This is a genomic window from Streptomyces sp. NPDC093591 (genome assembly GCF_044764885.1).
Taxonomy (GTDB): domain Bacteria; phylum Actinomycetota; class Actinomycetes; order Streptomycetales; family Streptomycetaceae; genus Streptomyces.
Map to the genome: position 1 here is coordinate 172,514 of NZ_JBIWIY010000019.1, position 57,671 is coordinate 230,184.

The window sequence follows — 57,671 nt, forward strand, 5'->3', positions numbered from 1 at the left end:
GGCAGGGAAACAGTCAGTGGGTGGCGGACGGCGCCGGGCCCGTGCTCGCCCGCTGCGTCAACTCCGGGGCGATCAGCACGACTTCGTCGCTCCCGCGTCCCTCCAGCTTGGCGACCAGCTGCTGCACGGCATGCCGGCCCATCTCCTGCGCGGGAATGGAGACGGACGTCAGCCGCACCGAGGCCTGGGTGGCGACCTGGTCGGGGCAGATGCCGACCACCGACACGTCCTCCGGCACGGCACGGCCCTGCTGGCGCAGCAGGGCGAGCAGCGGCTCGACCGCCGACTCGTTCTGCACGACGAACCCCGTGGTGCTCGGCCGCTCGTCGAGGATCCGGGCGAGGGTGACGGCCATCGCGTCGTACCCGCCCTCGCACGGCCGGTGCAGCAGCCGCATCCCCAGCTCCTGGGAACGCAGCCGCAGTCCGTCCAGCGTGCGCTCGGCGAACCCGGTGTGCCGCTCGTAGACGGCCGGGGCCTCGCCTATGACAGCGATGTCCCGGTGCCCCAGCATCGCCAGATGCTCCACGCACAGCGCGCCGGTCGCCTTGAAGTCGAGATCGACGCAGGTCAGCCCGGTGGTGTCGGCGGGCAGCCCGATCAGCACGGACGGCTGGTCGGTGCCGCGCAGCAGCGGCAGCCGCTCGTCGTCCAGCTGGACGTCCATCAGGATCATCGCGTCGGCCAGCCCGCTGCCGGTGACCCGGCGCACGGCGTCGGGGCCCTCCTCGCCGGTCAGCAGCAGCACGTCGTATCCGTGCGTCCGGGCCGTGGTGGCCACCGCGATGGCGATCTCCATCATCACCGGTACGTACATGTCGGTGCGCAGCGGGATCATCAGCGCGATGATGTTCGACTTGCTGCTGGCCAGGGCACGGGCGCCCGCGTTCGGGTGGTAGCCCAGCTCGCGGATGCTCTGCTCGACCCGCTGCCGGGTGGCTCCGGAGATGGACCGCTTGCCGCTGAGGACATAGCTCACCGTGCTCGCCGAGACTCCGGCGTGCTGGGCGACCTCGGCGAGGGTGACCATCCAGCTCTCCAAGCTTTGTGAAGCGCTTCGACAGTGCGCGGTGCGAATAGGGGCGGGTGTGAGGGTGGTTCGACAGTAGCTCCACCGGGAGTGGGTGTCCATAGGTTGTCGAAGCGCTTCGACAGGGACTGTGATGCCGATGGGGGCGCCTGGGGGACTTCAAGGCGAACGCGCGTTCCTATGTTCGCTAGTTGAGGTGGCTGCCCCGTGACGAGGGTACGGGTGTGCGCATGTCGCACGTACGGTCTCGTTGTAGAAGTCGGGTTTGCGGGCGGGACGTGAGAGAGGGGGGATGATCCCGTGTCGGTGGCGAAGGAGGACGGGGAGGGTGGGTCTGCCCGATACACGTACCGGCTTCGTGTGCGGTCGACGGCCCGTACCGCGCTGTTGGCGGAGTGGGACCGGTGTCGGTGGATCTGGAACGAGTGCGTAACCCGGTCGAAGAAGGCCCACACCGAGAAGGAGAAGTGCGGCCCGGCTCGGCTGGACAGGATGCTGACCGAGGCCCGCGCGATGACGCCGTGGCTGGCCGAGGGTTCGTCGGTACCGCAGCAGCAAATCATCCGGGACTTCGGCAAGTCCCGCGCGAAAGCGCTGAAGGACATCAGGCAAGGTCTGCCGCAGCGGCAGCGGGCCGGGATGCCGACGCACAAGAAGAAGCGTGAGGCGCTGCCCACGCTGAACTACACCAGGCGTGGGTTCCGGCTGAAGGACGGACGTCTGCACCTGGCCGGGAACATCGTGCTGACGGTGGTCTGGTCGCGAGATCTGCCCGCCCAGCCCTCCTCGGTTCGCGTGTACCGCGACAGCGTCGGGCACTGGTACGCGTCATTCGTCGTTCCCCTTGAAGCCGAGCCGCTCCCCACCACCGGCCGGGTGCTCGGCGTGGACTGGGGCGTGAAGGAGACCGCGACCACCACGTCCGACGCGCACGACCTTCCTCATGCTCAGCATGGGAAGAAGGCTCAGGCCAAGCTGACTCGGTACGACCGGATGATGGCCCGCCGTAGACCGAAGAAGGGGCAGGCCGCCTCCAAGGGCTACCGCGAGGCGAAGGAGTGGCGGGCGAAGACCTACGCGAAGATCGCCCGGCAGCGGCAGGACGCCGGCCGCAAGTGGGCGAAGAAGGCCGTGACCGACCACGACGCCATCGCCGTCGAGGACTTCAAGTCGAAGTTCCTCGCCAAGTCCTCGATGGCCCGCAAAGCGGCGGACGCCGCGATCGGTGCCACTAAGAAGGCGCTGATCGAGATGGGCCGCAAGCACGGCCGGGACATCCGCCTCGTGCACCCCGCGCACACGACCATGGACTGCGCAGCCTGCGGAGCGAGAACCAAGCACGCATTGCCGCTGTCCGAGCGCACGTACACCTGCACCGCGTGCGGAGCCGTGTCCTCCAGGGACAAGAACTCCGCCCGCGTGATGCTCGTCCGGGCTGGTCTCAACCCGGCTGGTGTCGAGGGCGTAAGACCTCCGGGAGCGCTGCTTCAGGAGGCGGCCTGAGCCAGGAATCCCCCTGCTTTCAGTTGGGGGAGGGTTCAACCAGGCACTCGTCCGGCCCAAAAGTCGCGAACCTGCTCAGCGGCGACAGGTACGTCTCCGGCAGCGGGCCCGGCGCCGAGTCCCGCAAGGGGGCACCGGCCGACTGGACACCAAGGCGTACTCCGTCAACATCGGCTGAACGGCTGCGCGCGGGGTGGTGGGGGCGCCCGGAATCGGGTACATACGATCGGGTAGCACCCGTCGGTAACCAAACGGCCCAAGATCCCGATTCGCGGCGAGGTGAGCCTCATGTCCGCAGCACCCACGAAGCCTACTGTCAGTGAGCGTGAGGCCCGCCAGGTGGCGGAGGCCGCCCGGCAACAGGAATGGCGCAAGCCCAGCTTCGCCAAGGAACTGTTCCTCGGCCGCTTCCGCCTCGACCTCATCCACCCCCACCCGATGCCCACCGGCGAGGCCGCCCAGCGCGGCGAGGAGTTCCTCGCCAAGCTGCGCGACTTCGTCGAGACGAAGGTCGACGGCGCCCTCATCGAGCGCGAGGCCCGCATCCCCGACGACGTGATCGACGGGCTCAAGGAGCTCGGCGCGTTCGGCATGAAGATCGACACCAAGTACGGCGGGCTCGGCCTCGGCCAGGTCTACTACAACAAGGCCCTCGCCCTGGCCGGCTCGGCGTCCCCGGCGATCGGCGTCCTGCTCTCCGCCCATCAGTCGATCGGCGTACCGCAGCCGCTCAAGCTCTTCGGCACTCCGGAGCAGAAGGAGCGGTTCCTGCCGCGCTGCGCCCGCACCGACATCAGCGCCTTCCTGCTGACCGAGCCGGACGTGGGCTCCGACCCGGCTCGCCTCGCCACCTCCGCCGTACCGGACGGGGACGACTACGTCCTCGACGGGGTCAAGCTGTGGACCACCAACGGCGTGGTCGCCGACCTCCTCGTCGTGATGGCCCGCGTGCCGAAGTCCGAGGGCCACAAGGGCGGCATCACGGCCTTCGTCGTGGAGACCAACTCGCCCGGCATCACGGTCGAGAACCGCAACGCCTTCATGGGCCTGCGCGGCATCGAGAACGGCGTCACCCGCTTCCACCAGGTCCGCGTCCCGGCGGCGAACCGGATCGGCCCGGAGGGCGCAGGCCTGAAGATCGCCCTGACCACCCTCAACACCGGGCGGCTCTCGCTCCCCGCGTCCTGCGTCGCGGCCGGCAAGTGGTGCCTGAAGATCGCCCGCGAGTGGTCGGCGGCGCGCGAGCAGTGGGGCAAGCCGCTCGCCCACCACGAGGCGGTCGGCGCGAAGATCTCCTTCATCGCGGCCACCACCTTCGCCCTGGAGGCCGTCACCGACCTGGCCTCGCAGATGGCCGACGAGGACCGCAACGACATCCGCATCGAGGGCGCCCTCGCCAAGCTCTACGCCTCCGAGATGGCCTGGCTGATCGCCGACGAACTCGTCCAGATCCGCGGCGGCCGGGGCTTCGAGACCGCCGAGTCGCTGCGGGCCCGTGGCGAGCGTGCCGTCCCCGCCGAGCAGGTCCTGCGCGACCTGCGCATCAACCGCATCTTCGAGGGCTCGACGGAGATCATGCACCTGCTGATCGCCCGCGAGGCCGTCGACGCCCACCTGTCGGTCGCCGGCGACCTCATCGACCCCGAGAAGTCCCTCCAGGACAAGGCGAAGGCGGGCGCGAACGCCGGCGTCTTCTACGCCAAGTGGCTGCCGAAGCTGGTCGCGGGGCAGGGTCAACTTCCGTACTCCTTCGGCGAGTTCAAACACGGCGTCGACCTGTCCGCACACCTGCGCTACGTCGAACGAACGTCCCGCAAGCTCGCCCGCTCCACCTTCTACGGCATGTCCCGCTGGCAGGGCCGCATGGAGACCAAGCAGGGCTTCCTCGGCCGTGTCGTCGACATCGGCGCCGAGCTGTTCGCCATGAGCGCGGCCTGTGTCCGCGCCGAGCACCTGCGCGGCCAGGGCGAGCACGGTCGCGAGGCCTACCAGCTCGCCGACGCCTTCTGCCACCAGTCCCGCCTGCGCATCGAGGAGCTCTTCGGCCGCCTGTGGTCCAACACCGACGACCTCGACCGCAAGGTCGTCAAGGGCGTGATGTCGGGCACGTACGAGTGGCTGGAGCAGGGCATCGTCGACCCGTCGGACGACGGCGCCCCGTGGATCGCCGACGCGACACCGGGCCCGAGCCGGCGGGAGAACGTGCACCGCCCGATCAGGTGACGGACGCGGCGCGAGGCCGATGAGAGGTCGCTGAGGGGTCACTGCCCGCAGTGACCTCTCACCATCCTGTAACCCACCGAAGGGGACGCACTGTCCTCCCCGACAGCCGTTCCGGACACAATGGGGGAATGAGCGACAGTCCAGCCCCCCTCGCCGACCCCCACCTGGTCTACGACCCTGTAGCGGGCGACGGCCCCAAGGACGTGGTGATCCTCGGCTCCACCGGTTCGATCGGCACCCAGGCCATCGACCTCGTGCTGCGCAACCCCGACCGGTTCCGGGTCACCGCCCTGTCCGCCAACGGCGGCCGGGTCGCCCTCCTCGCCGAGCAGGCGTACCGGCTGAAGGCGCGGACCGTCGCGGTCGCCCGCGAGGACGTCGTACCGGCACTGCGGGAAGCTCTGACGGCCCAGTACGGCACGGGGGAGCCGCTCCCCGAGATCCTCGCCGGACCGGACGCGGCCACCCAGGTCGCCGCCTCCGACTGCCACACCGTCCTGAACGGCATCACCGGCTCCATCGGCCTCGCGCCCACCCTCGCCGCCCTGGAGGCGGGCCGCACCCTCGCGCTCGCCAACAAGGAGTCCCTCATCGTCGGCGGCCCCCTGGTCAAGGCGCTCGCCAAGCCCGGGCAGATCATCCCGGTCGACTCCGAGCACGCGGCCCTGTTCCAGGCGCTGGCGTCCGGCACGCGCGCGGACGTACGCAAACTCGTCGTCACCGCCTCCGGCGGCCCCTTCCGCGGCCGCACGAAGGCGGAGCTCGCGAACGTGACGGTCGAGGACGCCCTCGCCCACCCCACCTGGGCCATGGGCCCGGTCATCACGATCAACTCCGCGACCCTCGTCAACAAGGGTCTGGAGGTCATCGAGGCGCACCTGCTCTACGACATTTCCTTCGACCGCATTGAGGTGGTCGTGCATCCCCAGTCGTATGTTCACTCGATGGTTGAGTTCACGGACGGATCCACGATCGCCCAGGCGACGCCCCCCGACATGCGCGGGCCGATCGCCATCGGCCTCGGCTGGCCGGAGCGCGTCCCGGACGCGGCGCCCACGTTCGACTGGAGCAAGGCGTCGACCTGGGAGTTCTTCCCGCTCGACAACGACGCGTTCCCGTCGGTCGACCTGGCGCGCCACGTGGGCGAGCTCGCGGGCACGGCACCCGCGGTGTTCAATGCGGCCAACGAGGAGTGCGTGGAGGCCTTCCGGGCCGGCGCACTGCCGTTCAACGGGATCATGGAGACCGTGACGCGGGTGGTGGAGGAACACGGCACCCCGCGGGCGGGAACTTCACTCACCGTCGCGGACGTCCTCGAAGCGGAGACCTGGGCCCGCAGGCGGGCACAGGAACTGGCGGTACACACGGCGGAGGCCCGTGCATGACGACCCTGATGTTCATCCTCGGCATAGTGCTGTTCGCGGTCGGGCTGCTCTTCTCGATCGCCTGGCACGAGCTGGGCCACCTGTCCACGGCCAAGCTGTTCGGCATCCGTGTGCCGCAGTACATGGTCGGCTTCGGCCCGACCCTCTGGTCGCGGAACAAGGGCGAGACCGAGTACGGCATCAAGGCGATCCCGTTCGGCGGCTACATCCGCATGATCGGCATGTTCCCGCCCGGCCCCGACGGCCGCCTCGAAGCCCGCTCCACCTCGCCCTGGCGCGGCATGATCGAGGACGCCCGCGCCCAGTCCTACGAGGAGCTGCGCCCCGGCGACGAGAGCCGCCTGTTCTACACGCGCAAGCCGTGGAAGCGCGTCATCGTGATGTTCGCGGGCCCGTTCATGAACCTCGTCCTCGCGGTGGCCCTGTTCCTCACCGTGCTGATGGGCTTCGGCATCCAGCAGCAGACCACCACCGTCAGCTCGGTCTCCCAGTGCGTCATCGACCAGAAGGAGAAGCGCGAGGACTGCAAGGCGTCCGACGCCAAGTCCCCGGCCGCGGCCGCGGGCATGAAGGCCGGCGACAAGATCGTCTCCTTCGGCGGGGTGCGCACCGAGGACTGGAACACCCTCTCCGACCTCATCCGTGAGAGCGCCGGCAAGGAGGTGCCGATCGTCGTCGACCGCAAGGGTGAGGAAGTGACCCTGCACGCGAAGATCGCCACCAACTGGGTCGTGCAGAAGGACTCCGGCGGGGCCTACGTCGAGGGCAAGTACGTCCAGGCCGGCTTCCTCGGCTTCAGCGCCGCCACCGGCGTCGTCAAACAGGACTTCGGCGACTCGGTGACCTGGATGACCGACCGGGTCGGCGACGCCGTCGACTCCCTCGTCGCCCTGCCCTCCAAGATCCCCGCACTGTGGGACGCGGCCTTCGGCGACGGCCCGCGCGAGCCGGACTCCCCGATGGGCATCGTCGGCGCGGCAAGGGTCAGCGGCGAGATCGCCACCCTCGACATCCCGGCCTCACAGCAGCTGGCCACGTTCGTCTTCCTGCTGGCCGGCTTCAACCTCTCCCTGTTCCTGTTCAACATGCTCCCGCTGCTGCCGCTCGACGGCGGCCATATCGCGGGCGCTCTGTGGGAGTCGCTGCGCCGCAACACGGCGAAGGTGCTGCGCCGCCCGGACCCGGGTCCGTTCGACGTGGCGAAGCTGATGCCGGTGGCGTACGTGGTGGCCGGAATCTTCATCTGCTTCACACTCCTCGTACTGGTCGCGGATGTGGTTAACCCGGTCAGAATCTCCTAGCCATACGGAGTTCAGGGCGGCCCGGGACCGTATGTCCCGGGCCGCCTTCGAATGAGTGGGTTTACGGATGGTGATGTGCTGGGGTTGGCCCCCGTGCCGTAATCTCGAAGCCTGGAGCCCGCTGCTGACGGGACCGGACCTTGATCCACGACTTGGGGTTGCACAGCAGATGACTGCGATTTCTCTCGGCATGCCGTCCGTTCCGACCAGGGTTGCCGAGCGCCGGAAGAGCCGGCAGATCCAGGTCGGCTCCGTGGCGGTGGGCGGAGACGCCCCGGTGTCCGTGCAGTCGATGACCACGACCCGTACGTCGGACATCGGAGCCACCCTCCAGCAGATCGCCGAGCTCACGGCCTCCGGCTGCCAGATCGTGCGCGTGGCCTGCCCGACGCAGGACGACGCCGACGCCCTGGCGACCATCGCCCGCAAGTCGCAGATCCCCGTCATCGCGGACATCCACTTCCAGCCGAAGTACGTCTTCGCGGCGATCGAGGCGGGTTGCGCCGCGGTCCGCGTGAACCCCGGCAACATCAAGCAGTTCGACGACAAGGTCAAGGAGATCGCGCGGGCTGCCAAGGACCACGGCACCCCGATCCGCATCGGCGTCAACGCCGGCTCCCTGGACCGGCGCCTGCTGCAGAAGTACGGCAAGGCGACGCCCGAGGCCCTGGTCGAATCGGCCCTCTGGGAGGCGTCCCTCTTCGAGGAGCACGACTTCCGGGACATCAAGATCTCGGTCAAGCACAATGACCCGGTCATCATGATCGAGGCGTACAAGCAGCTCGCCGCCCAGTGCGACTACCCCCTCCACCTCGGGGTGACGGAGGCGGGCCCGGCCTTCCAGGGCACGATCAAGAGCGCGGTGGCCTTCGGCGCCCTCCTCTCCCAGGGCATCGGCGACACGATCCGCGTGTCCCTGTCGGCTCCCCCCGCCGAGGAAGTGAAGGTCGGCATCCAGATCCTGGAGTCGCTGAACCTCAAGCAGCGCGGCCTGGAGATCGTCTCCTGCCCGTCCTGCGGCCGCGCCCAGGTCGACGTCTACAAGCTGGCCGAGGAGGTCACGGCGGGCCTGACCGGCATGGAGGTCCCGCTGCGCGTCGCCGTCATGGGCTGTGTGGTGAACGGCCCCGGCGAGGCCCGCGAGGCCGACCTCGGCGTCGCCTCCGGCAACGGCAAGGGCCAGATCTTCGTCAAGGGCGAGGTCATCAAGACCGTCCCCGAGTCCAAGATCGTCGAGACCCTCATCGAGGAGGCCATGAAGCTGGCCGAACAGATGGAGGCGGACGGCGTGGCGAGCGGGGAGCCGTCGATTTCGGTGGCGGGCTGACGGTTCAGGACGTCGGCTCGGCGCCTCTGCTCCTAGGCGCCGGTCCAGGCAATCCAGCCCGTCCGGCGTTTGAGGACGAGGCCCGTTCAGGGCCGAAGCGGGGGTCTGGGGGCGGCAGCCCCCAGGGGCGGTGCGTCGGCCGACCGTCACTTGCAAACGGGCGGCAACCTCCACGGGGCGGCACGGCAAAGCTTCCGCAGGTACAGTGCGGGGACCAGCAGAACCCCAGCGTGAGGCCCCGTACGTGTTGACCCAGACCACCTCACGGGTGCTCGAACCGAGCGACCTGGACGCCGCGCTCGCCGTCCTCGACCGCGAGCCGGTCGCGAACGCCTTCGTGACGTCCCGTGTCCAGATCGCCGGCCTCGACCCCTGGCGCCTCGGCGGCGAGATGTGGGGCTGGTACGACGGCGGCATGCTGACGTCCCTGTGCTACGCGGGCGCCAACCTCGTCCCGATCTGCGCCACTCCGCGAGCGGTACGGGCCTTCGCCGACCGGGCCCGGCGCGCGGGCCGCCGCTGCTCCTCCATCGTCGGCCCCGCGGAATCCACCGCCCAGCTGTGGCGCCTGCTGGAGCCCAGCTGGGGCCCGGCCCGTGAGGTCCGCGGCCACCAGCCCCTCATGGTCACCGACCGCATGCCGACCGACATCACCCCGGATCCGTACGTCCGCCGCATCCGCAAGGACGAGATGGACACGATCATGCCCGCCTGCGTGGCGATGTTCACCGAGGAGGTCGGCGTATCGCCGCTGGCAGGGGACGGCGGCCTCCTCTACCAGGCCCGCGTCGCCGAACTCGTCGGCTCCGGCCGCTCCTTCGCCCGCCTCGACCAGAACGGCAAGGTCGTCTTCAAGGCGGAGATCGGCGCCGCGACGGACCGCGCCTGCCAGATCCAGGGCGTCTGGGTGGCCCCCGAGTACCGCGGCCAGGGCCTGGCGGCCCCCGGCATGGCAGCGGTCCTGCGCTACGCCCTGGCGGATGTGGCCCCAGTGGTGAGCCTCTACGTCAACGACTTCAACACGGCGGCGAGGCGGACGTATCAGAGGGTGGGCTTCCAAGAGGTCGGCGCCTTCATGAGCGTCCTGTTCTGAAACACCCTCAGGGGCGCGGGGCTGTATCGATATGCGGCTCCGCCGCGTGGGCGCGACCAACCCCCACAACCCGCACCCGAACGACAACCTGAAGTCCCCGGCGCAATCCGGCGAAGCGCACCGGTACGCTCCCCACATGCGCCTTCCCGGTCACGCACACCGCCGCCAACCCGACGACATCGTGATCGGCCCCCTGGACCTCTCAGCCCGAGTCGACGAGGCCCTGGCAGTCCAAGCCGTCGCTTTCGGCCTCGGCCCCGACGAGGTGGCGGTACGGCGCCAGATCGTCCTGCGCCACATGACGTACCCGGGAGCAAGGGCCCTCGGCGCCACCGCCGGAGGCCACCTCGTCGGGTTCGTCTACGGCATGCCCAACGACCGCACCCACTGGTGGTCCACCGTCGTGGAGCCGTACCTGCGAGCCCAGGGTTACGACGACTGGCTCGACAACTCCTTCGTCATCACCGAACTCCACGTCCACCCGCGCTTCCAGAACCGAGGCGTCGGCCGCTCCCTGATCACCACGATCACGGACGGTGCCACCGAACCCCGCTCGATCCTCTCGGCGATCGACGTCGAAAGCCCCGCCCGCGGCCTCTACCGCTCCCTCGGCTACCAGGACCTCGCCCGCCAGGTCCTCTTCCCCAGCGCCCCCAAGCCGTACGCCGTGATGGGCGCCCCTCTGCCGCTGCGCCACCGTTAACCGATTTCCACCGCCCCGTACCCCCCGGCTAACCTCCTGCCATAACCCAAACCAGCAGGAGTACGAGAACCATGGCGAACGCACCGGTCCAGCGCATGTCCCAGTTGATGGCGAAGACGCTGCGCGACGACCCGGCGGACGCCGAGGTCCTCAGCCACAAGCTGCTCGTCCGCGCCGGCTACGTCCGCCGCACGGCGGCCGGTATCTGGTCGTGGCTGCCCCTCGGCAAGCGGGTCCTCGCCAACGTGGAGCGCATCGTCCGCGAGGAGATGGACGCGATCGGCGCCCAGGAGGTGCTGCTCCCCGCGCTGCTGCCGCGTGAGCCGTACGACGCGACGGGCCGCTGGGACGAGTACGGCCAGGAGCTGTTCCGGCTCAAGGACCGCAAGGGCGGCGACTACCTGCTCGGCCCGACCCACGAGGAGATCTTCACCCTGCTGGTGAAGGACCAGGCGTCCTCCTACAAGGACCTGCCGGTCATCCTCTACCAGATCCAGCACAAGTACCGTGACGAGGCCCGCCCCCGGGCCGGCATCCTGCGCGGCCGTGAGTTCCTCATGAAGGACTCCTACTCCTTCGACACGGAGGACGAGGGCCTCGCCCAGTCCTACGCCCTGCACCGCGAGGCCTACCAGAAGATCTTCGCGCGCCTCGGCCTCGACTACCGCATCTGCGCCGCCACCGCCGGCGCGATGGGCGGCTCCAAGTCGGAGGAGTTCCTCGCCCCGGCCGAGGCCGGTGAGGACACCTTCGCGGACTGCCCGAACTGCGACTTCGCGGCCAACACGGAGGCGGTCGCGTACGAGCTGAAGCCGGTGGACGCCGACGGCGTGGCCGCGCTCGAGGAGATCCCCACCCCGGACACCCCGACCATCGAGACCCTCGCCGCCCACCTCGGCGTCCCGGCCTCCGCCACGCTCAAGAACCTTCTCGTCAAGGTCGACGGCGAGATCGTCGCCGTCGGTGTCCCCGGCGACCGCGAGGTCGACATGGACAAGGTCGAGGCGCACTTCGCGCCGGCCGTCGTCGAGATGGTCACCGAGGCGGACTTCGCGGGCCGCCCGGACCTGGTCCGCGGGTACGTCGGCCCGCAGGGCCTGGGCGAGAAGGTCAAGTACATCGCCGACCCGCGCGTGGCCCCCGGCACCTCCTGGATCACCGGCGCCAACAAGGACGCCACGCACGCCAAGAACGTCGTCGCCGGCCGTGACTTCGAGGTCGGTGAGTACGTCGACGTCGTGGTCGTGCAGGAGGGCGACCCCTGCCCGAAGTGCGGCACCGGCCTCAAACTCGACCGCGCCATCGAGATCGGCCACATCTTCCAGCTGGGCCGCAAGTACGCCGACGCCCTCAAGCTCGACGTCCTCGGCCAGAACGGCAAGCCGGTCCGCGTCACCATGGGCTCCTACGGCGTCGGCGTCTCCCGCGCGGTCGCGGCCCTCGCCGAGCAGACCGCCGACGACAAGGGCCTGTGCTGGCCCGCCGAGGTCGCCCCGGCCGACGTGCACGTGGTCGCCGCGGGCAAGGCCCTGCAGACCGAACTCGCCCTCGACGTCTCCGAGAAGCTCTCCGCGGCCGGCCTGCGCGTCCTGTGCGACGACCGGGCGGGCGTCTCGCCGGGCGTGAAGTTCACCGACTCGGAGCTGATCGGCGTACCGCAGATCCTGGTGGCCGGGCGGCGCGCGGCCGAGGGTGTCGTCGAGCTCAAGGACCGCAGGACCGGTGAGCGCGAGGAGCTGACGGTGGACGAGGCGATCGCCCGCCTGACGGCGTAGCCGGCCCCGGAGGCGCCTTACCGCGTGGTTAAAGGAACCCCTCAGAATCTTCTCCGGGGGTCCAAAGGCGCCTCACAGCTTTCCCTCAGGCCGTTCCCCGACCGTAGGACGTGACAGAGCGTCACTACGGAGGGGAACGGTCTTGCGTACCAGGGAAAGAGGCGCCGCGGCAGCGGTCCGCAGAGGAGCACGGCGCACGGCGGCGACCGCGGTGGCGATCACACTCGCGGCCACCGCGGGGGTCTTCGCCCTGATCGGCACCATGCAGACGGACGCCGACACGACGGCGAGCGGCAGCACGGGGGCGAGCAGCTCCAGCAGTTCCAGCAACACGTCGAGCGGCGGCACGGAATCGACGTCGACGTCCTCGACATCGTCGTCCGACGACTCCTCGGCTTCCGACAACTCCTCGTCCTCATCGAGCAGTTCCTCGTCGGACTCGTCTTCATCGGACTCCTCCTCGTCGGACTCGTCCTCGTCGAGCTCGTCCTCGTCGAGCTCGTCCTCCTCCGGTCTGACCTCCGGCAGCGGCTCCGCCGACTCCACCTCGGGGGCGTCGTGATGAGCACGGCCCTGCGCGCGACCGCCGCCGCCGACTGGCGTGCCCTCGGCACGAGCGTCCGGCTCGTCGTCACCGACCCGGCACTGCTGGACTCCTGCAACCTGCTCCTGGCCCGCCACCTGGCCGAGGTCGACGCCGCGTGCAGCCGCTTCCGTACGGACTCGGAACTCGCCGCCCTCGACGACGCGGCGGGCCGCCCGGTCAGGGTCAGCCCCCTGCTCGCCGAGGCCCTCGCGGTTGCCCTGCGCGCGGCCGGGACGACGGACGGCGACGTCGACCCGACGGTCGGCTCGGCGATGCAAGCGATCGGCTACGACCGGGACTTCACCCTGGTCAACGAGGACGACCGCCCGGTACGGCTGACGGTGCGGCGCGCTCCCGGCTGGCGTCAGGTGCGGCTGGACCGGGAGACGGGCACGGTCACCGTCCCGGCCGGGGTCCGCCTGGACCTGGGTGCCACGGCCAAGGCCTGGGCGGCCGACAGGGCTGCCGCGATGCTCGCCCGAGCGGCCGGCTGCGGAGTGCTCGTGAGCCTCGGCGGCGACACGGCCGTCGCGGGCGAACCTCCGGCGGGCGGCTGGCAGATCCGCGTCCAGGACGTCACGGGCCCGGTCGACGAGACGCCCACGCAAGGCCCGTACGCCACGGTGGGCCTGCACAGCGGAGGCCTCGCCACTTCGGGCACGGCGGCCCGCAACTGGCGCCGCGGTGGCCACGCCCTCCACCACATCGTCGACCCGCGCACCGGCCTGCCCGTCCGCTCGCCCTGGCGCACCGTCTCGGTCGCCGCGGCCACCTGCGCCGACGCCAACGCGGCGAGTACGGCGGCCCTGGTGAAGGGCGTGGGCGCGGAACGCCGGCTGACGCGGCTGGGCCTTCCGGCACGGCTGGTCGCGCAGGACGGCACCGTGGTCACGACACCGGGCTGGCCGACCGCTGCCGTCCGCGACCTGGAGCCGGCCGCATGACCTCCGAAACCCTCTGGTACGCCAACCGCGCCACCGGCGCCGTCAGCCTGGTCCTGTTCACGGTCGTCGTCCTGCTCGGCATCGCGGTGCGCCTGCGCGGCAGGATCCCCGGCCTGCCCCGCTTCGGCACCGTCTCCCTCCACCGCACCCTCTCCCTCTCCGCCACGGCCTTCCTGGCCCTGCACATCGCGTTCGCGGTCATCGACGACTACGTCGACATCACCGTCCTCGACGTCCTCGTCCCCTTCGTCTCCGACTACCAGCCCCTGTGGCTGGGCCTGGGCACGGTCGCCCTCGACCTGATGCTCGCGGTGCTGGTGACCAGCCTCCTTCGGGAACGCGTCGGCCACCGCGCCTGGCGAACCGTGCACTGGCTGGCGTACGCCTCCTGGCCGGTCGCCCTGGTCCACGGCGTCGGCATCGGCACGGACACCGGCAGCGACTGGATGACCGGGCTGACCGTCGCCTGTGTGGCCGCCGTGATCGCCGCCTTCGGTGTCCGCCTCGCCCACCCCGCCCGCGCCGCCCGCCGCACGCCCGCCGCCCTGCTCCGCACGGCCGAAGGAGCACGACCGTGACCATGACCTTCACCGACGTCCACATGTCCCCCCGGCTGCTCGCCCCCGGCGGCGCCCCGGCCGACTTCACCACACACGAGAAGCGCTACGGCCCCGTCCCGTACGGCGACCCCGCCGGCCTGCTGCGAGAGGTCGCCGAATCGGGCCTCACCGGTCGCGGGGGAGCGGCGTTCCCGGTCTACCGCAAGCTGCTGTCGGTGGCCGAGGCGGGCCGGCGCACGGGCCGTACGCCGGTCGTCGTGGCCAACGGCGCCGAGGGCGAGCCCGCGAGTCGCAAGGACCGGACGCTGCTGCGCCTGTCACCCCATCTCGCCCTGGACGGACTGCAGTTGGCCGCCGCCGCGGTCGGCGCGGTGGAAGCCCAGCTGGCGGTGGAGGACGGCGCGTCCTACCTGGAGTCGGCCCTCGCCGAGCGGCACGACCCCCTGCCCGTCCGAGTCGTACGGCTCCCCAAACGGTTCCTGTCCGGCGAGTCTCGGCCCTCGTCCGGTACGTCTCGTCCGGCGTCGCCCTGCCCACGTACCAGAGCCCGCCGGTACGCGAACGCGGCGTCCACCGGGCCCCGACCCTGGTCCAGAACGTCGAGACCCTGTCCCACCTCGCCCTGATCGCCCGCTACGGCGCCGACTGGTTCCGCTCCGCCGGCACCCCTGCCCAGCCCGGCAGCGCCCTGTGCACGGTGCATGTGCCGGGACGCGAACCCCGGGTCCTGGAGGCCCCGTTCGGGATGCCGCTGCACCGGCTGCTGCCCCTCGACGGCATGTCGGCCGTCCTGCTCGGCGGCTACCACGGCACCTGGATCCCGGCCGCCGAGGCGGCCCGACTCACCCTGGACTCGGCGCACTTGGGTGCGGGAGTCCTCGCCGCCCTCCCCGCGGACCGCTGCGGCCTCGCGGAAACCGCCCGAGTGCTGCGCTACCTGGCCCTGCAGTCGGCCGGCCAGTGCGGCCCCTGCCTCAACGGCCTGCCCCGCATCGCCGCCGCCTTCGCCACCCTGGCGACCGCCGGGCCCCAGGGCAGCACCCGCACCGACGTGGGCCGCTGGGCCGGCCTGGTGGAGGGCCGCGGCGCCTGCCACCACCCCGACGGCACGGTCCGCCTGGTCCGCAGCGCCCTGACCACCTTCACCGGCGAACTCGACGCCCACGCAAGCGGCTTCTGCACCGCGACCGACCGCACGCCTGTGCTGCCCGTACCCCAGGAGACCTGAGATGGACCAGCGCATCGCCATCGACTGGACGTCCTGCGAGGGCCACGGTTTGTGCGCGGAACTGCTCCCCGACCACATCACCTTGGACGAGTGGGGCTACCCGCTCCTGGATAGCGCTCCAGTCCCGCCCCGCACGGTGAAACGGGCCCGCAGGGCGGCGGCAGACTGTCCGGTCCTAGCTCTCAAGCTGAGGGTGGCTGGAGCGCCCTGAAGGGGCGCGGGGAACTGCGCGACAAGCCCCCACTCACCCGCAGACAGAAAACAACCCCTCAAAGCCACCCGGCAAATTCCAGCAACAACTCAGCATCCTTCGGCCGCCCAACCCTCAGCGCCCGCACCCCCGACTCCACGGCCCGGAACAACGTCCACCCCCGAAGCCGCTCCTGATCCACCTCCAACGACTCCGCAAGCCGCTTCACCCGCCGCCGCGTCGTCGCCGCCCCCGAAGGCGAGGCAATCAGATCCTCCACCCGATCCCGCACCAGCCGCGCCAGATCGAACGCACACTCCCCGACCACCGGATCCGGCCCCACCGCCAGCCACGGCATCCGTTCCCCGGCCAGCACCTTGCTCTGCCGAAACGTCCCGTGCAGCAACCGCCGCTCGGGCGGCGCGGCCAACAACTCCTCCCGGGAGGCGAGCGCGGCATCGACCAGCGCCGCCACCTCGGCCTCCGCCGACGCGGTCGCCCGCATCGCCTCGGCCTGCCGCCCCGTTCGCTCCTCCACGGTCTCGAAGCGGTGCTCGCCAGGCGGCTCCACCCACAGCCGCCGCAACGTCCCCGCCGCCTCCAGCAGCGCCTTCGCCTCCGGCAGCGACCGCACCGACACATCCGGGTGAAGCCGCTCCAGCAACAGCACCCCCACGACAGGGGGCTCATCGAGCAGTTGTACGGCGCCCATGCCGCCCCAGTGCGCCAGTGCCGCCCGCTCGCTCTCCGGACGGGCCCGGGGCGGGGCCAGTTTCAGCACGGCGGGGGTGCCGTCAGGGCGCCGGACCAGCACGACCAGGCTGCTGCGCCCGCCGGGCACCTGCACCCGCTCAACGGTCAACTCGCGTAGCGCGACGGCTTGGTGGGCCGCCTCCGGCAGCTTCTCCAACCAGTCGTCACCGTCCGGTGCCGTCTCACCGAGCGCCCTGACCAGACGCTGCGGCGGTTCGAAAGCCATGCGCGAGTCGTTCCCTTCCGGTACTCCCGTTACGTGTCACGCGGTCGGCGTCGCCGACGCGGTGCCCGCCCGCTCGGCGAGCCCAGGGAAGGCTACGCTCTCGCCCCGCCACCGCACCGCCCGCACCGCGGCCTCCCGCAGCGCCTCGGCGGCCGTACCCCGCAGCTCACCCTCGGCTGCCCGCACCAGGTCGGAGTACACCCCGGCCACCCGGTCCTCCAGTTCGGCGGCGAGCCGCACGGCCGCGGCCGAGTCCGGCACCGGGAACGGCAGCGCGTACGCGGCGCTCGCGGCGGCCGGTTCGGCGCCCAGGTCGCGCACCTCGCGCGCCAGCGCGTCCCGCCGCGCCCGGTGCGCGTCGTACGCCGCGCGCGCCTCGGCGCGCCGTCCCTCGCGGATCCGGCCGCCGACGACGCCGTATCCGTACACCGCCGCGTGCTCGGCGGCGAGCGCCGCCTGGAGCGCCCTCAGCCGCTGCTTCTTCGCCTCGCTCACTTGGCCCCCTCCGTCAGCAGATACGCGTGCGCCGCCCCGGCCGCGGCCACCGAGGCCAGCAGCCGCGCCAGCTCGCCCGGCACGTCCAGCAGCGCCTTGGCCCGCCGGTCCGCGAGCGACCGCTCGGTGGCGGCGAGGTCAGCGAGGGCCTCCTTCTCGTCGACGGGCACGGCGGACGACGGCGAACCGGAAGGTGCCGGTGACGCGGAAGGTGACGCACTGTCCGAGGCCTTACGGCCACCGCCTCCGAACGCCTCCACATGCCGTACGGCCTCCGCCCGCAACGGCCCCGCCAGCTCCGCCAGCGCCGGATGGGCGGCGAGCACCGCGTCGTAGCGCTCGACGAGCCCCTCGCTGTCCCGTGCCGCACGCGCGCGTGCCCGCTCGGTGACCGAGGGGCTCCCGCTCGTGCCGCCGTCGGAGTCCTCGGCCCCGGAGCAGCCGACCAGCAGGGCGGCCCCGGCGGCGGAGGCGAGCAGGGTTCTTCTGCGCGGCCCCGAGGGGAAACGCGGCGGCGAGGGGTACGGCACGGCAGTCGTCCTCGGGGAACTCGTAACGGAGCAGCTGCGAGAGCGGCTCCGAAGGCAGCTACGGAATCAGCGGGCCGCAGGCCCGTGATCACCGTACCCGCGCGACCGGACGGCACCACTCATCGGCATCTCATCGGCACTGTCCGCGCGCAGGTGGACGGCAACAGTCCTTGCGACCGGATACCCTTTGACCAGACACGCGACCCATCCCACAACAGCACACGCGGCCGAGGAGTCACCCGGATGAGCACCACCCAGAGCGAGAGGCTGCGAGAACTGCTGGAACCGCTCGTCAGCTCCCAGGGCCTGGATCTCGAAGAGATCGCGGTGGACTCGGTCGGACGCAAGCGAGTGCTGCGCGTCGTCGTCGACTCCGACACCGGGGCGGACCTGGACCAGATCGCCGATGTGAGCCGTGTGCTCTCGGCGAAGCTCGACGAGACGGACGCGATGGGCGAGGGCGAGTACACCCTCGAGGTCGGCACCCCCGGCGCGGAGCGCCCCCTGACGGAACACCGGCACTACGTGCGTGCCGTCGACCGGCTGGTGAAGTTCCAACTGGCCGAGGGCGGCGAGCTGGTGGCCCGGATCCTGAAGGTCGACGACGACGGACTCGACCTCGAAGTGCCCGGAGTGAAGGGCCGCAAGGCCACCTCCCGCAGACTCGGCTTCCCGGAGATCGACAAGGCGCGCGTGCAGGTCGAGTTCAACCGCAAGGACAGCAAAGACAGCAAGGACGAGAAGGAAGAGGAGGCGTAGCCGTGGACATCGACATGAGTGCCCTGCGGGGCTTGGTACGGGAGAAGGAGATCTCCTTCCCCCTGCTGGTCGAGGCGATCGAGTCGGCCCTCCTCATCGCCTACCACCGCACCGAGGGAAGCCGCCGCCACGCGCGCGTGGAGCTGAACCGGGAGACCGGCCATGTGACCGTGTGGGCGAAGGAGGATCCCGAGGATCTGGAGGAGGGCCAGGAGGCCCGCGAGTTCGACGACACCCCGTCCGGCTTCGGCCGTATCGCCGCCACCACCGCCAAGCAGGTCATCCTGCAGCGGCTGCGCGACGCCGAGGACGACGCGACGCTCGGCGAGTACGCGGGGCGTGAGGGCGACATCGTCACCGGCGTGGTCCAGCAGGGCCGCGACCCGAAGAACGTGCTCGTGGACATCGGCAAGCTGGAGGCCATCCTGCCGGTGCAGGAGCAGGTGCCCGGCGAGACCTATCCGCACGGGATGCGGCTTCGGTCGTACGTCGTACGGGTGGCGAAGGGCGTCCGCGGTCCTTCCGTGACCCTCTCGCGCACGCACCCCAATCTGGTGAAGAAGCTCTTCGCCCTGGAGGTGCCGGAGATCGCCGACGGCTCCGTCGAGATCGCCGCCATCGCCCGCGAGGCCGGCCACCGCACCAAGATCGCCGTACGGTCCACCCGCAGCGGGCTGAACGCCAAGGGCGCCTGCATCGGCCCCATGGGCGGCCGTGTGCGCAATGTCATGGGCGAGCTGAACGGCGAGAAGATCGACATCGTCGACTGGTCGGACGACCCGGCCGAGATGGTGGCGAACGCGCTGTCGCCGGCCCGGGTCTCCAAGGTGGAGGTCGTGGACATGGCGGCCCGCTCGGCCCGCGTGACCGTGCCCGACTACCAGTTGTCGCTGGCGATCGGGAAGGAAGGGCAGAATGCCCGACTTGCCGCCCGGCTCACTGGCTGGCGGATCGACATCCGTCCGGACACCGAGCAGTCCGGGGAATAGATCCAAGCCGCAGGTCGCTTAGATCACGTCAGGTTACTGCGCGACAACTGTTCGGATCCTGCCCCGAAGGGGTGAGGTCGGTGCGGGGAGGTAGACTTAAGAGTGTCTGGCCGGACACGCGTCCGCGCATGCCCTGAACGCACCTGTGTGGGGTGCCGGGAGCGAGCGGCCAAGGCTGATCTGCTGCGCATCGTGGCGATCAAGGACGAGTGCGTCCCTGATCCTCGCGGTACGCTGCCCGGCCGGGGTGCGTATGTACACCCCGCACTGGTCTGTCTCGACCAGGCGGTACGCCGCCGGGCGTTCACGCGGGCGTTTCGCGCCCCGGGAGCGCTCGACACAAAGGCGTTGCGCCAGTACGTCGAGCAGACAACAGTTGCTGAGCAGGCAACACCGTAAGAAGCGTCGTGCGGAACCCCCGTGCGGCCCAGGTACCCCGCGAGTTGGAAGTAGGTCGAGATTGCGATGAGCACTCGATGAGCACGCGATGAGTACGCCCATGAAGTAGCGACGGTCCGGCCGCAACCCGGACCTAAAAGGAGCGAAGTGGCTAAGGTCCGGGTATACGAACTCGCCAAGGAGTTCGGGGTTGAGAGCAAGGTCGTCATGGCCAAGCTCCAGGAACTCGGTGAATTCGTCCGTTCGGCGTCTTCGACTATCGAAGCGCCCGTCGTCCGTAAGCTGACGGACGCCCTCCAGCAGGGCAGCGGAGGCGGCAAGCCCGCCCCCGCACGCAAGGCTGCCCCGGCCAAGCCGGCAGCCCCCTCTCCCGCGCAGGCTGCCCGTCCGGCGGCCCCGCGCCCGCCGGCCCCCAAGCCGGCCGCCGCCGAGAAGCCCGCGGCTCCCGCCGCGCCGGCCGCTCCCGGCCCCCGTCCCACTCCGGGCCCGAAGCCCGCGCCGCGGCCTGCCCCGGCGTCCCCGGCTCCGACCACGCCCGAGTTCACGGCGCCCCCGTCGGCTCCCGCCGCGCCGGCCGCCTCTCAGGGCCAGGGCTCCGGCCCGCGCCCGGGTGCCCCGCGTCCGGCCGGCCAGGCCCCGCGTCCCGGCGCTCCGCGTCCGGGTGGTCCCGGGCAGGGTGGCCAGGGCCGTGGTGACCGCGGCGACCGTCCCGGCGCTCCGCGTCAGGGTGGCGGCGCTCCGCGTCCCGGTGCCCGTCCGGCCGGTCCCCGTCCGGGCAACAACCCGTTCACCTCTGGTGGCTCCACCGGCATGGCGCGCCCGCAGGCGCCCCGTCCGGGCGGTGCCCCGCGTCCCGGCGGCCCGGGTGGCGCCGGTGCTCCCGGCGGCGCTCCGCGTCCGCAGGGCCAGGGCGGTCCCCGTCCCCAGGGTGCGGCGGGCGGTCCCCGTCCGCAGGCTCCGGGCGGCGCCCGTCCGACCCCGGGCGGCATGCCCCGTCCGCAGGGTGGCGGTCCTCGTCCCGGCGGCGGCCCCGGCGGCCCGCGTCCCAACCCCGGCATGATGCCGCAGCGTCCTGCTGCCGGCCCGCGTCCCGGCGGCGGTGGCCCCGGTGGCCGTGGTCCCGGTGGCGGCGGTCGTCCCGGTGGTGGCGGCGGCGGTCGTCCGGGCGGCGGCGGCTTCGCCGGTCGTCCCGGTGGCGGCGGTGGCGGTTTCGCCGGTCGTCCCGGTGGTCCCGGTGGCGGTGGCGGCGGTTTCGCCGGCCGTCCGGGTGGTCCCGGCGGTGGCGGCGGTGGCCGTCCCGGCTTCGGCGGTCGTCCCGGTGGTCCCGGTGGCCGTGGTGGCACGCAGGGTGCCTTCGGCCGTCCCGGTGGTCCCGCGCGTCGTGGCCGCAAGTCGAAGCGGCAGAGGCGCCAGGAGTACGAGGCCATGCAGGCCCCGTCGGTCGGCGGCGTGATGCTGCCTCGCGGCAACGGCGAGTCCATTCGCCTGTCGCGCGGTGCGTCGCTCACCGACTTCGCCGAGAAGATCAACGCCAACCCGGCGTCGCTCGTCGCGGTCATGATGAACCTCGGCGAGATGGTCACGGCCACGCAGTCCGTCTCCGACGAGACGCTGCAGCTCCTCGCCGACGAGATGAACTACACGGTTCAGATCGTCAGCCCCGAGGAGGAGGACCGCGAGCTGCTCGAGTCCTTCGACATCGAGTTCGGCGAGGACGAGGGCGACGAGGAGGACCTGGTGGTCCGTCCGCCGGTCGTCACCGTCATGGGTCACGTCGACCACGGTAAGACCCGACTGCTCGACGCCATCCGCAAGACGAACGTCATCGCGGGCGAGGCCGGCGGCATCACCCAGCACATCGGTGCCTACCAGGTCTCGACCCAGGTCAACGACGAGGACCGCGCGATCACCTTCATCGACACCCCGGGTCACGAGGCGTTCACCGCCATGCGTGCCCGTGGTGCCCGGTCGACGGACATCGCGATCCTGGTCGTCGCGGCCAACGACGGCGTCATGCCGCAGACGGTCGAGGCGCTCAACCACGCCAAGGCCGCCGAGGTCCCGATCGTCGTCGCGGTCAACAAGATCGACGTCGAGGGTGCCGACCCGACCAAGGTGCGCGGTCAGCTGACCGAGTACGGCCTGGTGGCCGAGGAGTACGGCGGCGACACCATGTTCGTCGACATCTCCGCCAAGCAGGGTCTGCACATCGACTCCCTGCTGGAGGCCGTGATCCTCACGGCCGACGCCTCGCTCGACCTGCGGGCCAACCCGAACCAGGACGCGCAGGGCATCTCGATCGAGTCCCGCCTCGACCGCGGCCGCGGTGCCGTGGCGACGGTCCTCGTCCAGCGAGGCACGCTGCGGGTCGGCGACACGATGGTCGTGGGCGACGCCTACGGCCGTGTGCGCGCCATGCTCGACGACAACGGCAACAACGTCGCCGAGGCGGGCCCGTCGACGCCGGTCCAGGTCCTGGGTCTGACCAACGTCCCGGGTGCGGGCGACAACTTCCTGGTGGTGGACGAGGACCGTACGGCCCGTCAGATCGCCGAGAAGCGTGCCGCCCGTGAGCGCAACGCGGCCTTCGCGAAGCGCACGCGCCGCGTGTCGCTCGAGGACCTGGACAAGGTGCTCAAGGCCGGCGAGGTCCAGCAGCTGAACCTGATCATCAAGGGTGACGCTTCCGGTTCCGTCGAGGCCCTCGAGTCCTCGCTGCTCCAGCTGGACGTCGGCGAAGAGGTCGACATCCGCGTCCTGCACCGCGGCGTCGGTGCGGTCACGGAGTCCGACATCGACCTGGCCATGGGCTCCGACGCCATCGTCATCGGCTTCAACGTCCGGGCAGCCGGCCGTGCGCAGCAGATGGCGGAGCGCGAGGGCGTGGACGTCCGGTACTACTCGGTCATCTACCAGGCGATCGAGGAGATCGAGGCGGCCCTCAAGGGCATGCTCAAGCCGGAGTACGAAGAGGTCGAGCTCGGTACGGCGGAGATCCGCGAGGTCTTCAAGTCGTCCAAGCTGGGCAACATCGCGGGTGTGCTCATCCGCTCCGGCGAGGTCAAGCGCAACACCAAGGCGCGCTTGGTCCGCGACGGCAAGGTCATCGCGGAGAACCTCAACATCGAGGGTCTGCGTCGCTTCAAGGACGACGTCACCGAGATCCGCGAAGGGTTCGAGGGCGGTATCAACCTCGGCAACTTCAACGACATCAAGGTCGACGACGTCATCGCGACGTACGAGATGCGGGAGAAGCCGCGGGCGTAAAGCCGACGGTTCGTGCTGGCCGGCGGGACTTCGGTCCTGTCGGCCAGCGCGCCGTTTGCCGGGGGCTGCCGCCCCCGGCCCTCGCTCCGGCGGCCGAGGTCCACGGAGCGTAATATCCGTCGATCCGCCCGGCCCCTTCGTTGTACGGTTTCTGATGTCCCTGGCCACACGGCCGGCAGGACCATCGATCCCGTACCGGCGGGTGAACCGGCTACACATGTACGTGGGGACGCTGTCCTTCGACCTCCTCCTCGGCGACGTACGGTCGCTGAAGGAGAAGCGCTCCGTCGTCCGCCCGATCGTCGCCGAGCTCCAGCGGAAGTACGCGGTGAGCGCGGCCGAGGTGGACCACATGGACCTCTACCGGCGGGCCGAGATCGGCATCGCCATGGTGTCCGGCGACGCCGGTCACCTCACCGACGTACTGGACCGGTGCGAACGGCTGGTCGCCGGGCGTCCCGAAGTGGAACTGCTGTCGGTACGGCGGCGCTTCCACGGTGAGCACGACGACTGACGACCAACAGCCAAGAACGTAGAAGAAGAAAGAACGGGAGACGGACCAGTGGCCGACAACGCGCGGGCGAAAAAGCTGGCGGACCTCATCCGAGAGGTGGTGGCCCAGAAGCTGCAGCGCGGGATCAAGGACCCGCGGCTCGGCTCGCACGTCACCATCACGGACACCCGCGTCACGGGTGACCTGCGGGAGGCGACCGTCTTCTACACGGTGTACGGGGACGACGAGGAGCGCAAGGCCGCGGCCGCCGGACTGGAGAGCGCCAAGGGCGTGCTCCGCTCGGCCGTCGGGGCGGCCGCGGGCGTGAAGTTCACGCCGACCCTCACCTTCGTCGCCGACGCCCTGCCGGACACCGCACGCACCATCGAGGACCTCCTCGACAAGGCGCGCCAGTCCGACGAGAAGGTGCGCGAGGTGTCCGCGGGCGCGAAGTACGCCGGTGAGGCGGACCCGTACCGCAAGCCGGGCTCCGAGGACGAGACGGACGGCGACACCGCGGAATGACGCAGAAGCACACCACGCCCGACGGCCTTGTCATCGTCGACAAGCCGTCGGGCTTCACTTCGCACGACGTGGTCGCCAAGATGCGCGGCATCGCGCGCACCCGCCGCGTCGGGCACGCCGGCACCCTCGACCCGATGGCGACGGGCGTCCTCGTCCTCGGCGTCGAGAAGGCGACCAAGCTCCTCGGTCATCTGGCCCTGACCGAGAAGGAGTACCTGGGCACCATCCGCCTGGGCCAGACCACCGTCACCGACGACGCCGAGGGCGAGATCACGGGGTCGGCCGACGCCTCGAAGGTCACCCGCGACGGCATCGACGCCCAGATCGCCAAGCTGACCGGCGACATCATGCAGGTGCCGTCCAAGGTCAGCGCCATCAAGATCGACGGCGTGCGTTCCTACAAGCGGGCCCGGGACGGCGAGGACTTCGACATCCCGGCGCGGCCGGTCACCGTCTCGTCGTTCTCGGTGTACGACGTCCGGGACGCCGTCGCCGACGACGGCACCGCCGTTCTCGACCTGGTCGTGTCGGTGGTCTGCTCCTCCGGCACGTACATCCGTGCCCTCGCCCGTGACCTCGGCGCCGGCCTGGGCGTCGGCGGCCACCTCACGGCGCTGCGCCGCACCCGGGTCGGCCCGTACAAGCTGGACGCGGCCAAGACCCTGGACCAGCTCCAGCAGGAGCTGACCGTGATGCCGATCGCCGAGGCCGCGGCGGCCGCGTTCCCACGCTGGGACGTGGACGCCAGGCGCGCCCGGCTGCTCACGAACGGCGTCCGCCTCGACATGCCCGACGAGTACGCGGGCAGCGGCCCCGTCGCCGTCTTCGACCCCGAGGGCCGCTTCCTGGCGCTCGTGGAGCAGCACAAGGGCAAGGCGAAGAGCCTCGCCATCTTCGGCTGAGGGGCCGGCCGAGGCGTCCCGCCTCCGGCCCCTTCTTCGGACGTCCGCCCGTGGAGCGGCGGCCACGGGGTGGTCCTCTGCCCGCCGCTCCACGGTCCCCCTCGGTTCCCCCACCCCTAGGGTGTATCCAGCGAGCCCCGTCTGTTCACCCGTCCGTGCGGGCGCTCGGAGTGAACCGAGGGAGCGGAAGGGGGCGCGTTCACCGCGCGAGCTGTCCCGCTGATCACGTCGCACCTACCGTCGAAAAAACAGGGCGCGGGCGTATGGGCGTGTGGCCGTACGGCGGGGAGGTGCGACGATGGCGGGACGGGGCCCGCGGGATTGCGCGTGGGGTGCTCACCACCTACGGGACTCATCGGACCCGTGGGACACGCCGGACGGCATCGGCGCCCGCGTCCGTGACGCGGCCCTGGTGCGCATCCACGACCCGGCCGGCCGGCCCCGCGGACTCGGCTTCGTCGCCGACCACCACGGCACGGTCGTCACCAGCCACGAGGCCGTCGACGGCCTGCCCGGTCTGGTCCTGCACTCCGCCGAGGACGACCGCAGCTGTGTGGTGACCGCGAGCGCGGTGACCCCGCTGCCCGCCCTCGACCTGGCGCTCGTACGCACCGAAGGGCTGGGCGTGGACCCGCTGCCGGTGACCGTGCGGGACAGGGTCGGGACCGGGGCGTACGTCCGGATCGCGGCCGGTGGCTGGCGGGAGGCGCGGGTGCTGGGCGCGACGTCCGTGACCTACCAGGCGAAGGACCGCTGCCATCTCCTCGACGGCGCCCTGGAGTTGGCGATCGGCACCGCCGGCCGGGACGCGCTGCGGCTGGGCGGAGGGGCGGCCGGGGGCCCCGTGCTCGACGCCGGGACCGGCGCGGTGGTGGGCGTCCTCGGCACGGCGCTGCGGTCCGGTCGGCGCGACGCCGGGTTCGCCGTGCCGCTGCCGCCTCCCGGCGTGGCCGACGGGCCGCTGGCCGAGCTGCTCGCCGAGAACGCGGCGACGGTGCCGGCGTACGGCGCCGACCTGAATCTGGCGGGCGTACTGGAACTGACGGCCACGTCGGTCGGCCAGAACGGTCCGCCAGGGGTTCCGGCAGGTCGCACCGGCAGTGTGGAGGCCGGGGGAGCGGGGGCGGTGGCCCCGGTCGAACGGGCCTCGGTGGTACGGGAGTTCAACACCTTCACCGAGAGCGGGGCAGCGGTGCTGGGCCTGGTCGGGCCCCCGGGCAGCGGCCGTACGACCGAACTCGCGGCCCTGGCCGCCCGCCGCCACCACGGGTCGGCACCGGCGCCCACCCTGTGGCTGCGCGGCGCCGACCTGAAGGACGACGACACCTCGGTGGCCGATGCCGCGGGCCGGGCTCTGGCCCGAGCGGCCCGCATCGTGGCGGCGTCCGCCCCGGCCGACCCCGCCGCCCTGGGCGACACGACCCCCGAACGCCTGGCCCACCTCTCCCACAGCACCGGCCGCCCCCTTCTGCTCCTCCTGGACGGCCCGGAGGAAATGCCCCCCGTCCTCGCCCACCGCCTCACGGAGTGGACCGAGGGCACGGAGGAGTGGCTGCGGGTGACGGGGGCGCGGCTGGTGGTCGCGTGCAGGGCGGAGTACTGGGAGAGGGCGGGCGCCGAGTTCTCGGAGGAGGTGCTGTACGGCTCCGACGATCGGGCGGTGCACGGCACGACCGGGCGGTTTGCGCCCTGCGTACGGCTCGACGACCTCACCCCCGACGAGGCCCGGCACGCCCGCGCCCGCTACGGCATCCCGGAGGGCGCCCTGGCCGGCCGCGACGCCCGCCATCCCCTCACCCTCCGCCTCCTCTCCGAGGTCCGCGCCGCCCTCCCCGACACCCCGCACCCCCGACTCGACCGCGACGACGTCCTCTGCGCCCACCTCGACCTCATGTGCCTGCGCATCGCCGTCCGCCTCGCCGCCGAGAACGGCCTGCGCGGCACCGCCGTACGCCGCCTCGCCGCCAAGGTCTCCGGCCAGGTGCACGAGGCCGCCCGCCGCAGCCTCGGCCCGGGCCAGGGGGAGCTGGACCGCGCGTCCTTCGAGGCCGTGTTCCCCTGGGGCACCGCCCCCGCGCGGCTCGGCGGCGGCACCGGCTGGGCGTCCGCCGTGCTCACCGAGGGCCTCCTCGTCCCCGCCGGCACCGGCTACCGCTTCGCCCACGAGGAACTCGCCGACTGGATCCACGGCATGCACCTCGACCTCGACGAGGCCCTGCACGCCCTGGTCCACCGCCGCCGCACCGATCCCGACGCCGCCGACCCCGTCCCGGTACCGCACCACCGCATCGGCCCCGTCGTCCAGGCCCTCCTGCTGCTGGCGCGTCACCAGGGCGCCTGCCAACTCGCCCTCCGCCTGAAGGAGTTGACGCACGCGCTGGACGCCGACCCGCACTCCTGGTGGGCCGCCCGGCTCCTCGCCGAAACGCTGCTGCGCGTCCCCGACGCGACGCCGTACCAGGACGTACTGCGCCACCTCACCGACCGGATCGTGGCCTGGAGCCGGCACCACGGCAGCGTGCCCCCCGAACTCGGCCCCGGCTTCTGGACCGCGCTGCCGGTCCCGGACGGCGAGCGCCTCGACCTGCTCCGCCGCCTCGTCCTCGCCGACGGCCCGCCGACCGACCCAGCGCCCCGGCACCCCCGCTACCTCGACGCCGTGGCCCGGCTCCTCGCCGCCGACCCCAGCGCCGTACAGCCCCACCTCACCCGCTGGTTCGACGACGACCGCCCGCTGCCCGCCACGCCCCACGCGACCGTCGGCCGCGCCGCCCAGGCCCTGCTGTACGCACACCGCGACCGCGCGCCGGACGACCTCACGGAGACGCTGGTCGACAGCGCCCACCGCCTGGCCGACGAACTGCTCGCCGTGCTGGCCGAAGAAGCACCGTCCGTCATGTGCCGCGCCGTCGACCGCTGGGCGCACGACGAGAGGCCCGCCCGACGCGTCGCCGCGGTGGCGTACGGGCCGCGCGCCGCGCCCCATGCCCGCACCGAGGCCGACCGCGAGCTCCTGCGCCACGCGGCCCTCGCCCTGCTCGACCGCCCCACCGACCGCTCCCTGCACGGCGGCGCGCTCGCCATGCTCGTGCGTGACCCCCGCACCCGGGCCCGTCATCTCCCGCAAGCGGTACGGCACTTCGCGGCCGGCGACCCGCAGCTGCCGCCCAGCGCCCTGGTCACCGCTCTGGACACGCACCCCGAGCCGGTCCTGGACGCCTTCCGCGCACGCCTGTACCGACCGGACGCCGCGCAGGCGCTGCGCACCCTCGCCGACGTCACCCCGCCCGGCCTCGCCGGCCGGGTCGCCATCCTCGTGGGGGAGGCGGTGCGGCGGCACCCCGAGTCAGCCGAGGACACGGCGGCGTACATCGGTCAGTGCCTCGACCGCGGTCCCGCCGCCCGCGCCGTACTCCTCCCGCTGGTCACCGGCCTGCTGGCCGACGGTCCCGAAGGGGTGCGGGCCGCCCTCGCCGCCGTCCTCGCCGCGCCCGGCACCCCCGCCTCGCGCGGCGTGCGCCGCGAGCTCCTGGACTTCCTGCTGGACCACGAGCGCAGCCCCGCCGTGCTGGACGCCTTCCTGCACGCCTCCGTCCGGCAGAGCGGCGAGCAGGGCGACGGCCACCTCCGCGACCTGGTCCACCACACGGGGGTGCTGCTCGTCCGCACCCCGGACGGCGCGGCCCGCTTCGACCGCGGACTGGTCGACCTCGGCCGCCACGTCCCCGGCTTCGCCGCGCGCATCGCCGGCTGGCTGAACGACACCCCGCAGGAATGGGCGACGGTGGTCGGGCCGAGCACCCGCCGGATGATCGAGAACCTGGCCGGCGTACGAGTTCCCGCATGACCAGCGCCTCGTCACGTGCACCCGGTCACAGCCCCCATGCCGATGCGGGCCCGAGGCGCCCGGCATGGCACCCTTAGACCTGCGTAAGAGCGTCCGAGGCACAGACGGACCCGGGTTCGACGAGTTTGCGACAAGGAGCAGGCACAGTGCAGCGCTGGCGTGGCTTGGAGGACATCCCCGAGGACTGGGGGCGCAGCGTCGTCACCATCGGCTCCTACGACGGGGTCCACCGCGGGCACCAGCTGATCATCCGGCATGCCGTGGACCGCGCCCGTGAACTGGGCGTTCCGGCCGTCGTCGTCACCTTCGACCCGCACCCCAGCGAGGTCGTCCGCCCCGGCAGCCACCCGCCCCTGCTGGCCCCGCACCACCGCCGCGCCGACCTCATGGCCGAGCTGGGCGTCGACGCGGTGCTGATCCTCCCCTTCACGACCGAGTTCTCGAAGCTGTCGCCGGCCGACTTCGTCGTCAAGGTCCTGGTCGACAAGCTGCACGCCAAGGCGGTCGTCGAGGGCCCCAACTTCCGCTTCGGCCACCGCGCCGCGGGCAACGTGGACTTCCTCGCCGAACAGGGCAAGACCTACGACTTCGAGGTCGAGGTCGTCGACCTGTACGTGACCGGTGAGGCGGGCGGCGGCGAGCCCTTCTCCTCGACCCTCACCCGGCGCCTGGTCGCCGAGGGCGACGTCACCGGCGCCGCCGAGATCCTGGGCCGCCCGCACCGCGTGGAGGGCGTGGTCGTACGGGGTGCTCAGCGCGGGCGAGAGCTCGGCTTCCCGACCGCCAACGTCGAGACGCTGCCGCACACCGCCATCCCCGCCGACGGCGTCTACGCCGGCTGGCTGCACGCCCAGGGCGAGGTGATGCCGGCCGCGATCTCCGTCGGCACCAACCCGCAGTTCGACGGGACCGAGCGCACGGTGGAGGCGTACGCCATCGACCGCGTGGGCCTGGACCTGTACGGCCTGCATGTCGCCGTCGACTTCCTCGCCTTCGTCCGTGGCCAGGCGAAGTTCGAGTCGCTGGAAGCCCTGCTGGAGCAGATGGCCGAGGACGTGAAGCGCTGCCGGGAGCTGATCGCGGCGGCCGAGTAGCCGTCCTGCGGCCGACGGTTCCACGACGGTCATACGACGCCGAAGGGCGGCCGGTGCCTCAGGCACCGGCCGCCCTTTCGTGGTCCACGGGCTACTGCTGCGTCCAGCCGGGCGGTACGACGCCCTGCTGCTGGTTGTGCTGACCCTGCTGCGGATCCTGCGGCGGCGGCGCCTGCTGCTGCCAGCCCTGGCCGGGCGCGGGCTGCTGCGGGGCCTGTCCCCAGCCCTGACCCGGCTGCGGGGCGCCGCCGGGCTGGGCGTAGGGCTGCTGGGGCTGCTGCTGCGGGTACTCCTGCTGGGGCGGGTAGCCCTGCTGCGGCTGCTGCTGGTACTGCATGTTCGGGTTGCCGAAGCCCTGCTGGGTGCGCGCGATGTCCTCGGCGATGAGCGCGGCGAGGTCGAAGTAGGCCTCGCGGGTCTTGGGACGCATCATGTCGAGGTCCACCTCGGCACCGGCCGCGAGGTGCTCGTCGAACGGGATCACGACGACACCGCGGCAACGCGTCTCGAAGTGCGCGACGATGTCCTCCACCTTGATCATCTTGCCCGTCTCGCGGACACCGGAGATCACGGTGACCGACCGCTGGACGAGGTCGGCGAAGCCGTTCGCCGACAGCCAGTCGAGCGTGGTCGAGGCGCTGCTCGCGCCGTCCACCGACGGGGTGGAGATGATGATCAACTGGTGGGCGAGGTCCAGCACTCCGCGCATCGCGCTGTAGAGCAGACCGGTGCCCGAGTCCGTGAGGATGATCGGGTACTGCCGGCCCAGCACGTCGAGCGCGCTGCGGTAGTCGTCGTCGTTGAAGGTGGTGGAGACCGCCGGGTCCACGTCGTTGGCGATGATCTCCAGACCGGAGGGCGCCTGCGAGGTGAAGCGGCGGATGTCCATGTAGCTGTGCAGCTGCGGGATCGCCTGCACCAGGTCACGGATGGTCGCGCCGGTCTCGCGCCGGACCCGTCGGCCGAGGGTGCCGGCGTCCGGGTTGGCGTCGATCGCCAGGATCTTGTCCTGACGCTCGGTGGCGAGGGTGGCGCCGAGCGCCATGGTCGTCGTGGTCTTGCCGACGCCGCCCTTGAGGCTGATCACCGCGATGCGGTAGCAGGACATCACCGGCGTACGGATCAGTCCCAGCTTCCGCTCCCGCTCCGCCGCCTCCTTCTTGGCGCCGAGCTTGAACCGGGACGGGGCCTGGTTGTTCTTGCGGGCCTTGGGCTGGTTGCGCAGCAGCCGGTCGGAGGAGAGCTCCACGGCGGCGTTGTAGCCGAGCGGCGTTCCGGGCGCGGCTTGCTGCTGCTGGGGAGCGCCGGGGCCGGCCTGGGGGCCGGGAGGGGCGCTCCAGCCCTGGTTGCCCTGGGCGCCCTGGTTGCCGTACGCGGCGGGCGGCACAGCGGGGTTCTGCTGAGGCGCGGGCTGCTGCGGCGCCTGCTGCTGGGGCTGGGCCGGGGGCTGCTGCTGAGGGGCGAGCTGCTGCGGCTGTGCGGGCTGCGGGTAGCCGTACCCGGCCTGCTGGGGCGGGTAGCCGTAGCCGGGCTGTGCGGGGTGCTGAGGCTGCTGGGGGTAGCCGTATCCGTCCGCCTGCGGCTGTCCGGCCTGGGGGTGCCCCGGCTGGGGTTGTCCGGGCTGCGGCTGACCGGCCTGCGGTGCCTGCTGGGGGTAGCCGTAGCCGGCGGCCTGCGGCTGTCCGGCCTGCGGTTGACCGGGATGCGGCTGTCCGGGCTGAGGCGCCTGCCGCGGGTCGGCCGTGGGCTGTCCGGCCTGCGGCGCCGGGTAACCGGCCTGCTGGGCGGGGCCGAACGTCCCCTGCGGCGGGGTCTGGTGCGCCGGAGGTGCGGGCTGCTGCTGGGCGGGGGGCTGGGGGTAGCCGTATCCGCCCGCGTGTGCGGCGGCGGCTTGGGCGGCGGCGGCCTGTGCGGCGGCAGCCTGGGCAGCTGCGGCCGCGGCCTGCTGGTCCGGGTGCCCCGCCTGCGGCGGCACGCCCTGGCCGGGGTGCGCGGGCGCGAAGCCCTGGGGCAGCGGGGGAAGCGGCTGCCCGGGCTGGGGCGGCGTGGGGGCCTGCCCGGTGGGCTGCGCCTGCGGCTGCTGTCCCTGAGCCGTCGCCGGGTCCGCGGGGGCGGCGGGGGCCGGCGCGGTCGGTGCCTGAGCCTCCGCCTCTCCTTCCGGCGTCGCCGCGGCGGCCTCGGAATCGGCCTGCGCGGCGGAGTCCGCGTCGGCCTGGGCGGTCGCCGACCCGTCGCCCTCGGCACCGGCCACGGAACCGGTGGAGTCACCCGACTCCGCCTCGTCGCTCCGCGCCTCCGGCTCCACGTCGTCGTCGGCACCGCCGAACAGCAGCGCCGCCTCGGCGTCCGCAGCGGCGTGGTTGAGCTCGGGCTCCGGCTCGGCCACCGGCTGTGCGGGGGCGGGCTGTTCGGGTGCGGGCGCCGCCGGGACACCGGCCGCCGGGGTGGCGCCGGCCTGGGCGTCCGTGTCGACCGGACGCAGCACGGGGAAGCCGGGTGCGCCGGGCGGCTGGGCAGGGGTGTGCTGCTGGGGCGCGGCGGGCGGCTGGGCGGGCGCGCCCTGCTGCGGGGCGGCGAAACCACCCGAGGTGTCCTGCTGGGGCACGCCGAAACCACCGGACGTGTCCTGCCCCGGCTGCGGCGCACCGGCTCCGGCCTGCTGGGGATAGCCGTACCCGCCGGCCGCGGGGGTGCCCGGCGCGGACTGCTGCTGCGGGAACCCGTAGCCACCCGTGGCGGTGCCCTGCTGGTGCGGGCTGGGCGTGCCCTGAGCCGGAGTGGGCTGCGCGGGCGGGGCCGACTGCGGCGGCTGGGCGGGCTGCTGAGGCACACCCTGGGCCGGCGGCTGCGCCGGTGCGGGTGCGGGCGGTGCGGGAACGCCGGGTGGCCCGGTGGGCGTCCCGACGGGCGAGCCCGTCGGAGGTGGCGGCGACGGCCGGTCGCCGTCCTGCTGTCCACCGGCCGAAGAACCACTTTGCGTACTTTGGGCGTACCAGGCGGGAGGTGTGTAGACGATTTCGAACTCGCCGGTGAGATCCACCTCGTGATCGTCCCCGTCCGAGGAAGGGCTCCCGCCGTTGTACTCGGACCGATCCCTGTTCACTGCTTGCCTCCTGGTCAGCCACTGCTGCTGAGCTGGTCGTCGTCGCGGCCGGGCGGACCGAGTGGCTAGTCCCACGCGACTGCGATCGTCACCGCACCACCAGAAGCCTAATCACTCGCATGGCGGGACGGAAAAGCCCCCACGGGCGTGGACGCCGTAGCCCCGGTCGTGTGGACGTAAGTGCCGCATGGGCGCGGACGGAAAGCCCCGCGGGCGAGGCCCCGTTCGCGCCCCGCCCGAAGACGACGACGTGTCAGTCCATACGACGGGCCACGCCGAGCAGGCCCGTCTCCGCATCGGTGGGTTCGGTCATGACGAACTTCTGATGCTTGCGAGTGCACCACAGGGCGACGCCGTCGTGAAGGGTCGGCAGGTGCTGGAGTTGCTCCTCGGGGATCCCGAGCGTGTCCCGTACTGCCTCGGTCTCGTGGGGAGAGATGCGCTGGATCCCTACCAGATGGGCCTGAGCCAGCCAACGCGGCGCATGCTCACTGACGAACGGCAGCACCGTCACCACGGCCTGCCACGGCACGGACGTCACCCGCCCGCGCGGCGGGCGGATGCCACAGTCCCGGAACAGCACCACCGGACTCGAGACGGACGGCCCCTGCGCGGGCACCCGTCCCACCGGATAGACCGTCACGCACTGCTGGCCGCCGCCGGCCGCCTGGGCCAACTGCTGCCACGCCTGCGGACGTCCGGTCTCGACGCCCACGCGCGCGCCCGTCGCGGCGGCACGCAACGCCAGCACCTGGGCGAGCCACAGGCCACCCACGAGCACGACGTCGAAGGCGGTCGGACGGGACAGACCGAGCACGGCCGGCTGCTGTTCCGGGTCGGTGCCGATGATCACGCCGTCGTCACCGATCGGCATGCTGATCGCCGCGAGCTCGTCGGCGGTGACGACATGGCGGTTGCGGCGCGGCCCGCGCAGCCCGAACCCCGGGCTGACGATACGGCGTTGCTGCTGCGGTGCCTCAGGCTGCCGGCCGATGATGGGGATCATGCCGGTGTCGGTGGGCGAGGCCACGTGTGCCGGAGTGCGCCCGGGGGCCCGGCCCTGCTGCCCCGGGGGCATGGTCGAGGAGGGGTGGGACATCAGTACGTACCTCCGAGCGGCAGAGTGGCGAGAGCACCGGGGACCTGCTCCCGGTCGAGACGGACCAGACCGACCTTCGCGGCACTCGCGGCCCGCTCCAACTCCCGCCCCACCTGGCCGACTTCACTGTCACCGCGAGCGGTGACGCGGACGTGCCCGGTGAGGGCGACACCGCGGTTGCCGGCCTTGCTCAGGGTCATGCTGAACGTCGTGGCGAGCACCGGCAGCGAGGTGAACCGCGTGACCAGTTCGGGCAGCGCCACACCGCCGCTGCCCAACTGCGGCCAGCGGGAGACCCAGTACGTCGTGTGGTACCGGTCGTCGACCCGCCAGGTCCGCACCGACTCGACCGTACGGCGCTGGGACTGCCGCCCGTCCTGGGCGTGCTGCGCGTTGGCGCGCGGGTTCAGACAGCTGGACGTCGCCAGCGCCTGCACCAGCTCGGTCTCGTCCAGGATGGTCGCCTTGAAGCCGGCCCCGGCCAGCCGGCTCGCCAGCTGGTCGGCCACGCGCAGCAGGGCGCGCTGCGCGCCGGGAACGCCGTCCCCGCGGGCCTGGACGGCCTCCGGGCACAGCTCCGGGTCGAGCTTGAGGGCGACCCAGGTGAGCCGCAGGGCGGGCGAACCGGACTGCGCCTGGAGGGGGCCGTACGACCGCGCGGCCAGCGACTGCTGCGGCAGATGCGGCGCCGGCGCCGGCTGGGTGTGCTGCACGACCTGCACGGAGGCGAGACGGATCCCGTCGACCTCCAGGGCGTCCTGGATCAGCCGCAGCGGCAGCTGCCGCTCGCCGGCGCCGGGACGCAACGGCTGGTCTCCCGGCTGCACGAACAGGACGGCGGTCAGGAAGGACCCGTCGCCGATCATGCCGATCGAGCGGTCGTCACGGGAGACGAAGGAGTACGTCCGCAGGGCGGGGTCGCATTCCACGACCGCTGCCAGCATCGCGTCGGTCCCGGGCGGCACGGGCTGCTTGGCGTCGCGCCGGCGCTGCCTCAGCGCGCGGGTCGTCTCGTACCACTCGGGCAACGGACGGCGACCCCGGCGCAGAACCGCCAGGAGCAGCAGCAACGCCGCCACGACACCGGCCGGTACGAACAGCCAGGACGTGTCGGCGGCCCAGGCGGCCAGCATGACCGCCATCGCGAGCTCCACCAGGATGAGCTGCTGCAGCCGCACCGGGCCCAGACCGCCGGGGCGCGGCAGCGTGCGCGGCGACGCGGCGACGGGGGCGGCCGGGGCAGCCGACGAACGTCTGCCGCCCGGACCCCCCTGTTGCTGCTGTGCGCGGCGTCCGCGCCGAGTGCTCGTAGCGCTGGTCATCCCCCGGGACATCCCTTTCGCGAAGTTAGTGGCCGTTGTCGGGCGGACCCTCTGTCCGAGTGGTCTCCGAGAGGTCTCCGAGATCCCGGCGACGGGCCAGGGGCACCGATGGCCCACAACATCCATGCGGGTGGCTCACGGTACCCGCTGCGGAACACCGGGCGACACAGGGGACACCCAAAACCCAGGTGGTCAGCCTGTCATGGACCGGCCTCGCGTGGTGGAGCGCTGTCGTGAAGCTCTGTGAAGATGCGGGGTCGGCCGCACACCTGATGGATCGTCGTCCCGTGGCGCAGGGCATAGTAGGTGCCTGCGCGGCCGAATCGGCCTGTCGAGCGCGGCAGAATCGGCTTGTCGAGCGCGGTCGAACGCATCGCGAGCGCGGTCCAAGCGTGACGATCGCGGTCGGAGGGCGGCGATCGTGGTCGGAGCATGACGATCGCGGTCGGATCATGTCGATCGAGGTCGGAGCGTGGCGATCGCGGTCGAAACACCACGACCGTGATCGAAGCGTCACGACCGCCATCAAGCGGTACGGACGTGGCAGACACGACAGACATGGTCGACGCGGCACGCGTGGCCGTGGCCGGAACATCGCAACACGATCGAGCATCACAAACGGGAGAAACGGGGACCATGGCAAAGCGTCGGGATGAGCTGGCCGCCTACACGTTCGCTCGCAAGCGCACCGTCGCGGCGTTCCTGGCGCCGTCACCGGGCGGCTCGGAGGAAGGCGCCCCGCGTCCCATCCGTACGGTGATGCCCAGCCTCGGAGTGGGCCTGGTGCTGGTGCTCGGCTTCATCGCCTGGGGCGTGATCAAGCCCACGGCGCCCAAGGGCTGGGACACACCGGGCGAGTACATCATCGTCGACAGCGACTCCACGACGCGGTACGTGGTCCTCGACCCGAACCCGAAGGACAGCAAGGTGGAGAAGGTCCTCCACCCGGTCCTCAACTACGCCTCCGCGAAGCTGCTGCTCGACAAGGGCAAGGGCACCGTTCTCGAGGTCCCCGGCAAGGAGATCGACAAGAGCGGCATCCGGCACGGCGCGACGATCGGCATTCCCTACGCCCCCGACCGGCTGCCCTCCAAGGAGGACGCGGAGACGCCGAAGACCTGGGCGGTGTGCGAGCGTCCGACCCCGGGATCGGAGACCGGCGCCATCGACCGTGCCGTCTTCGTCCTCGACGCCGACGACGCCAAGTCGCTGAACAACTCGGGGAAAGTCGGCCCCAGCGAAGCTCTCTACGTCGTCGAGCGCCAGACCGGTCGGCAGTTCCTGGTCGATGGCAAGGGCAACCTCTTCCTGCTGGGCGACGCGGCGGGCCTCGACGAGGGCACCATGGCGCTGCTGCGCAACGCCGTCGTCGGCCGGGATGCCGAGCCGCAACCGGTGAGCCGTGAGTGGCTGCGCACCCTCAACGAGGGCAGCGTCATCACCTTCCCGACGATCCCGAACATCGGCGAGGCGACCACGGTCCAGGGGCTCCCCGCCAACGCGAGCACGGTGGGCCAGGTGCTCAAGGCGCAGGACGCACAGGGCGAGCAGTACTACGTCGTCCTCAAGAACGAGGTCGCCGCCATCACGCCCTTCGTCGCGACCCTGATCCAGCAATCTCCCGACGCCGACAAGGCGTACGGCCAGGGCGGGATCGAGGCCATCAAGGTCGCCCCCCAGGACATCATCACGGCCAACAACGGCCCGGCGAACCGCTTCTACCAGAACAAGGGCTGGCCCCAGACCATTCCGCAGCAGGCCAACCCCGCCACCACGGCGAACGGCGAGGCCCGCACCACCTCGTGCAGCGTCTACGACGGCACCATCGGCGAGGGCAACAAGCCGCAGCTCGCCGCCTGGGCCGGGACGGCGTACCCGAAGAGGGTCATCGCCGACTCGCTCAGCGCCTACGTCTCGTCCGGCTCGGGCCTGCTCTTCACGGAGGTCACCGGCGCGGCAGCGGGTGGCGGTGGGCAGTACCTGCTGACGGACACGGGCCTGCGGTACTCACTGCCGAAGACCAACGACAGCGCGGCGAACGCGGAGGAGAGCGGCAGCGGCTCGTCCTCGGACGCCTCGGGTGCTTCGAACGGTGACGCGAGCGAGACGGACAAGGCGCGCACGCGGCTGGGTTACGAGGACGTCTCCCAGCCCGCGATCGTGCCGCAGACGTGGGCGACATTCATCCCGAAGGGACCCATGCTGGACACCGGAAGCGCGGCGCAGGAACAGAGCCAGTGACCGCCAGTGACCTGACCAACAGGCTTGCGGCCAGGCGCACTTGACAGTAAGACGGTGCACGGGTCACAAGATGATCGCTCAAGTGTGTGAGCCGTGTAACTGATTGGGCTTGTCTGTGGCCTGGTGACAGGCTGACGATAGAGTGTTTGCAGCGCTCAACGGTGCGAAGCTTCTCCGGGCACCAGTGCAGGTTTCCCGGATCAACGACGACATGGGGGAAGGTTCATCATGGCCGGCCAGTTCCGGGTAACAGAGGACGAACTCACCAAGCTCTCCGGTGACATCAACACCGTCAACGGCCAGCTCCAGGGCGAGATCCGCCGCCTCAACGGAGTGATCGACCAGATCGCCGGCGGCTGGAAGGGCCAGGCGGCCCAGTCCTACCGCCAGCTCCAGGACCGCTGGAACGCGGACGCGAAGAGGATGAGTGACATCCTCAACGACATCAAGGAAGCCGTGGACTCCACGCGGAGCAACTACTCGGCGTCGGAAGAGCAGCAGAACTCCGAGATCAGCAAGATCATGTCGGACTTCGGCTGATCGAGCCGTTTGGCCCGAAGTTCTCCACTTCTCCTGACTTCCGCAGACTTCCTTCGATTCTTCCTGAAAGGGAACGACGATGTCGATCCTCGTCAATTACGCAACCATCACCAACGCGTCCACGGACGTGAAGTCCACCGCCGGCCGCATCAAGCAGCAGCTCGACGACCTCGAGGCCGCGGTCAAGCGTGTCGCCCAGTCCTGGGAAGGTGAGGCGCAGGAGGGCTACCAGCGCAAGCAGCGCGAGTGGGACCAGACCGCCGCTGACCTGCACTCCACCCTGCTGAAGATCTCCACCGCGCTGCAGAGCGCGGCCGAGAACTACCAGGCCACTGAGAAGAGCAACGCCAACACCTGGGCCTGAGCCCGTCGGCGGCCCGAGGGGCATGAGATGAAGAGAATCGGCCCAGCTGACGCCACGGCGTTGGCTGGGCCGAGCTCTGCTTCGGGGTCGTGCACGACTTCTGCAGGGCTGCACGCAGCAAATCCCGCAAATCTTCACACGTATCGCTTTCTCCGATACGTGCGCCACACCAGCCGCATCCAGCACATCCATCACATCCACATCCATCACATACACATGACCCAGCTTCGAGAGAAGCAAGGAAGCCCTGGGGGCCTGAACATGGGGGGCCTGAGCGTGAAGGGCCGGACAGCCCGCTCGCGTAGCCGTAACGGTGGAACCCGCGCACTGCAGCGGGTTTTTGGCGTGCTCGCGGTGACCGGTATCTGCTGCGCGTCGGCTCCTTTGCCGGCATTCGCCGCCCCGTCGCCGATGACGAGCCTCACGGCCGCGGGCGTTCTTGGTTCGAACGGCACCGTCTCGTCCGGTGGTTCAAGCGGGACTGCCCCGGCCGGCACGGAGTTCGGCCTGGCGGACAGCACGGAATGCGTCTTCGGCGGCAAGGTCATCAAGTCCACGCCGTGGTCGCTCCAGCGGATCCTGCTGGACCAGCTGTGGGGACAGGCCACGGGCAAGGACGTCACGGTCGCGGTGATCGACACGGGTGTCGACGCCTCCAACCGCCAACTGACCAGCGCCATGGCCCCGGGCAGCAAGTCCTTCGTCGACGGTGCCGCCACCAAGGACATCGAAGGTCACGGCACCCGGGTCGCGGGCATCATCGCGGCCCGCCCGCTCAAGGGCACGGGCTTCGTGGGCATCGCACCGGCCGCCAAGATTCTGTCCCTCCGGTACACGGGCGGTCAGGAGAAGCAGGGCAACGCGGGGACCATGGCCGACGCGATCCGGTACGCGGTCGCGCAGGACGCGAAGATCATCAACATCTCCTCGGACACCCAGAACAAGAAGGACGACCCGACCCTCGCGGCCGCCGTGGCGGACGCGGTGGATGCGGGCGCCCTGATCGTGGCAGCCGCCGGCAACGACGGCGCCGACGGCAAGCTCGCGAAGACCTACCCCGCGGCCTACGACGGCGTCCTGGCGGTGGCGGCCTCCGACCGCAACGACGAACGCGCCCCCTTCTCACAGTCGGGCGACTTCGTCGACGTGGCGGCACCGGGCGTCAGCATGGTCTCCACGGTCCCCATCGGCGGCCAGTGCACCGCGGACGGCACGAGCTTCGCGGCGCCGTACGTCGCGGGTGTCGCGGCCCTGCTGAAGGACAAGTACCCGACCTGGAACGCCGCCCAGATCGCCACCCGCATCGAGGAAACCGCCCAACGCCCGGGCCGCGAGCCCAACCCGTACATCGGGTGGGGCGTCGTCGACCCGGTCGCCGCGTTGCAGGAGGAGTCGACCCCGGGCGAGTCCCCGAAGCCGGATCCGGCGGTTGCGCCCGGCGGGGGCGGGGTCGTCCCGATGGCTGTGACCATGGGGGAGAGTGAGGCCGAGCGGGAACGCCGGGTAGCCATCTATGTGTTGGGCACGGGGATGGCTCTGGCGTTGGTGGTTGCGGGGAGTGGGGTGGCTTTGCGGGATTGGCGTGGTCGGCGGGGTGCGTTGGCGGGACGGGCTGGGCGGTCCGGGTCGTCCACGCCGTCCATCAGTCGGCTTGGGCGATGATTGGGCACCGAGTGGGTGCTGACAACTTGAGAAACAGGGGAGAGGACAACGGGGTATGAGTAACGGGATGCGGGTTGATCTGAGCGCGCTGGATGAGGTGATCCGGAAGCTGTGGACGCTGCTGGATGACATGGACAAGGCGGGGCAGACGTCGCGGTATAACACGGAGATCCCAGCGACCGCGTTCGGGAACACCGCCATGTTCCTGGAGGCGGGCGACCTGCACGCCGCACACCATGAGGCGAAGGCTCAGCTTGAGAGCGCTATCGAGGGCCTGCATGGCCTGATCGATAAATTCGGCAAGAGTACTTCCAAGGTGAAAGACAAGTACACCGAGCAGGAGTACGCGAACAAGCAACAAATGGGCGGTGACTCTGGGGCCCCGAAGGGCAAGTGGGACTAGCAGTTCCGGATCGAGAATTCACCTACCAAGGGGAGGAGTTCAAAATGGCTGGTGACAAAGACCTGCCCGCGCCCAAGATCGAGGGTGACGTCTGTGTTGCGGACCCGGGGCGGCCTCAGACCAAGACTCAGTTCATTGACTACTCGCTCAAAGAGCTCAAGCAGATGCTTGAGGGAACCAACCCGGGGGCGATCGAGGAGGTAGGCCGTCACTGGGGCAAGGTCAACGAAATTCTCTCTGGCGGTGAGGGCGGGGGAATTGCTGGCCTGCTCGACAAGGCAGTCGACAATGTCTTGGAGCACTGGGAGGGCGAAGCAGCCACAAGTTTCGAGAAGAAGGCTCGCGAAATCTCGCAGAGCCTCCGAAATGCAGCTTGGCATGCGGATCTCAACAGCTCTCAGATGGCCGATGCCGGCTCACAGTTGCGCAACTACAAGGAGCAACTGGACAACATTGAGGAACCCAGTGGCTGGGCCAAGGTCGGTGACGCGCTCAGTGACTGGAAATGGGACAATGGTGAAGCTGTAGCCAGCGATCTCCAGGACCGCAAGCTAACCGCTAAGGAAGTAGCGGAAATCAACGAAGGCAAGATCGGAGCGAGCCGCGAGGCCCAACTCAACGGTGTTGCCGTCATGGAAAACCTGGGCGCGCAGTACATGCGCATCACTCGGAACTTCCAAAACAACAAGGTAATCGAACACCCCCCCGGTAATGTCAAGGACCCCAACCGGGAAGTGGAGTACCCGCCGCCTGTCACCCCGGTCGGCATTGGTGCGTCACGACCCAGCGGTTCGGGAGCCGCTAGTAAGCCGTGGAGCGCGGGACGGACCACCAACGTGAAGCCGGCCCCTGCCGTGCCTCGTGACGGAGGGATCACCGGAGGTGCTCAGGTCCCGTCGGCCAAGACGAAGGTGGACAGCATCTCCCCTGGGCTGACCGGAACTGGTCCCGGTACCAATACTGGCGGCCCCAGCCTGAGTGGGGGCGGTGTCGGGACCGGCGGGTCTCAAAGCCCGGGCATTATGGCTCCCGGCGGAGGCGCCGGAGCCGGGCGTGGCACGGCAGCCCGGGGCGGCATCGGTGCCGTTGGCGGTCGTGGGGGTGTTTCGGGCGCCGGGGCGGCAGCAGGCCGCGGCGCCGGAGGCCGGTCGGGTATGGGCGGCATGGGTGGCGCCGGGGCAGGTGCAGCCGGCCGAGGCGGTGCTGGCGCGGGCGGGCGGGGTGCTCTCGCTAAGTCCCGTGGTGGTGTGGTCGGCGCGGCCAAGGGAATCACCGGCAAGGGCGCCGGTGGCGGCGCAGGCCTGCACGGCAGCCGCGGCGGAACCCAGCGCGGCGCCATGGCGGGCGGTGCCGGGGGCATGGTCGGTCGCAACGGCCGACGGTCCGAGGACGAGAACAGCCGGGGCGACCGTCCCGACTACCTGGTCGAGGACGAAGAGACCTGGATCTCGGAAGAGGACCGCAACCGCAACGTACCGCGGACTATCGAGTAGGCGCATGGGCGAACCGCACGGCGACGACCGTGCGGTTCGCCCGCATGTAAGGCTGGCGAAACCAGTCGTAGTTGAGTGAGGAGCAAGGAAGTTGGGTTTCAAGCGAGTCTGGTCTGCGACGGGAGTCGTGACGCTGACAGGAGCTTTGCTCCTCACTACGGCCCCCCCTGCCTCGGCGGACAACATTAGAGATCAACAGTGGGTCTTGGATGTATTTGCGATGCAAGACACCTGGGCCGAGACTCAGGGGGAAGGTGTGACCGTTGCTGTCGTCGATTCCGGAGTGGACGCCAGTCATCCTGATCTGACTGGTCAGGTGCTTAAGGGTAAAGACTTCACCGGTGGTGGAAATGCCCAAGAGGACGTCCTAGGCCACGGGACGGCGATGGCAAGTGTTATTGCTGGCCATGGCCACGGTGCGGGAAATTCATCTGGTGTGATGGGAATCGCGCCCAAAGCTAAGATTCTCCCCTTGCGTACGCTTCGAACGAATTCTGATCGGAATCTTGATGAGACATGGGGTGCTGCAGTTCGCTATGCAGTAGACCATGGCGCCAAGGTAATCAATCTCTCCTTTGCGAGTGATGGCGGCAGCAAAACGCTAAGTGCTGGCCGTGAAGCAATTGCATATGCGCAGGCTCACGACGTTGTGGTCGTGGCTGGTTCGGGAAATGACGGGATTTCAGCTGTAAGTGAACCAGCGGCACTACCCGGGGTCGTATCAGTTGGTGCTGTCGATAAAGACGCTAATGTCTGGGAGAAATCGAATACCGGAAAAGGGTTGACCCTTACAGCGCCGGGTGTGGATATTGTCAACGCAAATCCAACCACTTCCAGTGGATATGGTGAGGCTAGCGGCACTTCAGATGCCACGGCCTTTGTATCTGGCACTGCCGCCTTGGTCCGCGCCAAGTACCCTGACCTCACCGCAGGCCAAGTCATCAACCGCCTCATCAAGTCAGCTTCGTTTCTCGGCCACAAGGGGCTGAAGGCGCCCGATGAGGACTACGGCTACGGAATTATCCGTCCCCGTCAGGCGATCACAATGGATATCCCTGCAGGGTCTAAGGATAACCCTCTAGGCCAGCTCAAGTCGTCGAGCGCGACTTCCGGAAAGTCGTCTGATGGAACTGAGAGCTCAACCCAAGCCAAGAAGAAGTCTTCCTCCAGTAACCTCCTATTTATTGTCGGCGGCATCGCAGCTTTTGTCGTCATCGGCGCGATCGCCTTCGCAGTGCTCCGCAGTCGCCGCAACGGCGGTGACGGCGGCCCCGGCTCCGGTGGTGGAAGCCCTCAGCACCCCACGTACCCGTCTGCTCAGCAGGCGTACCCTAATTCTGCTACGAACCAGGCGTATCCCACTGCTCCAGGGCAGTTTCCGCATGACCCCAACTCCCATGGTCTTCAGCCCCCGCACCAAGGACAGTAGGAGCAAGTCTCCATCCACAGAAGACGGTGCATCGCTGCACCCTCTTCATCCATGGAGGCTTGCGTAAGCGGTGACGGCTGACTGCGTGGGAAGCATCTGAGGACAAGGTCAGCGCAGAGAATCAGCCCGAGAACCAGAAGGGACCTCTTCAATGGGTGCCATCGTCCTTATCGTCGGCGTGGTCGGCATCGGAGCCGTGATTGCCGCCGTAGTCGTTTTCGTTGTAATGCGCGCCCGCCGCAACTCCGGGCCCGGCCCCGTCCACCCTGGCGCCGGAACTTATCCTCAGAACGTGGGTTATCCGCCCCAGCAGCCGATCTACCCGCCCGCCCAGCAGCCGTACCCCGCACCGCCGGGGCAGACCTCGCACCAAGCCAACCCGTACGGGCAGTAGCTCCAATTCAAGCAGCCGAGAACGGGGGATAATGACCGAATCACTTCCTGGGACGTTCCGCGTGGACGTCCAGCAGCTCAGCCAGCTCGCTGGGCATCTGGAGGACTGTGCCTCTGAGATGAAGTCTGCCGGTTACAAGATGGAGCAAGCATCCGTCCGCGATATCGGTCATGCCGATCTTGAGGAGCGCTGCGGCGAGTTCCGCGATGCGTGGAAGTACGGCATTAAGCAGCTCTCGAAGCTCACTGACGCGATCCAGGGCGGAGTGCAAAAGACCGCGGAGAACTACGCGGAGACCGATCGCCGCATCGGAGAGTTCTTCGCCGGGGGCGGCGGAGGAACCGGCGGCGGATCTGCCGCGTCGGGCGGCGCGGGCACCGGCGCTGACACGGGTGCGCGGGGGCAGAATTACAGCATGGTCGACGACTTTGGCTGACAGTCGGCGAATGTGCTTTAGCCGCCCCTTCTGTTAACCGCTCCCCGGACATGGCTGACCACCGCAGTAGCCCACGTTTTGGAGAAGATCTTGGCTACCCCTGCCACGACTACCGTCGAGGGCTACCCGTCGCTCGGTTTTGACCCCGCCCCTGGTTCTCCCGGTGCGGTTGCCACGCTCGCGCAGGACATCAACGGGACGTACGGCAAGCTCAAGGCCGCCGATGACATCCTCACCGGCATAGTGAATGGCTCTGGTGGTTGGACCGGCGTCGCAGCCGATGCCTTCACCGCCAAGGTCAAAGAACTGCCGAAGCTTCTGGACTCCGCGACGGCCAGTTTCCAGCGCGCGGCCGGCGCACTGCAGGATTGGCAAGACCGGCTCGCCACCATGAAGCACCAGGCGAATGCCTACGAAGAACAGGCGGCATTGGCGCGGGAGCGAATACGGACTGCCGAAGGCAACCCTGACCTTGGCCTCGCGGGTCAGCAGTTTCCCTCTCAGGAGGAAGCCAACCACGCCCAGCGCCGCCTGGACAACGCGATCGCGGAGCTCAACGCCGCACGTCGGGACCTCGACGCGATCGTCGCCGACGCGAAGCAACTCCTGGCCCGACACGACGAGATCGCCGACTCCGCTGCCGAACTCATCAAGAGGGCATGCGAACAGGCCCCCGACGAACCCGGCTTCTGGGACCGTCTTTTCGACGGTCTCGAATCCATCGTCGAGGCCCACGCCCAACTCGCCAACCAGACCTGGGACTGGGTCAAGGACCACGCAAATGCCATCTCCGCGGTCGGTGACGTCTTCTCTACGATCAGTACTGTGACAGGCGTCGTCGGACTTGCTCTCGACGCCACCGGCATCGGTGGCGTCGTGGGTGTTCCACTGGGCATAGTTTCCGGGGTTACGGCGGGCGTCGGTCTCGGACTACATCTCACTGCCAAAGCTGCGGGCGCCGATGTAAGCGACCGGACTCTCACCGAAGACGCGTTGGGACTCGCTTCATTTGGGATTGGGAAGGTTGCATCCAAAGCCGACGACATCGTTGAAGCTCCCGTCGCGATCTACAGGGGGCTCAAGTCCGCGGAACATGGGGCTGGATGGACCTCGATCGTCATGACGGGTCAGGACTACCTCAAGGACAGCACAGCCCTTGGTTACTTCGTCCCGGACAGCGCAACCGAAGCGGGAGTACTCGGCGGCTCGATGCTGGTGCCGGGACTCGGCCCGGTGGTTGGCCTCGGCATGGCATTCGACAATGCTTGGGAAAAGGGCTCGGAGAAGGATGCCGAAGCTGCCGAAAAACGTGCGCGGCAGTGAGGAGACAGACCTATGGATTTCATCTGGTTTGTGCTTGCCGCGTTGGCTGGCGCGCTGCTCGTCGTCTTTTTCCTCATCTCCAACTTCCGTGACCACGTGGGGACACGGCAGCTGCGCCTACAGCGCCAGGACAACGTGTTGACCGCCTTTGACGGCAGAGACGAAGTGCGGGTCCGATGGAGCGGTACAGATATGACCATCGAGCAGATTGTCTGGTACGGCCGGCAGTACGGATACGACCTCTACTGCCTGAGCGGTACGGGCAGCGCCACCCGCAAGCTGGTGATGCGGCGACTGCCGTACGGGCCGCCACACCGCCCCATGCCTGGGTACGGACAACCACATGCGGCTGAGCTCGCGGCCATCGCGAGGGATGTGCGCCGGACGGTCAATCCCGAGGCCATCGTGGCCTTGACGGGCATGCTCGTCGTGATGGCGGGCGTGTGCGGCTTCGCCGCGCGTGATCGTTATCAGGCAGGTGACAGCTTCGCCGTGCCGTTGGCGATCGCTATGGTGCTGGTGCTGTTGGCACTGGGCGTGGCGATTACGGGGCATGTGGCGCTGCTCCGGAGACGCCGAAGGTTCGTACAGGACAAGAGCTCGGGCCACGTAGCGCCGCCGGGTCGACCAGGAGGAGCACAGTGAACGTCTGCATGCAGGTACCGCCGTTCTTCCGGCCGATCACGCCAGGACTGTCCGCTGAGGAGGCCCGGGCAGAAACGCTGGCACGGATCGGGGAGCAGCTGGCTGACTTGGATGCCGGGTACGTCGACCAGCTGGTGGTGGACTACCAGAAGGCTTCAGAAGCCTTGGCCGCTGCAGGCGTCTTCTATGCGGCAACCTGTCTGGGAAGGATCAACAACGAGCCATCGGCCGGCACCTTGATCATCGGGCTGCAGCCACTCAGCTATGCCGACTCCGATGCCGCGGCCGTCGGAATTCACGAGATCATGCTCGGCAAGCGTGGCCGGCGCGCCTTGGTATCCACTCGGGACCTGCCGTGTGGAAAGGCCGTCATCGTGATCGACCAGAGTCCCTCATTGCGTATACCGGCGGAACTGACCGTGCACGGCGAGGACATCCCGATCGATGTCGCCCAGCTCCAGGCCTTCATACCTGTGTCGCAGCAAGCGGTACCGGGGGCGCAGGAAATGCTTGTCCTGACGTTCAGCACGCCGAGTACCGACCACTGGGCGGAGTACAGCGAGGTAGTCGTCGACGCACTCCGCAGCCTTCGCTTCACGCCGGATGAGGAATCTGCGCAGCAGCCCACATCTCCGACAGAACCGGTTCGCGTGTGAGGCTGGCGCGGACGGTTCCAGTGCGCAGGGAGCAACTTTGCCCCGAGTCAGCTCGGCAAGGCCCCTTGAGGCCCTTTACATAATCTGCGGCAAAAGGCAATGGCCCTCGACCACCGGATATGAGTACCCGGTGGTCGACTCCCGCTGACCTGACCGCACCAGCTATGCGGCAACGAGTTCACACCATACGTATTTGCCCCGGTTGCCGTCCCGGGCCAGCGGTTGCCACCCCCATAGGACGGTGCGTCGCCTTGCGGCCAACTATTCCTGCGTCGACACCGAGTTGATCGATGCTCTGGTGGCCATGGCGATCGACCGGTCCCGAGGCTGGTGGGATGAGTATCGAGGTGAGCTTCCCAACTCGTTCCTGGACCTTGCGGAGTTGGAGCATCACTGCACGTATCGGCTGGATGTGGAGTTTTTGCACGTCCCCGGTCTTTTCCAGACGGAGGACTACGCCCGCGCCGTCTTCTCGTACCGAGTCCCCGAACTGCCCGATGCCGACCTTGAGCGGAGGGTCCGCCACCGGATGGCGCGCAAGGTGATCATCGAGGACCCGGCTCCGGTCCCGTATGAAGCAGTGATCCACGAAGCTGCACTGCGCATCAGGGTCGGCGATCGGACAGCAACCCGGGCCCAACTCACCCGCATCCTTGAACTGTCCCAAGCGGACCACATTACGGCACGGGTCATCCCCTTCGACCTGGACGGCTTTGCCGGGGCCACAAACTCGATGATGTACGTGGGCGGTGTCGTACCGAAGCTGGATACGGCAGTACGCGACGGGCCTCACGGCGCCGGCTTCATCGACTCCGAGGCCCAGCTCGGCGCTTTTCGAACGCTCTTCCGTAAAGTGGAGGCTGCGTCGCTCGACCCAGAGCGTTCGCGTGACTTCATCCATAAGCTGGCGAAGGAACTGTGAGGCGCGCCGTGACTACCCCCGAGAATTGGCGGAAGTCGTCCCACTCAGGCAGCGGGGACGGAAACAACTGCGTGGAGATAGCGAACCTCCACACACGAGTCGCGATGCGCGACTCGAAGGCTCCGGCCCAAGGCACGCTCTCCTTCCCCGCCGGAACCTTCACGGCGTTCATCAGCAGCCTCGAACTCGACCCCCGTGGTGGCAGCGAACGCCCGTAGCGTTCGTCCGACGTACTGCAGCCCCAGAGAGCAGGACTCCTCCGGGACTTCGTAGTGGACCATCGGCGTAGCCGGTCGACTTGGACGGTCGGAACCCAACCGATCGTTGGTCGAACTCGTCGACGTGAGTAGCTACTTCACGTGGACATGTCGGCTGTCGGCGACTGGGCGATCGGCCCTTCGGGACGGGGCGCAGGGTACCGACGGTTAAACCCGCTCATGCCGGGGACGGGCAGGCCTCACAGGGTCTGTCCTGTCAGGGCAGGTCGAGGCCGAGCCGGTCGCGGATGGCCTCCAGTAGGGCGATGGCCTGCTCGGTCGGGTAGTTGGGGACGGTGACGCTGTCGCCGGTCTCCTTCGACACCACGATCTTGGCTCCGCCGGGTTGGGGCGGGCTGCGGTCGGCCGGACGCGTCGACGCTGGGCGGGAAGACCGCGTAGACCAGGTAGCCGATGTCGAACTCGTGGACGTTGAGTTCGGCGGGACTGCCGTCGGGGAGTTTGGGCTGGGCGTAACGCCCGCGCACGATCTGGATGGCTTCGGCAGGGGTGGTGGGTGGAGCGTCGGGAGCCATGGGTGTCCTGTTCGCTGTTCGGGGTTGGCCGATTGGTGCGTTGGTTACGTGGGGAACTCGCCGTACCAGCCGCCGTCGAGGAGGTACTTGGGGAGGTACTCGGACTCCACTTCGATGGTGAAGCCCGAGTCCTTGGCCAGGCAGGCGATGGCCAGGGGGCCGAGGGCGATGAGTCCGTCGGAGTCTCGTGCCCGTTCCTCGTCGCGGGTCCAGTAGTCCTTGTGCCACTCAATGGTCTTGGCCAGTTCGCTGTTGAACCTGTCCTGGTCGCCGCGCACCAGCTGGGTGAGGAGGTTCATGGGCGGGTACATGAGGTTCAGTACGGCGCTTCGTGAGGCAGGACGGAGCAAGTCGGGGTCGGTGCCGTCGACTGCGGCGAGGAGCTTGTCGCCGAGATCCGGCTGCTTGAGCCAGTACGCCTGAAGCGCTTCGACCCAGGAGTACATGTACTCCTCGAAGCCACCCGCTTCGCGCAGCAGGGAGACGGGCACCTGGCACAGGTCGTTCGTACGCTGCCGCTCACGGCACACGCAGGAGAGCCAGAACGCCTTGAGCCAGTTCCCCGCGTCGGCCCAGGGGCCGGTGCCGGAACGGAAGACGTGCTTCTTGTGGTCGACCTCGCATTCCACGGTCGGTGTGGTGGCGCGGGCCGCGACGAAGAGGGCGTGGCTGATCTGCATCGCGGTGACACAGGCTTCCCAGGTCTCCACCTTGTCGGCTTCGGGATCCCCCGAGAGGCGCCTGTCGAGGGCGGTGGTCGCCGAGCTCAGGGCCATCCCGAACCACTCGGGGTTTTCCTTGAGGTCCTCAAGTTCACCCTCCAGCCTTCGAGTGAGCACCTTCAGCACCTGAGGCAAAGCCCCCGTGGGGAATTCATGACGCGGAATCTGGATCATCTTCATCTCTCTCAGGGAGCCTGATGTCGTATTCCTTCATCAGGTATCCCTCGTGTGTCTTCTTGGCCTCGTCGGAGTTCCGCTTCACCAGCATGTACTTCACACGGCCGGCCTTGAGGGCCGCACGCAGGTCGCGTGCCAGATCCAGCTCGGCCTGGGCGGCCTGATGCCTTGCTTCGGCCTCCTCAGGGGCCGTCTTTGCGACCGGCTCGCGGCCGGCCCGCGCAGGCCTCGCACGAGCCTCTCGTGCAAAATTGCTGGTCGGGATCACGCGGGGAAGTCGCCTACGCGGCCGCGTTCCAGCAGGTACTTGGGGATGTAGCCGGACTCCACCTCGATGGCGATGCCGCTGTCGTAGGCGAGGCAGGCCATGGCTAGAGGGCCCAGTGCGACGAGACCGCTCACCTGGGCAGCCTTCGACTCCTCTGCCGTCCAGTACTCATTGTGCGATTCCAGGGCCTTGACCAGTTCGACGTTGAAGCGCTCCCCGTCGCCTCGCACCACGCGGTAGAACAGGTTGAGCGGGGGATACAGGACACGCAGCATGAGACTGCGGTCGGCGACCTGAAGGACCTCGGGATCCGTGCCTTTGATCGCGGCGACCAACTTGTCGCCGAGAGCGGAACCTTGTTTCCAGTACGTCTGGAGGGTGTCGACCCAGTCGTAGATGTACTCGTCGTATACCGCTCCGGATTCGCGCAAGAGCGAGATCGATACGTTGCTCAGCGCTGTGAGGCGGCCTTCTTCCCGGCAGACGAGAGCGAGGTAGAAGGCAGTGAGCCAGTTACCAGCATCAGCGTAGGACGCAGGTCCGGTGGAAGGGATCGTGCGGACCTTGCCGGAGATCAGGCAGTCCACCGTGGCCTCTGGTGAAGCGGCCGACCGGAACAGGGCAGAGCCGATCTGCATCGCCGCGACCCACGCCTCCCAGGTCTCGATCAATGCGGCGTTTGCGTCGAGAGCGCAGTGCGCCTTGGCGCTCCTGACTGCCGAGTTCAGTGCCAAGTTGAAGGTGTGCGGATGCTCCACCACCATGTCGACGACGTCCTCCGTCGACTTGACGAGTGACTCCACGCTGCGCACGCGATCGGCAGGTACGTTGTGACGGGGTACCAGCGTTGTCATTCCTGTCCGTCCTCGACTTTGGATTGGGCCACTACGTACTGGACATAACCCGCCGCATAGGCTCGCTTTAGCTTCTACGCATGTTCCTGTTGCTGAGTATTGCGGGCATGTGATCGGGCTGGACCGGCGGTAGGAGTCAGTGCCGGTTTTGATGATGGTGCTGTTGAGGGACAGGCGGTCGAAGAGGACTGCGCAAGGGTGGGGATCAGTGAAGGCCTTCGTGCATCTGTTGAAGGCAGCAGCCGGTCTCCGATGCCTGCGCAGGGGGCCTGACGGCATGAGGCGCGAAATCCAAGTGGCAGTTCCGTTCAGCACTTTGAACAGCGATGTGCAGACGACCAAGCACGCCAACGAACTCGCCAGAGCGACATACATGCGCCGGGTCTGGTTGCGCCGCCAGGCGCGGACGATGATGTAGAACCCGGTGTACATGCCGATCAGATTCAGCACCGAAAGCCAGACAAGGCTCGGGTTCCTCGTCGACACATAGACGAAGACCCATGGGGACACAACGCCGAAGAACATCAGCGCGTTTCTGTAGTAGCTGTACTGGCTTTGCGTAGGCCCCGCTTGTGGAGTCGGATCTCCCATGTCGGGGAGTTCTGGCATGGTCATCCTGTTCCTCCCCTGCCTTGTCGCCGCGAGCCGCCTGTTTTTCGGTCAGAAGGCGCGATCAAGGCCTGCAGCCTCAGCGCACCGCGCCGGCGGTGCGCTGCCGGTGTCCCTCGACGTCGGGGAAGCCGCAGTGGCCCGGCTCGCGTTGCGTCTCGCCGAGCCACAGGTGCGGTGCGTGCTGCCGGATCGCCTTGACCAGGGGCTCCCGGTGCATGGCGTACTCGCCGTTGGTCGTGAGGCGGTAACGGAGCCGCGGGAGGCCGGGGCGGATGGGTTCTTCGTCGCGGACCAGGGCCCACAGGACCGGATCGTCGCGATCGATCGGGCCGCTCGGGCACAGCTCGATCGAGTACTTCCTGCCGCCCCGGTTGCCGGTCTCGCTCCAGTGGACGGCAACCCCGGCGAGAGTGTCCCAGCGGATGACCCTCTGCCCATTGGGGTTGCGTAGCCACAGCCCAACGTCGTCGACGCTCACGGTCACATGGCGAAGTGGGAGGGCCGAGCGGAAGATCTTGAAGCCTGTGTATCCAATGGTTGCGAAGAGCAGCGCCACGAGTCCCGTTGGCTGGGGCTTGTTGCCGTTGAGCCCGGCGGTGATGACCACTGCCAGGCCCACGAAGAAGGCACCCATCGCCAGCAAGATCCCACCGAGGACGAACCCTTGCCGGGCGACTCTCCGGCCGTAGGGAATGGTTGTGGCGGTGGGAGCGGGGCCATGCGAGGGGAGCGTCGACATGATCCGAGAGTCTATGCAGGTTGCCATGCTCACCTACGACGAGACCATCGGTACCCGCCCTACGCCCGGCCCCGGCACGAACGACTTCGGCTGACTCGCCACTTCTGCCTGATCGCTTCAACTCCGCCCGCGCGGCGTCCCCCTGAGTCCTCCCGAGACGATCGCCGGCGGGACTGACTTCATCGCCGAGCGTGGGTCGCCCGCCGCTGAACACTCGCTTTCGGTCTCGTGGCGGAAGCGGCCGCAACCGCCGTAGCCAGAGGGTCGCGAACTGGGCGGTCAAGGAGGCCCGCGAGGTCTGGGCCGGTGCCGTCAAGGAAGCCGTGTCGGATGCCGGTGGCGATCGAGGCAAGCACGGGCGGCTGGTACGGCAGCAGCCCTGACGTCTCCTGGAGGAGCTTGCGCCGGTACCCGCCCTGGCTTATCGAGCGGTGCGCGACCCCGAGTCGATCGCCACCTGGCCAGCCGTGAGCGGCGTGCCGACGAGGTCGTAGACGCGCCCGCTGTGCCGTGCGGGATTCACCGTGACAATCGCAGCGGCGTCGGCGAGATTCGGCCACACGGGAGCGTCGCCTGGGTGTGACATGGGCCCACATCCGGGAGGAGGCTGTCGGCGGGACCTCGATGACCCGCCGAACGGTGACTGGTTGTGCTCGGGACACTCGCCGCCGTCGCAGCCGAGCCGCCCACACCCGGTGCGGAAACCCCAGACCCACCGCTCCGGCTCCGCGCCACTTTTGATCACAGTTTCTCCACGGGAGCCCCATGCCCGCAGGTAAGGGCTCCGTAAGCAAAGGTCATAAGGTGTTGTGTGACTTAAGGGGAGGGTGAGTCGGGCAGTGCGAGTGCCGCTCAGAGAGCCTGCACGCATCGCCCATTGAGGGCCTGGGTGAGTCACCCGTCCTCTGCCACATGTGGCCGGACCGCATCGTGCCCCTCATCAGTATGTCCGCGTGAGAGGTTGTCATGTCCTATTCGACGCCACCGGGAGGGCCGGGGAATGCCGGGCCGTACGGGGCACCGGTCCAGCAGCAAGGGTGGTATCAGCCGCCGCCACCACCTCCGCCGCCTGGCAACTCCGGTGGAGGCAAGGGGCTGAAGGGCCTCGTCATCGGTCTGCTGGTCCTGGCTGTGGTGGCCGTCTTCGGGGTGGGCGGGCTGGTTCTGTACCAGGCTGTCGGCGGGGGTTCGCTGCCCGGTGCCCAGGGTGGTGACGACGAGAAACAGCAGATCCTGAGCTCGGAAGAGATCGAGACGTTGCTCAACGGCCGTACGAACGCCCTGAAGAGCGGGGACGAAGACGAGTTCCTGGAGCCCTTCGTCGGTGCGGCAAAGGACAAGCAGCGCGCGATCTTCAAGAATCTGCGGAAGATTCCCTTCACGGAGAGCAAGTACATGGTGCTCCAGCAGACGGGCGACGGCTCGGACGAGTGGGGTTCCGATGTGAAGCTTGCGCTGGATGTTGCCTTTGTGCATCAGATCAAGGGCGTTGATGTTCGGCCAGTCTCCGAGTGGTATCGGTGGACCGTTGAGAAGCAGTCCGAGTCGGCCGAGCCGCGGATCAGTGAGGTCGGGGGATCGCCGGGCGCCAGCGCCATGGCCAACGCGGTCTACTATCCGGCCCCTTGGGATCTGTACGACGACATGTACGTCAAGCGTCAGGCGCACACCATCACGATCTCGGCCAAGAAGAACGCTGCCGACGCCAGCCGTTTCGCGCCGATCGTCGAGGAGAGCGCCAAGAAGGATCTCGATTTGTGGGCATCGAATGCGTCGTCGGTTCCCAACACCCCTGAGGGTTTTCTCGTCGTACTCGAGCCCGACCGTAAGACGTACACGAAGCTGTACAACAACAACGGTCAGGACGTGGGGTGGGATGCGGGACAGAGCGTTCCCATGCCCGCCTTCAACGCCAGTTACGGCGGCGGAGAGGACGCCCTCGAATACGGTGGCGCCCGCATCAAGATGGACACCTCGACGGGCCGATTCACTTCGTCCTGGTGGCAGAGGGGTGTCGGAGACATCTCCCGGCATGAGATCGCGCACGCTCTCGTTCAGCCGCAGGACCCCGGCGCATACGGCCAGGACGAGGAAACGAGCATTCGGGCGTGGGTCGTCGAGGGGTTCGCAGAGTACGTTTCCTACCGCTTCGACCGGGCTATGGGCGACGCGAGCGTACGTAGTGATCTAGCAGGCGAGGAGTTCGATGGCCAATTGCCCGGCCAGGACTTCGAAATGCAGAACAGCTCAGTCGGCGCGAACTACTCCCTCAGCTATCTGGCCATCCGCTTCATCGCGGAGAAGGGCGGCGAGGAAGCGCTCTTCGAGTTTGTCGTAGACCACTACAGGAAGCCCACGAACCTCGATCAGCAGCTGCAGAAGGCAGTTGGCATGAACGAGAGCGAATTCGAGACCGCGTGGGCCCAGTACGTCAGGAGCAACATCTGATGAGCGCCAACGGACCCGTTCCGGGTACCGGTCCCGGACCTGGCCCCTATGGGCAGCAGTTCCCTCCGCCGCAGCAGCCTCCCGTGCCTCCTCAGCAGCCGCCCACGGCACCCCAGCAGCCGCCCATGCCGCCCGAGCAGGCCAGCCAACCGCCGCAGGGGTACGGCTATCCGCAGCAGGCATACGGTCATCCCCAGCAGGCGTACGGCCATCCGCAGCAGCCGCCCGCCGCGCCTCCGGGGCAGCCCGGCTACGGCTATCCCCAGCAGCCGGCGCCCCCGCAGTATCCGATGCCCCCTCAGCCGGGCTACGGCCAGCCAGGCCACCCCCAGCAGTTCCCCGGGGCGCCCGTCCCGGCCTCACCGCCGCGGAAGAAGAAGACCGGGCTGATCGTGCTGCTCGTCGTCGCACTCGTCGTGCTCGGCGGGGCCGGCGGGGGCGCGTGGTACCTGATGGCGAACGCTGCCACCGAGCCGCTGTACAGCGTGCCGACGGACGCCAGCTGGGGCCTGAGGGAACAGGAGGTGGACGGCACCTGGTTCACGGACAAGGCAGTCGTTCAGACTCTGCCCGGGGGTGTGAAGGCCTACGAGCTCGACACCGGTAAGCAGCTTTGGGCCACAGCGCTGCCGGGCGCGGGTCAGCAGGCGTGCTTGGCTCCCTCTGATTCCGACGGCGGAATCGGCATCGTCGCCTATGGCGCCTCGGCCACGGCCGGAGCACATGGTAAGTGCGACCACGTCGCCGCGTTCGACCTCAACTCCGGCAAGGTGCTGTGGAAGCGGGCCTTCAAGGTGAAGGACGAATTCGGCATGGGCGACGGGCTGTCGGTGGCTCGTTCCGGCGAGGCCGTGGTGATCGCAGCGGATACGGAGCACGTAGCGCTGAAGGCGGCCGACGGCAGCAAGGCCTGGGACCCGATGCGGCTGGAGGACGGCAGCAAGGTCTGGAATACACAGGACCTGTATCACGACGGTGGCTGCTCAGCCGGTTCGTACACCGGTGGCGAGAACCTGATCCGGGTGCGTGCGTGCACCGAAGGAGACGACTCCAGTGACAAGAACTGGGACGAGGTGTCGCTGATCGACCCCTCCAGCGGCAAGGCCAAGTGGACCAAGCAATTTGCCGACGGCACGGCAGGGCAGGTCGTTTCCACGTCTCCTCTCGTCATCAGTGGCGATGAAGGTGGCGTATACGCGCTCGACGAGAAGACCGGCGAAAAGCGCGGCGGCAAGTTCCAAGGAAAGCCGGAGAAATACACTCGGAGCGCTGAGGACAACGGCAGTCCGATGCGTCAGGCCGCAGGTTTCGGAAACATCTTCCTCATGGGCGGCTATGACCCGGACGGAGGCGCCGACAGTCCCAAGTCGATGGTTGCCTACGACCTTGACAGCGGCAAGGAGCTGTGGCGGTCGAAGGCATCACCCAAGATGGAGTACATCCCACTCCGGGAAACCGGTGACGAGCGTCTGTTGGTGTACGTCACCGAGTCCACGCAGAGGCCGAAGCTCGTGGAATTCGACCCCGAGGACGGTGCGATGACGACGCTCGTCGAGTATCCGGAAGAGGTGGACACGAACACGGGCACCGGGGCGTGGCCGTTCTGGCACAAGGGCGTGCTCTACGTCACCTCGGTCGGCGCCGGCATTAGCGGGGACTCCTTCTCCCTCGCGGCATTGCCCACGACTGATTCCTAGATACCTGAGAAACATCGACATCAGCACCAGCAACTGCAGCAACTCGGCGGCGAGGCAGACCTTCATGGTCCGCCTCGCCGCCGAGTTGCGTTCGGGATCAACGCCAAGGCTCCTGTCACGCGAAGAACCCCACCAACAGGCTGATGATCAATCCGATCACGCCCACCAGGACCACCGCCAAGCAGGTCCGGAACAACCCCGGGCTCGGCGCCCGCCTGGAGGAGAAGCCGGATACGACGCCGAAGTAGCCGATCGCGAGGGGGAATAGCGCACCGAAGAACCAAGCGCAGCCAGTGGCGATGGCGCCGACCCACCCCTGGTCCAGCTTGTACGAAGTGTCGCCCGTCTTGAGCGCCTCGATCACGTAGCCGCGCTGGTGCAGGGCATCGCTCTTGAGTTCGGCGTTGAGGTCCTTCACGGAGCCGTCGTTGGCGGTGAAGGTGCCGTAGCACCACCTGGTCTTGGTCTTCTTGCGTGAGCTGCTCGACGTGCTCGAGCGGTACTTGTAGTCGACTGTGCAGGTGTCGACGGTGAGCTTGCCCGGCGTGGACGTGGCGTAGGTGTACGGGCCCATGTAGGCGCCCAGGGCCATCAGCACGACGCCCACGAGGATCAGGCCCGCGCCGATGAGGCGGCCGATGCCCGCCTGGCCTCCCGGTTTGGCGGCGTTCGCCGTGGCGTTCCCGTGTACTTGTGTCATTGGGGGGTCCTTGGGGGGTCCTCAGGAATGGGGTGTGGCAGGTATGGCGTCACAGGACGAGGGCGCAGACGAGCGCTGCCAGGACGCCCAGGGCGCAGAGGCCGCCCAGGGCGGGGCCGGTGACGGACCGGGCCGGCAGACGCTGCCAAGACGCGGTGAAGCCGGGGCCGTTGCGGGTGCCGAAGCCGGTGAGGAGGCAGTAGATGCCGAGGGTCAGCAAGGAGAGGCAGAACGCGAGAATCGCGGCGTCGTCTCCGGGGTCGCGGTCGTGCGGTTGCTCGAAGGTGTCGTCCACCTGCACCACGGGTATTTTCGCGCCGGTTTCGAAACGCGATGAGGTTTCCACCACTACGTCTTTGTAGGTGGCCTTGCCTTCTTGCGCGCTCCAGTTTCCGGTACAGCTGAACTTCAGTTCGGTGGAACGCCTGTGCGTGCCGTAGTGGGTTTTCGTGTGCGTCTCGCATGAAGAAACGGTGAGGGTTCCGTCGGTGCCTTCTCCGGC

At 69.2% G+C, this 57,671-nt stretch carries 51 protein-coding genes and 1 pseudogene (1 of these 52 cut by a window edge); 37 read left to right on the forward strand and 15 right to left on the reverse strand.

The genetic code is table 11. The annotated features are described in order from the left end of the window. Nucleotides 1–13: 13 nt before the first annotated feature. Nucleotides 14–1,030 (reverse strand): LacI family DNA-binding transcriptional regulator, encoded by a 1,017-nt coding sequence (locus ACIREI_RS35315; RefSeq protein WP_403341825.1) that lies wholly within the window; start codon nt 1,028–1,030, stop codon nt 14–16. Between the two features lie 360 nt (nt 1,031–1,390). Between ACIREI_RS35315 and ACIREI_RS35320 the strand changes: the two genes are divergently transcribed. The 8 genes from ACIREI_RS35320 (at nt 1,391) to ACIREI_RS35355 (ending at nt 12,340) form a co-directional block, all read left to right on the forward strand. After that, nucleotides 1,391–2,533, forward strand: a complete 1,143-nt coding sequence (locus ACIREI_RS35320; RefSeq protein WP_403341828.1) for an RNA-guided endonuclease InsQ/TnpB family protein — start codon at nt 1,391–1,393, stop codon at nt 2,531–2,533. Between the two features lie 288 nt (nt 2,534–2,821). Beyond that, nucleotides 2,822–4,756 (forward strand): acyl-CoA dehydrogenase family protein, encoded by a 1,935-nt coding sequence (locus ACIREI_RS35325; RefSeq protein ID WP_403341831.1) that lies wholly within the window; start codon nt 2,822–2,824, stop codon nt 4,754–4,756. Nucleotides 4,757–4,884: 128 nt separating this feature from the next. Next, a complete protein-coding gene (gene dxr, locus ACIREI_RS35330; RefSeq protein ID WP_403341834.1) occupies nt 4,885–6,141 on the forward strand; it encodes a 1-deoxy-D-xylulose-5-phosphate reductoisomerase in 1,257 nt (418 codons plus the stop codon). A gap of 8 nt (nt 6,142–6,149) precedes the next feature. After that, on the forward strand, nt 6,150–7,442 hold the full coding sequence (locus ACIREI_RS35335; RefSeq protein ID WP_403342065.1) for a M50 family metallopeptidase: 1,293 nt from the start codon (nt 6,150–6,152) through the stop codon (nt 7,440–7,442). A 169-nt stretch (nt 7,443–7,611) separates the two neighbouring features. After that, the gene (gene ispG / locus ACIREI_RS35340) at nt 7,612–8,769 is read left to right on the forward strand and encodes a flavodoxin-dependent (E)-4-hydroxy-3-methylbut-2-enyl-diphosphate synthase (protein WP_403341835.1); all 1,158 of its coding nucleotides are present in this window, start codon (nt 7,612–7,614) and stop codon (nt 8,767–8,769) included. Nucleotides 8,770–9,013: 244 nt separating this feature from the next. Continuing rightward, nucleotides 9,014–9,862 carry a GNAT family N-acetyltransferase gene (locus ACIREI_RS35345; RefSeq protein ID WP_403341838.1) on the forward strand — a complete coding sequence of 283 codons (849 nt, stop codon included), beginning with the start codon at nt 9,014–9,016 and terminating at the stop codon, nt 9,860–9,862. A 136-nt stretch (nt 9,863–9,998) separates the two neighbouring features. Then, nucleotides 9,999–10,565 carry a GNAT family N-acetyltransferase gene (locus tag ACIREI_RS35350; RefSeq protein ID WP_403341841.1) on the forward strand — a complete coding sequence of 189 codons (567 nt, stop codon included), beginning with the start codon at nt 9,999–10,001 and terminating at the stop codon, nt 10,563–10,565. Nucleotides 10,566–10,636: 71 nt separating this feature from the next. After that, on the forward strand, nt 10,637–12,340 hold the full coding sequence (locus ACIREI_RS35355; protein ID WP_403341843.1) for a proline--tRNA ligase: 1,704 nt from the start codon (nt 10,637–10,639) through the stop codon (nt 12,338–12,340). Nucleotides 12,341–12,412: 72 nt separating this feature from the next. Here ACIREI_RS35355 and ACIREI_RS35360 read toward each other — a convergent pair whose 3' ends face one another. Beyond that, nucleotides 12,413–12,886, reverse strand: coding sequence for a hypothetical protein (locus ACIREI_RS35360; protein ID WP_403341846.1), 474 nt, complete (start codon nt 12,884–12,886; stop codon nt 12,413–12,415). 15 nt (nt 12,887–12,901) lie between these two features. On the opposite strand from ACIREI_RS35360, the gene ACIREI_RS35365 reads away from it, so the two are divergent. The 5 genes from ACIREI_RS35365 to ACIREI_RS35385 all read left to right on the forward strand — a co-directional run bounded on the left by ACIREI_RS35365 (nt 12,902) and on the right by ACIREI_RS35385 (nt 15,869). Beyond that, nucleotides 12,902–13,870, forward strand: a complete 969-nt coding sequence (locus tag ACIREI_RS35365; RefSeq protein ID WP_403341849.1) for an FAD:protein FMN transferase — start codon at nt 12,902–12,904, stop codon at nt 13,868–13,870. Continuing rightward, entirely contained in the window at nt 13,867–14,448 is a 582-nt protein-coding gene (locus tag ACIREI_RS35370; protein WP_403341852.1) for a ferric reductase-like transmembrane domain-containing protein, read from the forward strand. Before ACIREI_RS35365 ends, ACIREI_RS35370 begins: the two co-directional genes overlap by 4 nt. Nucleotides 14,449–14,450: 2 nt before the next feature. After that, the gene (locus tag ACIREI_RS35375; RefSeq protein WP_403342068.1) at nt 14,451–15,056 is read left to right on the forward strand and encodes a hypothetical protein; all 606 of its coding nucleotides are present in this window, start codon (nt 14,451–14,453) and stop codon (nt 15,054–15,056) included. A 77-nt stretch (nt 15,057–15,133) separates the two neighbouring features. Further along, a complete protein-coding gene (locus ACIREI_RS35380) occupies nt 15,134–15,658 on the forward strand; it encodes an NADH-ubiquinone oxidoreductase-F iron-sulfur binding region domain-containing protein (RefSeq protein WP_403341855.1) in 525 nt (174 codons plus the stop codon). Between the two features lies 1 nt (nt 15,659). Next, complete coding sequence (locus ACIREI_RS35385) at nt 15,660–15,869, forward strand: ferredoxin (protein ID WP_403341858.1); 210 nt, start codon at nt 15,660–15,662, stop codon at nt 15,867–15,869. A 58-nt stretch (nt 15,870–15,927) separates the two neighbouring features. Here ACIREI_RS35385 and ACIREI_RS35390 read toward each other — a convergent pair whose 3' ends face one another. From ACIREI_RS35390 to ACIREI_RS35400, 3 genes are read right to left on the reverse strand one after another with little or no spacing between them, the layout of a single operon-like run. Then, nucleotides 15,928–16,827: an aminoglycoside phosphotransferase family protein gene (locus ACIREI_RS35390; protein ID WP_403341860.1), complete on the reverse strand. Its 900-nt coding sequence runs from the start codon at nt 16,825–16,827 to the stop codon at nt 15,928–15,930. 36 nt (nt 16,828–16,863) lie between these two features. Then, a complete protein-coding gene (locus tag ACIREI_RS35395; RefSeq protein ID WP_403341862.1) occupies nt 16,864–17,322 on the reverse strand; it encodes a ferritin-like domain-containing protein in 459 nt (152 codons plus the stop codon). Further along, nucleotides 17,319–17,852: a hypothetical protein gene (locus ACIREI_RS35400; protein ID WP_403341865.1), complete on the reverse strand. Its 534-nt coding sequence runs from the start codon at nt 17,850–17,852 to the stop codon at nt 17,319–17,321. The genes ACIREI_RS35395 and ACIREI_RS35400 overlap by 4 nt, the downstream gene beginning before the upstream one ends. Before the next feature lie 243 nt (nt 17,853–18,095). On the opposite strand from ACIREI_RS35400, the gene rimP reads away from it, so the two are divergent. From rimP to ACIREI_RS35445, 9 genes are all read left to right on the forward strand, one after another. Continuing rightward, entirely contained in the window at nt 18,096–18,611 is a 516-nt protein-coding gene (gene rimP, locus ACIREI_RS35405; protein WP_403341867.1) for a ribosome maturation factor RimP, read from the forward strand. Between the two features lie 2 nt (nt 18,612–18,613). After that, complete coding sequence (nusA, locus tag ACIREI_RS35410) at nt 18,614–19,600, forward strand: transcription termination factor NusA (protein ID WP_403341870.1); 987 nt, start codon at nt 18,614–18,616, stop codon at nt 19,598–19,600. A gap of 102 nt (nt 19,601–19,702) precedes the next feature. Beyond that, entirely contained in the window at nt 19,703–19,999 is a 297-nt protein-coding gene (locus ACIREI_RS35415) for a YlxR family protein (protein ID WP_403341873.1), read from the forward strand. A 147-nt stretch (nt 20,000–20,146) separates the two neighbouring features. Beyond that, nucleotides 20,147–23,266, forward strand: a complete 3,120-nt coding sequence (gene infB, locus ACIREI_RS35420; RefSeq protein WP_403341875.1) for a translation initiation factor IF-2 — start codon at nt 20,147–20,149, stop codon at nt 23,264–23,266. A 217-nt stretch (nt 23,267–23,483) separates the two neighbouring features. Further along, the gene (locus ACIREI_RS35425) at nt 23,484–23,780 is read left to right on the forward strand and encodes a DUF503 domain-containing protein (protein WP_302003545.1); all 297 of its coding nucleotides are present in this window, start codon (nt 23,484–23,486) and stop codon (nt 23,778–23,780) included. Nucleotides 23,781–23,828: 48 nt separating this feature from the next. Then, complete coding sequence (rbfA, locus tag ACIREI_RS35430) at nt 23,829–24,284, forward strand: 30S ribosome-binding factor RbfA (RefSeq protein WP_403341877.1); 456 nt, start codon at nt 23,829–23,831, stop codon at nt 24,282–24,284. Beyond that, nucleotides 24,281–25,186 carry a tRNA pseudouridine(55) synthase TruB gene (gene truB / locus ACIREI_RS35435; RefSeq protein ID WP_403341879.1) on the forward strand — a complete coding sequence of 302 codons (906 nt, stop codon included), beginning with the start codon at nt 24,281–24,283 and terminating at the stop codon, nt 25,184–25,186. The genes rbfA and truB overlap by 4 nt, the downstream gene beginning before the upstream one ends. A gap of 298 nt (nt 25,187–25,484) precedes the next feature. Continuing rightward, nucleotides 25,485–29,033, forward strand: coding sequence for a trypsin-like peptidase domain-containing protein (locus ACIREI_RS35440; protein WP_403341882.1), 3,549 nt, complete (start codon nt 25,485–25,487; stop codon nt 29,031–29,033). Nucleotides 29,034–29,179: 146 nt separating this feature from the next. Beyond that, the gene (locus tag ACIREI_RS35445; protein WP_403341885.1) at nt 29,180–30,127 is read left to right on the forward strand and encodes a bifunctional riboflavin kinase/FAD synthetase; all 948 of its coding nucleotides are present in this window, start codon (nt 29,180–29,182) and stop codon (nt 30,125–30,127) included. 91 nt (nt 30,128–30,218) lie between these two features. Here the strand turns inward: ACIREI_RS35445 and ACIREI_RS35450 are convergent, their stop codons facing one another. The 3 genes from ACIREI_RS35450 to eccE all read right to left on the reverse strand — a co-directional run bounded on the left by ACIREI_RS35450 (nt 30,219) and on the right by eccE (nt 35,651). After that, on the reverse strand, nt 30,219–33,230 hold the full coding sequence (locus ACIREI_RS35450) for an SCO5717 family growth-regulating ATPase (protein ID WP_403341887.1): 3,012 nt from the start codon (nt 33,228–33,230) through the stop codon (nt 30,219–30,221). 253 nt (nt 33,231–33,483) lie between these two features. Then, nucleotides 33,484–34,329, reverse strand: a complete 846-nt coding sequence (locus tag ACIREI_RS35455; protein ID WP_403341890.1) for a hypothetical protein — start codon at nt 34,327–34,329, stop codon at nt 33,484–33,486. Continuing rightward, nucleotides 34,329–35,651, reverse strand: a complete 1,323-nt coding sequence (gene eccE, locus ACIREI_RS35460) for a type VII secretion protein EccE (protein ID WP_403341893.1) — start codon at nt 35,649–35,651, stop codon at nt 34,329–34,331. Before eccE ends, ACIREI_RS35455 begins: the two co-directional genes overlap by 1 nt. Nucleotides 35,652–36,287: 636 nt before the next feature. On the opposite strand from eccE, the gene eccB reads away from it, so the two are divergent. From eccB to ACIREI_RS35515, 11 genes are all read left to right on the forward strand, one after another. Continuing rightward, nucleotides 36,288–37,892, forward strand: a complete 1,605-nt coding sequence (eccB, locus tag ACIREI_RS35465; RefSeq protein WP_403341896.1) for a type VII secretion protein EccB — start codon at nt 36,288–36,290, stop codon at nt 37,890–37,892. A 228-nt stretch (nt 37,893–38,120) separates the two neighbouring features. Beyond that, complete coding sequence (locus ACIREI_RS35470; protein ID WP_274243955.1) at nt 38,121–38,432, forward strand: WXG100 family type VII secretion target; 312 nt, start codon at nt 38,121–38,123, stop codon at nt 38,430–38,432. A 79-nt stretch (nt 38,433–38,511) separates the two neighbouring features. Further along, a complete protein-coding gene (locus tag ACIREI_RS35475) occupies nt 38,512–38,796 on the forward strand; it encodes a WXG100 family type VII secretion target (RefSeq protein ID WP_403341898.1) in 285 nt (94 codons plus the stop codon). 411 nt (nt 38,797–39,207) lie between these two features. Beyond that, complete coding sequence (gene mycP, locus ACIREI_RS35480; RefSeq protein ID WP_403341901.1) at nt 39,208–40,458, forward strand: type VII secretion-associated serine protease mycosin; 1,251 nt, start codon at nt 39,208–39,210, stop codon at nt 40,456–40,458. A gap of 55 nt (nt 40,459–40,513) precedes the next feature. After that, a complete protein-coding gene (locus ACIREI_RS35485; RefSeq protein ID WP_403341904.1) occupies nt 40,514–40,861 on the forward strand; it encodes a hypothetical protein in 348 nt (115 codons plus the stop codon). Nucleotides 40,862–40,905: 44 nt separating this feature from the next. After that, on the forward strand, nt 40,906–42,354 hold the full coding sequence (locus ACIREI_RS35490; protein WP_403341907.1) for a WXG100 family type VII secretion target: 1,449 nt from the start codon (nt 40,906–40,908) through the stop codon (nt 42,352–42,354). A gap of 127 nt (nt 42,355–42,481) precedes the next feature. Next, nucleotides 42,482–43,783, forward strand: a complete 1,302-nt coding sequence (gene mycP, locus ACIREI_RS35495) for a type VII secretion-associated serine protease mycosin (protein ID WP_403341910.1) — start codon at nt 42,482–42,484, stop codon at nt 43,781–43,783. A 455-nt stretch (nt 43,784–44,238) separates the two neighbouring features. Further along, nucleotides 44,239–44,613, forward strand: coding sequence for a hypothetical protein (locus ACIREI_RS35500; protein ID WP_403341913.1), 375 nt, complete (start codon nt 44,239–44,241; stop codon nt 44,611–44,613). 78 nt (nt 44,614–44,691) lie between these two features. Then, nucleotides 44,692–45,936 (forward strand): putative T7SS-secreted protein, encoded by a 1,245-nt coding sequence (locus tag ACIREI_RS35505; protein ID WP_403341916.1) that lies wholly within the window; start codon nt 44,692–44,694, stop codon nt 45,934–45,936. Nucleotides 45,937–45,948: 12 nt separating this feature from the next. After that, nucleotides 45,949–46,581: a hypothetical protein gene (locus ACIREI_RS35510; RefSeq protein ID WP_403341919.1), complete on the forward strand. Its 633-nt coding sequence runs from the start codon at nt 45,949–45,951 to the stop codon at nt 46,579–46,581. After that, complete coding sequence (locus tag ACIREI_RS35515) at nt 46,578–47,237, forward strand: hypothetical protein (RefSeq protein WP_403341922.1); 660 nt, start codon at nt 46,578–46,580, stop codon at nt 47,235–47,237. Before ACIREI_RS35510 ends, ACIREI_RS35515 begins: the two co-directional genes overlap by 4 nt. A 162-nt stretch (nt 47,238–47,399) precedes the next feature. Here the strand turns inward: ACIREI_RS35515 and ACIREI_RS35520 are convergent. After that, nucleotides 47,400–47,474 (reverse strand): annotated as a pseudogene (locus ACIREI_RS35520) (ATP-binding protein); the annotation flags it as partial. Between ACIREI_RS35520 and ACIREI_RS35525 the strand changes: the two are divergent. Next, complete coding sequence (locus tag ACIREI_RS35525; RefSeq protein ID WP_403341925.1) at nt 47,440–48,159, forward strand: DUF5753 domain-containing protein; 720 nt, start codon at nt 47,440–47,442, stop codon at nt 48,157–48,159. The pseudogene ACIREI_RS35520 and the gene ACIREI_RS35525 sit on opposite strands and share 35 nt — an antisense overlap. 8 nt (nt 48,160–48,167) lie before the next feature. Beyond that, complete coding sequence (locus ACIREI_RS35530) at nt 48,168–48,377, forward strand: DUF397 domain-containing protein (RefSeq protein WP_403341928.1); 210 nt, start codon at nt 48,168–48,170, stop codon at nt 48,375–48,377. Between the two features lie 619 nt (nt 48,378–48,996). On the opposite strand, the gene ACIREI_RS35535 is transcribed toward ACIREI_RS35530, so the two are convergent. The 4 genes from ACIREI_RS35535 to ACIREI_RS35550 form a co-directional block, all read right to left on the reverse strand. Next, nucleotides 48,997–49,791 carry an immunity 49 family protein gene (locus ACIREI_RS35535; protein ID WP_403341931.1) on the reverse strand — a complete coding sequence of 265 codons (795 nt, stop codon included), beginning with the start codon at nt 49,789–49,791 and terminating at the stop codon, nt 48,997–48,999. Nucleotides 49,792–49,825: 34 nt separating this feature from the next. Beyond that, the gene (locus ACIREI_RS35540) at nt 49,826–50,119 is read right to left on the reverse strand and encodes a hypothetical protein (protein ID WP_403341934.1); all 294 of its coding nucleotides are present in this window, start codon (nt 50,117–50,119) and stop codon (nt 49,826–49,828) included. Further along, complete coding sequence (locus ACIREI_RS35545; RefSeq protein WP_403341937.1) at nt 50,116–51,588, reverse strand: immunity 49 family protein; 1,473 nt, start codon at nt 51,586–51,588, stop codon at nt 50,116–50,118. Before ACIREI_RS35545 ends, ACIREI_RS35540 begins: the two co-directional genes overlap by 4 nt. Nucleotides 51,589–51,661: 73 nt before the next feature. Beyond that, entirely contained in the window at nt 51,662–52,219 is a 558-nt protein-coding gene (locus ACIREI_RS35550) for a hypothetical protein (protein ID WP_403341940.1), read from the reverse strand. 1,071 nt (nt 52,220–53,290) lie between these two features. On the opposite strand from ACIREI_RS35550, the gene ACIREI_RS35555 reads away from it, so the two are divergent. Together ACIREI_RS35555 and ACIREI_RS35560 are read left to right on the forward strand one after the other, a co-directional pair. After that, nucleotides 53,291–54,772, forward strand: coding sequence for a hypothetical protein (locus tag ACIREI_RS35555; RefSeq protein WP_403341943.1), 1,482 nt, complete (start codon nt 53,291–53,293; stop codon nt 54,770–54,772). 125 nt (nt 54,773–54,897) lie between these two features. Further along, a complete protein-coding gene (locus tag ACIREI_RS35560; protein ID WP_403341945.1) occupies nt 54,898–56,469 on the forward strand; it encodes a PQQ-binding-like beta-propeller repeat protein in 1,572 nt (523 codons plus the stop codon). 115 nt (nt 56,470–56,584) lie between these two features. Here the strand turns inward: ACIREI_RS35560 and ACIREI_RS35565 are convergent, their stop codons facing one another. Then, nucleotides 56,585–57,169, reverse strand: a complete 585-nt coding sequence (locus ACIREI_RS35565) for a hypothetical protein (RefSeq protein ID WP_403341948.1) — start codon at nt 57,167–57,169, stop codon at nt 56,585–56,587. Nucleotides 57,170–57,218: 49 nt separating this feature from the next. Continuing rightward, on the reverse strand, nt 57,219–57,671 hold the 3' portion of the coding sequence (locus ACIREI_RS35570) for a hypothetical protein (protein ID WP_403341951.1). Its footprint extends 51 nt past the window's final position; 453 of the gene's 504 nt are visible here — the last part of the coding sequence; the start codon falls outside the window, past its right edge; its stop codon occupies nt 57,219–57,221.

Coding starts and splice junctions, on each gene's coding strand:
- ACIREI_RS35315 (WP_403341825.1), bottom strand. CDS start 1,030: ATGGTCACCCTCGCCGAGGTCGCCCAGCACGCCGGAGTCTCGGCGAGC.
- ACIREI_RS35325 (WP_403341831.1), top strand. CDS start 2,822: ATGTCCGCAGCACCCACGAAGCCTACTGTCAGTGAGCGTGAGGCCCGC.
- dxr (WP_403341834.1), top strand. CDS start 4,885: ATGAGCGACAGTCCAGCCCCCCTCGCCGACCCCCACCTGGTCTACGAC.
- ACIREI_RS35335 (WP_403342065.1), top strand. CDS start 6,150: ATGTTCATCCTCGGCATAGTGCTGTTCGCGGTCGGGCTGCTCTTCTCG.
- ispG (WP_403341835.1), top strand. CDS start 7,612: ATGACTGCGATTTCTCTCGGCATGCCGTCCGTTCCGACCAGGGTTGCC.
- ACIREI_RS35350 (WP_403341841.1), top strand. CDS start 9,999: ATGCGCCTTCCCGGTCACGCACACCGCCGCCAACCCGACGACATCGTG.
- ACIREI_RS35355 (WP_403341843.1), top strand. CDS start 10,637: ATGGCGAACGCACCGGTCCAGCGCATGTCCCAGTTGATGGCGAAGACG.
- ACIREI_RS35365 (WP_403341849.1), top strand. CDS start 12,902: ATGAGCACGGCCCTGCGCGCGACCGCCGCCGCCGACTGGCGTGCCCTC.
- ACIREI_RS35370 (WP_403341852.1), top strand. CDS start 13,867: ATGACCTCCGAAACCCTCTGGTACGCCAACCGCGCCACCGGCGCCGTC.
- ACIREI_RS35375 (WP_403342068.1), top strand. CDS start 14,451: ATGACCTTCACCGACGTCCACATGTCCCCCCGGCTGCTCGCCCCCGGC.
- ACIREI_RS35385 (WP_403341858.1), top strand. CDS start 15,660: ATGGACCAGCGCATCGCCATCGACTGGACGTCCTGCGAGGGCCACGGT.
- ACIREI_RS35390 (WP_403341860.1), bottom strand. CDS start 16,827: ATGGCTTTCGAACCGCCGCAGCGTCTGGTCAGGGCGCTCGGTGAGACG.
- rimP (WP_403341867.1), top strand. CDS start 18,096: ATGAGCACCACCCAGAGCGAGAGGCTGCGAGAACTGCTGGAACCGCTC.
- ACIREI_RS35425 (WP_302003545.1), top strand. CDS start 23,484: ATGTACGTGGGGACGCTGTCCTTCGACCTCCTCCTCGGCGACGTACGG.
- truB (WP_403341879.1), top strand. CDS start 24,281: ATGACGCAGAAGCACACCACGCCCGACGGCCTTGTCATCGTCGACAAG.
- ACIREI_RS35440 (WP_403341882.1), top strand. CDS start 25,485: ATGGCGGGACGGGGCCCGCGGGATTGCGCGTGGGGTGCTCACCACCTA.
- ACIREI_RS35455 (WP_403341890.1), bottom strand. CDS start 34,329: ATGTCCCACCCCTCCTCGACCATGCCCCCGGGGCAGCAGGGCCGGGCC.
- eccE (WP_403341893.1), bottom strand. CDS start 35,651: ATGACCAGCGCTACGAGCACTCGGCGCGGACGCCGCGCACAGCAGCAA.
- eccB (WP_403341896.1), top strand. CDS start 36,288: ATGGCAAAGCGTCGGGATGAGCTGGCCGCCTACACGTTCGCTCGCAAG.
- ACIREI_RS35470 (WP_274243955.1), top strand. CDS start 38,121: ATGGCCGGCCAGTTCCGGGTAACAGAGGACGAACTCACCAAGCTCTCC.
- ACIREI_RS35475 (WP_403341898.1), top strand. CDS start 38,512: ATGTCGATCCTCGTCAATTACGCAACCATCACCAACGCGTCCACGGAC.
- mycP (WP_403341901.1), top strand. CDS start 39,208: ATGACGAGCCTCACGGCCGCGGGCGTTCTTGGTTCGAACGGCACCGTC.
- ACIREI_RS35485 (WP_403341904.1), top strand. CDS start 40,514: ATGAGTAACGGGATGCGGGTTGATCTGAGCGCGCTGGATGAGGTGATC.
- ACIREI_RS35490 (WP_403341907.1), top strand. CDS start 40,906: ATGGCTGGTGACAAAGACCTGCCCGCGCCCAAGATCGAGGGTGACGTC.
- ACIREI_RS35510 (WP_403341919.1), top strand. CDS start 45,949: ATGGATTTCATCTGGTTTGTGCTTGCCGCGTTGGCTGGCGCGCTGCTC.
- ACIREI_RS35545 (WP_403341937.1), bottom strand. CDS start 51,588: ATGACCATGCCAGAACTCCCCGACATGGGAGATCCGACTCCACAAGCG.
- ACIREI_RS35550 (WP_403341940.1), bottom strand. CDS start 52,219: ATGGGTGCCTTCTTCGTGGGCCTGGCAGTGGTCATCACCGCCGGGCTC.
- ACIREI_RS35555 (WP_403341943.1), top strand. CDS start 53,291: ATGTCCTATTCGACGCCACCGGGAGGGCCGGGGAATGCCGGGCCGTAC.
- ACIREI_RS35560 (WP_403341945.1), top strand. CDS start 54,898: ATGCCGCCCGAGCAGGCCAGCCAACCGCCGCAGGGGTACGGCTATCCG.
- ACIREI_RS35565 (WP_403341948.1), bottom strand. CDS start 57,169: ATGACACAAGTACACGGGAACGCCACGGCGAACGCCGCCAAACCGGGA.